Genomic DNA, 57,671 nt, shown 5'->3' on the forward strand with positions numbered 1-57,671 from the left:
AATACTTGGAAAATCTGAATTGTTGACCGACTGACCTCCTTGTTTCCTGCTTTGCTCTTATGGGTAAGCGAGGGAAAAGGATCGAAGCCTTTGGGCTTCGCAAGGCCAGAGGCCGTCGCCGCTGATGCGGCGTAGCCTCAACGGGCTGGTGGCCGGTAAAACACTTCAGGTTTCCAAGTATTGTTAAAAGGTATCTTCACCTGAATAAAATAGGGTGTAAGAAGCGAACGCAGGGAACTGAAACATCTAAGTACCTGCAGGAAAGGACATCAACCGAGACTCCGCAAGTAGTGGCGAGCGAACGCGGACCAGGCCAGTGGCAATGAGTGTTAAAGTGGAAGAACCTGGAAAGGTTTGCCGTAGAGGGTGACAGCCCCGTACGCGTAGATACATTCATTGTCCTAGAGTAGGGCGGGACACGAGAAATCCTGTCTGAACATGGGGCGACCACGCTCCAAGCCTAAGTACTCGTGCATGACCGATAGCGAACCAGTACCGTGAGGGAAAGGTGAAAAGCACCCCGACAAGGGGAGTGAAATAGAACCTGAAACTGGATGCCTACAAACAGTCGGAGCCCGCAAGGGTGACGGCGTACCTTTTGTATAATGGGTCAACGACTTAGTGTAACAAGCAAGCTTAAGCCGGTAGGTGTAGGCGAAGCGAAAGCGAGTCTGAATAGGGCGATATAGTTTGTTGCATTAGACCCGAAACCGAGTGATCTAGCCATGAGCAGGTTGAAGGTTGGGTAACACCAACTGGAGGACCGAACCCGCATCTGTTGCAATAGATTGGGATGACTTGTGGCTAGGGGTGAAAGGCCAATCAAACTCGGAAATAGCTGGTTCTCCGCGAAATCTATTTAGGTAGAGCGTCTGGCGAATACTCCCGGGGGTAGAGCACTGGATGGGCTATGGGGACTCACCGTCTTACTGATCCTAACCAAACTCCGAATACCGGGAAGTACTACCAGGCAGACACACGGCGGGTGCTAACGTCCGTCGTGAAAAGGGCAACAACCCTAACCTCCAGCTAAGGTCCCCAAGTCATGGCTAAGTGGGAAAGGATGTGAGGATCCCAAAACAACCAGGATGTTGGCTTAGAAGCAGCCATCATTTAAAGAAAGCGTAACAGCTCACTGGTCTAGTCAAGGGTCTTTGCGCCGAAAATGTAACGGGGCTAAAGCCATGCACCGAAGCTGAGGATTCCTCTTTGAGGAGTGGTAGCGGAGCGTTCCGTAAGCTGATGAAGGGATAGCCGTGAGGCGTCCTGGAGGTATCGGAAGTGCGAATGTTGACATGAGTAACGATAAAGAGGGTGAGAGACCCTCTCGCCGAAAGACCAAGGGTTCCTGCTTAAAGTTAATCTGAGCAGGGTTAGCCGGCCCCTAAGACGAGGCGGACACGCGTAGTCGATGGGAACCACGTTAATATTCGTGGGCCTGGTGGAAGTGACGGATTGCTCAACTTGTAAGGTCTTATTGGATTGATCTTGCAGGGACGCGGTTCCAGGAAATAGCTCCACCGTATAGACCGTACCCGAAACCGACACAGGTGGTCAGGTAGAGTATACCAAGGCGCTTGAGAGAACTATGTTGAAGGAACTCGGCAAATTGCACGCGTAACTTCGGAAGAAGCGTGACCCTTATGTACGCAAGTATGTGAGGGTGGCACAGACCAGGGGGTAGCGACTGTTTACCAAAAACACAGGGCTCTGCGAAGTCGCAAGACGACGTATAGGGTCTGACGCCTGCCCGGTGCTGGAAGGTTAAGAGGAGGGGTGCAAGCTCTGAATCGAAGCCCCAGTAAACGGCGGCCGTAACTATAACGGTCCTAAGGTAGCGAAATTCCTTGTCGGGTAAGTTCCGACCTGCACGAATGGCGTAACGACTTCCCCGCTGTCTCCAACATAGACTCAGTGAAATTGAATTCCCCGTGAAGATGCGGGGTTCCTGCGGTCAGACGGAAAGACCCCGTGCACCTTTACTATAGCTTTACACTGGCATTCGTGTCGGCATGTGTAGGATAGGTGGTAGGCTTTGAAGCAGGGACGCCAGTTCTTGTGGAGCCATCCTTGAAATACCACCCTTATCGTCATGGATGTCTAACCGCGGTCCGTTATCCGGATCCGGGACAGTGTATGGTGGGTAGTTTGACTGGGGCGGTCGCCTCCGAAAGAGTAACGGAGGCGCGCGATGGTGGGCTCAGACCGGTCGGAAATCGGTCGTCGAGTGCAATGGCATAAGCCCGCCTGACTGCGAGACTGACAAGTCGAGCAGAGACGAAAGTCGGTCATAGTGATCCGGTGGTCCCGCGTGGAAGGGCCATCGCTCAACGGATAAAAGGTACGCCGGGGATAACAGGCTGATGACCCCCAAGAGTCCATATCGACGGGGTTGTTTGGCACCTCGATGTCGGCTCATCGCATCCTGGGGCTGGAGCAGGTCCCAAGGGTTTGGCTGTTCGCCAATTAAAGCGGTACGTGAGCTGGGTTCAGAACGTCGTGAGACAGTTCGGTCCCTATCTGCCGTGGGTGTAGGAATATTGACAGGATCTGTCCCTAGTACGAGAGGACCGGGATGGACATATCTCTGGTGGACCTGTTGTCCTGCCAAGGGCATAGCAGGGTAGCTATATATGGAAGGGATAACCGCTGAAGGCATCTAAGCGGGAAACCCACCTGAAAACGAGTGTTCCCTATCAGAGCCGTGGTAGACGACCACGTTGATAGGCCGGGTGTGGAAGTGCGGCAACGCATGAAGCTTACCGGTACTAATAGCTCGATTGGCTTGATCGTTCCCATTGCTCGTGCTCATCAAAAGATGAGTGTCCAAAGACGTGTTCAATAAACAAAATCCAGCTTCTCAAACATCCATGCAAAAGCATGGCTACGATGTGCTCCCTGTCGCCTCAACTTCGAGGTGTCCGGATGCTCAGCGCAGGTCCCCTTCGAGCGACAAGCGAGAAGGAAAGGCATCTGCGCCAGAGAAGAGCAACTTGTTAGTCCATGCGGACCGCATGGACTAACAAGTTGCGCTTCGCTGACCTGGTGGTTATGGCGGGGTGGCTGCACCCGTTCCCTTTCCGAACACGGCCGTGAAACGCCCCTGCGCCCATGGTACTTCGTCTCAAGACGCGGGAGAGTAGGTCACTGCCAGGTCTGCTAAACGCAACTCATCTAAAATCTTCTCGTCACTAAAACGGCCTAGCCGTGTTACAATAGGCCGCTAGCAAGCGGCCTTTGTCGCTTCTGAAAAGCACTTATACCTCGGCTCCGAAATATGGTGCCAAGGGAACACACGATAAACCCTCCGGGTTTACGTGGATGACGCAAACCGCAAACGGCTTGCTCAAGCTCCGACGAACCCTTTGGGTTCGCTCAGGGCGGACAAACCGCAACGCGGTTTGCTCGGGCGCGATAAACCGCTTAGCGGTTTACGCTGGTAACGCGGGGTGGAGCAGCCCGGTAGCTCGTCAGGCTCATAACCTGAAGGCCGCAGGTTCAAATCCTGCCCCCGCAACCAATCTTCCCTTCCTCACAAGATCCTTGTCGCTGCCGCCAAGACTTCATCTTCGCTGGCAATGGTAGCTCCTCGTCCTAAGCACCATAACCTCAAGGGTGAGGCGCGCTCGAGCATAGCTCGATCGGACAGTCCAGTGGACTGTTCGAAGCAACGAACGGTGCAAAGCCTGCCCCCAAAGCCAATTCCCACACAACACATCGTTATCGCTGGCGCCAAGACTCCAGCGCAGCACGCGAGCGAGCAGAGCTTGGTCGGAGAATAGAAACCGGTCGCCGGTTCTCCCAGTCGAGGGATCAGGAACATTTCATCGATCGCCTTGGTACGCGGTCCAAATTTATGATGAAGGCGTCGTTGTCACCAAACCAGGAACGACAAGATGAATGTCCAAAGGCAGACATAGACGAGGAGCCCGAAACTATGGAGCAGAGTTGTCCGCATGATGTCAGCTTCTCGGCCAACTTGGCCTACCGCAGCTGCGGCGATGGCGATGGACTGCGGCGAGATCAGTTTTGCCATCACTCCGCCACTCGTATTGGCGGCTACCAAGAGCGCCTGGCTGGTCCCGATCTGAGACGCTGTAACCGATTGCAGAGTATGCGGCGTCCACGCCCCATCGAATTTTCAGTTGCAGCGGTCTGAGGTTGATCTACGGGCCGTCAAATGAGCTCACCGAAGAGTACCTGACGAGCTCATTGTGAGGCTCTGATCCGTTGCGCATAAGCCCATGGCATCAGGGCGTCGATGTCTTTGGCGAGGTGGCCGTTTGCGAGGCGGGTGAAGAGGTCGCACAGATAGGCGTAGGGCTCAACGCCGTTCATTTTACAAGTGCCGATCAGGCTGGCAAACCGGGCCCAATTGCGGCCCCCTTCATCGTGCCCCGCAAAGAGCGCATTGCGGCGGTTCATGGCGGGTCGGCGGATCGCGTTTTCCACCAGGTTGGAGTCGATATCGACGTGGCCGTCGTCCAGGAACAGCCGGAAGCCGTCCTGCCGCGTTAGCATATAAGCCAGGGCTTTTCCGAGGTCAGACTTGCGTGAGATGCGCTTGGCTTGCGCTGCCAGCCAGGTGAAGAACTCGTCCACCAGCGGGAGGGACAGGTCCTGTCGAACTGCCCGGCGATGTTTGGGATCTGAGCCCCGGATACTGTCTTCGATCTTGTAGAGCGCGGCGATCCGCACCAGCGCCTCGTCGACGATGGGCGATCCACTCTTTGGCGTGGCCTTGATCAGCTTCCTGCGTCCGTGCGCCCAACAGAAAGCCAGCTTCAAGGGGTCGCCACCCATCCGGTCCGACGTGGCGAGGTGAGAGTAACCACCGTAGGCATCCACCTGGATTGTCCCGTTGAAGCCGTCGAGGATTTCAGCGGCATATTCGCCTTTACGCCCAGGTCGATAATGGAACACCACGCCCGACGGCGCGGAGCCATTCCAGCCGCGATCGTCACGCAACACGGCCCATAGATAACCGGTCTTCGTCTTGCCGCGCCCCGGATCCAACACCGGAGCCGTGGTCTCGTCGACATAGAGCCGCGCGCTTTCCGACAGCAGCCGTTCGGCCATGTGGTCGACCACCGGTGCGATTTCGCTGCCCGTGCGCCCAAGCCAATCGGCCAGGACCGTGCGGTCTATCGGCACCCCGTGTCGCGCCATGACTTCGGCCTGCCGGTTGAGCGGCATATGTTCGGAATGCTTGGAGACGGCAATCTCAGCCAGAAGGGCTTCCGTCGGCCAGCTCCCTTCCAAGAGATGCGCCGGCGCTCTGGCTTGGACGACGCCCGTTCGACCCTTGGGGCATGCGTATTTCGGGCGGATCGTGACGATCACCTCGTAGCGTGCCGGAATCCGGTCGAGCCGTTCCGTCCGATCTTCGCCGATCCGGACCATGTTGCCGCAACCACAGGGGCAGACAATACTGTCGGGCTCAATCACCTTCTCGACCCGCGGCAGGTGTTCGGGCAGTGCACGGGCCTTACGCTCCTTGCGAGGAGCGGCCTTTTCCGGATCGGATGCGCTGGCTTCGATCTTTTTCTCGACGGCGGCGATCCGCGCCTGTGTTTCGGCAATCGCCGTTTCAAGGTCTTCCAGCGCCAGTTCCATCTGCGCCGGATCGAGCTTTTCCGATTTCGGCCCGAACTTGGTGCGCCGATAGTCGTGAACCTGCCCCTCAAGCTTCTCGATCAGTTCCTTCAGCTCGGCGATGAAGGCGTCCTTTTCGGCCACCACAGCCTGCTCATGCTGACGCGCAGCACGCTCGACCGACAGCTCGAACTGCATCGCCGCAAAGGCTTTGATAACCTCTGGCGGAAGGTCCGGAAACAGGCTGAGATCAAGGCGCGACGACATGCGGCCTTATAGCAAGGCAGCACAAAAAAGCCAAATAAAACAATGCAAAGACGGCCGGATATTTACCCTGCCGCCGACGGCGCGGTCACCCGCTGTGCCATGACCCGTCGCCAGTCAAGACCTTCGAACAAAGCCTCATATTGACCCCTGGAAAGACGCATCGTCCCATCCTGAACCTTGGGCCAGGCAAAGTTTCCATGTTCAAGAATTTTGTAGGTTAGCACCATTCCGGTGCCATCCCACACCAGGATCTTCAGGCGATCCCCGCGCTTCGACCGGAAGATCACCGTCACCCCGGAATGCGGGTCGAGCTTCAACTCGGTCTGCACCATCAAGGCCAGCGCCTGATGCCCACAGCGGAAGTCCACCGGACGCGTTGCAATCAGGATCGGCAGTCGTTGGCCCGCGACGATCATGCCGTCCCTCGCATGGCTCGTACCAGAGCCGCCACACGTTCAACCGGCACATCGCCGGGAACCCGCATCACAACATCCGGGCCGATCTCCAACGTCAAGACCGGCCAACCCGCCTCCGGCAGCGGCGGCGCCAAAACATTCACCGCCTCGCTCGGCTCTGCCGCAACCGCCAAAGGCACAAATGCAGGCGCGGCATCGCCGCTCTCCGACAGGCCCGACATAGCCTCAAAAGGCAGGGCCAGAATGCCCTCGCGCACTTGCCGGCGCCACAAGGAAAGCTGGTGCGGCACAACGTCATGACGGCGCGCGACATCAACAACACGAACACCAGGCTCAAGGCTTTCCGCCACGATCCGCGCCTTCACATCATCCGGCCAGCGCCGGTTTCCGCGGCGCGGCTCGACAATTTCGTAGCGGCCAACAAATCCATCATCTGCCATGCCAATCTCCAGATAGTCCTGGAAACCTTCTCGCACACGCAGCAAGCCTCAAAATACAGCCAATCCAATGGGGCGGAGACGGCGCTTACATTGCAGATGGGCGAAAAGCGTATTGCTGTTAACGACGGATCCAGTAATGAACACGCCGAACCAGCCGATCACGGGTGCAATCAAGGGAAAGATCCAGCCAGTTTCAGCAAGCCCCAGACCGATGCTGGATGACGCTCCGGAGAAATTGGCAATATACGCAACGGCCATGATGAGAGAAATCATGGCAAGCGGGCTCCAAAGGTCACAAATGACTGACTTGAGCTGGTTGAACGATTCCGAAGGCGACAATCTCGATGAGAATAAGGTGGTGAGAATTACCGCGATTAAAATTGCGGTTCCAGATGCGCTGATCAGAGCTACGTTCCAAACGGCAGGTAGTGCATGAGTTGTGTCCGCGATCGGAGGCATTTCCTCGATCTGAAGATGCAGGAAGGGGATTTGCAGTTTCAGCACTGTGCCCGCGAGAGGACCGTCCCCCGCGAATAGGCTTTTAAATTGCGGTAAGCTCCATAACAGAATGACACAGGTCAAAATGTAAAAGGGCGACCAAGCCTTAATGACCTGCGTCAGCGACCACCGCTTCGCTGATATCGGCGGAGCGCTATCCTCTCGATAAATCTGCCTCGGCTGCCAGAACTGCATGAACAATGCCAGCGTGCCCATGGAGCCCAATGGGGCCACGATGTCAGTCAGTTCCGGTCCGACAAAATACAACGTGAGCGTTTGGAGGCCGCTGAACAGAGCGCCGATCAGGAGCAGCACAGGCCAAGTTTCTCTGATGCCTCGATAGCCATCCAGAACAACAATGAGCAATAGCGGCACGAACAGCGTGGAAAGTTGGACGATCGCGATCATCATGGCAGACATGTCAGTCAGACTGACCCGACCTTGCTGTGCACCGACCAAGACGGGAATGCCGATCGCGCCGTATGCGCCACTTGCGGCATTTGCCAGCAGGCAGAGCATGGCTGCCTTGATCGGTTTGAAGCCAAGTTCTACGAGCAGCGCCGCGCAGATGGCAATCGGTACGCCGAATCCGGCAGCCCCTTCCAGGAACGCGCCGAAGCAGAACGCAATCAAAATGACCTGAATGCGTTGATCATCCGAAATCGTTGCGATGCTGCCCCGGATAACCTCGAACTTGCCGCTTTTGACCGCCAGCCGGTAAAGCCAGACCGCCATAAGCACGATATAGCCGATCGGCCACAACCCGCTGAGGATGCCAAAGATCGCGGCTCCAAGTATCTTTTCCAGTGGCATATGAAATACAACGGAAGAGATGATGATTGATATCGCCAGCGTGGCGACTGCAGCGGTCAATCCCGGGAGCTTCAGGAAAATCAGCGCGACCAAAAAGAACAGGATAGGAAGCGCAGCAACCAATGCCGAAAGATAGATGTTTCCCAACGGATCGTATGTGTGCTGCCACATCGGCTTTTCCTGGTTCGCTCGATATCAGGTGTGGTGTCAGAAGGAGGGCTTCATGCTTTCAGAACGGCATTCGGGCAGTTTGTCCCATTGGCCAGGCAATTCAGGTTCTGAAACGTGACGTCAGCAATCTCGCGCAAGGCCTCGGTGGTAAAAAAGCCCTGATGACCGGTCACCAGGACATTGGGAAAAGTCATCAACCGCTGAAAGACGTCGTCGTCGATGATATCGGACGACCGATCGTGAAAGAAAAGCGCGCTCTCCTCCTCGTACACATCGATACCAAGAGCGCCCAAGCGACGGGATTTCAACGCCTGAATGACAGCTCGCGTATCGATTAGTGCTCCGCGGGACGTATTGATCAGCATTGCGCCAGGTTTCATCAAACCCAGTTTCTCTCTGTTGATCATGTGTCGGTTGTGTTCAAAGAGCGGGCAATGGAGCGTGACGATATCAGACTGTGCCAGCAGGCTATCCAGGTCCACCATTTCGCCTATGGCTGTAAATCCCGGGGAGGGCGTTGGATCGAACCCAAGAACACGGCAGCCAAAACCGTTCATGATTTTCGCGACAGCGAGTCCGATCTTACCTGTGCCGATGATGCCGACCGTCTTTTTGTGAAGGGTCATGCCCAACAGGCCGTTGAGCATGAAATTGCCTTCGCGAACGCGGTTATAGGCGCGATGTGTGTGCCGGTTAAGCGTCATGATCAGCGCCACCGTGTGCTCCGCGACGGCCTCCGGCGCGTAGGCAGGCACGCGCGCGACGAGGAGACCAAGCTTTTGGGCCGCGTCGATATCGACATTGTTGAAGCCTGCGCAACGGAGAAAGACGCCCTTCACACCGAGCCTGTACAAAGCCTCAAGGACGGGTGCATCCACAACATCGTTGACGAAGACGCATATGGCATCGCAGCCCTGTGCAAAGGCCGCCGTCTGCAAAGACAGACTGGCTTCCTGGTAAATCAGGTCGAAGGGCGCCGGTTCACGCCGATTAGCGTCATCCAAGAAATTCTTATCGTAGGTATGAGCGCTGAAGACGGCTATTTTCATGGGTAATCCTATCGTCGTGCTTGAGACTGCGCTCGCCCTTAACGAACGGAGTGGCATTGCCCGAAGGCTCGCGTGTCGGCGCAATCAGCGTCTTCGTCGTAAAGGAAGTGGATGCCGAGGCCACCGGATGTCGACAGCCTCTCAGAGGGAGGAAAATAAGGGACACCAAGTAACATGCAGGCCTCCCAATTATCGTCCAGGCAAGAAATATTCACGGTTAGATGGTAGCACCGCTTGTGTGATGATGCCCGTAGCATCACGTAGGCTCTATCGCCGTGGACGCCGCTTGAGTGCGGAATTACCAAGCCGAAATATTCGGACTTGGTTAGATTGGAGCGCGAAAGCCTTGCCTTGATTTGCGACGCTGACGTCGTATCGCTAGCGAGTCTGATTTCGTCCGGGCAAGAGGACGAAACATGATGATCTACAAGTCTCTTTGGACTCGCCCCTCCAACCAAACGTCCCTAACACCTCAGCACACAGCCGTCAGTGTCCTCCGCGAAAACCTTAGCCTCATGGGTGTCTCATCGCGATCCCAGGAGGCCGCCCCTTGCTCGCAGATGAGTATCGAGCGAAACGGGCCACGCGCCGGCATGAAAATATTGTGCTTTCCCTTGGTCGAAACAGTTTTCGGGTGGGCCGCGGCCGGTATATTTGATCATATGCGTCATTGTTAGCGGCGTATCGGATTAGCAGCGATCAGGCGTCTTACTGCGGCGAGGGCCGTTTCGTCGATCCGGTTCGACGCCAGCGAGAGGAAATCGACATGGCCAGGACGGCGCGAGGTGCGCAGAAAGATTATGTCTACAGGATCGCGAATTCGCCTGTGGGCGTGTTGAAGCTCGTCGCCAGCGATGAGGGTTTGGCGGCGATCCTCTGGGATATCGACCGGCCAAACCGTGTTCCGCTGAATATCGTCGCAGAGGATGCGAACCATCCCGTTCTCATAGAGGCGGAGCGGCAGTTGCAGGAATACTTTGCCGGCAAACGAAAAGTTTTCGACCTCCCGCTCGATTTTTTGGGCACCGAGTTTCAAAGGAAGGTGTGGCATGCGCTGCTCACCATCCCCTTCGGAGAGACACGCTCCTATACGCAGATTGCCGAACAGATCGGCGCTCCCAAAGCCATACGTGCGGTGGGCGCTGCCAATGGCAGGAATCCGATCTCCATCATCGCACCGTGCCATCGCGTCATCGGATCGGCGGGTGACCTGAGGGGATTTGCCGGTGGCCTGGAGCGGAAGACCTATCTTTTGGGCTTTGAAGGTTCCGACACCAAAACGTTCAATTTTGCGGCGTGACAGATTGGCCGCGCCCAACCAGACGAGACGTCCGGTGGCTGTCGCGATTCATTCGGGCTGGCACCGAACATGCTGGATCCAGCTGTACCGACGGCGGCCAGGCCATTGGCAAATTGCAATGACAAAACAGCCCGCTTGTCGAACCAAGCGGGCTGTTTTTATTTTCGGCCTCTGACCATGTGCGAGATGGCCGGCCTGAACTCATCAAACCGGCCATCGGCTCATATCAGCCTTCGAGCCACTTCACCTGCTCTGGCGTCAGCTTGATGTCGAGCGCCGAGAGGCTGTCTTCCAGTTCGGCGATCGTGCGCGGTCCGATCAGCGGGATGACCGGGAAGGGCTGGGCGACCACATAGGCAAGCGCGATGTGGATCGGGTTGCGGCCAAGCTTCTGCGCCAGTTCTATTGCCCGGTCGCGACGGCCGAAATTGCGCTCGGAATACCAGACGCGGACCAGCTCCTCTTCATTTCGCTTGTCGCGGCCGGCGCGGTCGGTGAAGAAGCCGCGGCCCTGGCTCGACCAAGCGAAGTTCGGGATCTGCTTGGCATTGAGCCAGGCTTTCCATTCGTCGTCGGAGGCGGCGACGCATCCGGCCCAGATCGGGTCGAGCATTTCGGCCAGCGAGAAGTTGTTGGAAAGCGCCGACGGCGCCGTCTTTCCATTCTTCTCGGCATAGGCGATCGCTTCGTCAAAACGAGCCCGCGTCCAGTTGGAGCCGCCGAAGATGCCGCGGATGCGGCCGGCCTTGACCTCGGCATCCATGACATCGACGAATTCACCGACCGGAACGGCCGTGTTGTCGCGATGCATGAAGTAGATATCGACATAGTCGGTTTTGAGCCGGTTCAGCGATTGGTCGAGCTGCTTGGCGATCATGTCCGGATAGCAAAGGGGCGAATGCGCACCCTTGCCGATCAGCACGATTTCCTCGCGCGGAACCCTGCGGCTGGTGTGCCAATCGCCGAAAATGCTCTCGGTCTTACCGGCGCCATAGACATAGGCCGTGTCGAAGGCGTTTCCTCCGGCTTCGTAGAAGGCGTCGAGCGTCAGGGAAGCGGCGGCGAAATTCGGGAAGAATTCGAAGCCGAGCGTGACGATCGAAGCCGGCTTGGCAATGCCGGGAATGTTACGCTTCGGAATGCTATCGCCCTTGGTAACCGTTGCGCCGGCAATGTTCGTTGTCCGCCGCGTCGCCTTCTCGACCTCGTATTCGAGGCCGACAGAGGCCCGCCACTGATCGAGAACGCGCAGGTTACCGATCGAATCCGCCCAGCCGATGCCCGGATAGGCGAATTCCGCCCGACCGGCGCGAATGGCCTCGCCAGCGGCGTCGACTTCGAAGGAATAGAGCCAACGGTCCTCCTTGACTTCGATGGTCTGCGTCTCGGCGCCCTTGATAAGTTCGATCTTGCCAATGCCGCCCTTGTGGCCGGAGGCAAACCAGAAATCCTTGACTTCCAGGCTGCCATCCGAGCCGATGATGCGCAGCGTGTTGTCCTGGTTCGCCATGATAGAGCAGGACACTTCGGCGATGATGTTATTCGGGAATTTCAGCACGGCGGAAGCCCATTCGTCGACGCCCGTCTGGCCGAGATGGGCGACGCCGGAGACTTTTTCCGGGTCGAGGAACGGCTTGCCTTCAACGGCACCTGCGATCAGCCGCGCCATCGACACCGGATAGCCGCCGACATCCAGAATACCGCCGCCGCCGGTGTCGTTGGCAAACAATCGGTGCTCCGGCTTGACCGTGCCCATGTTGAAGCCGAAGGATGAGCGGATGATGCGGATCTCGCCGATGACGCCGCTTTTCACCAGCTCGATCAGCTTCGCTGTCTGCGGATGGACGCGGTACATGAAGGCTTCGCCGGCAAAGACGCCGGCCTTCTTGGCTTCATAATAGATCGCCTCTGCGTCATAAGCCGACAATGCGATCGGCTTTTCGACGAGCACATGCTTGCCGGCGCGGATCGCCTTGATCGCCCATTCAGCATGGCCCGTATGCGGCGTGGCGATATAGACGGCATCGGTGTCTTTATCGGTCAGCAGCGCTTCGTAACCGTGGAGGATGCGCGCCCCCGGGAAATTTTCGCCAAGGCCCGGCTTGTCAGGATTGCGGCTGGCGATAGCCACCAGTTTTCCGGTGCGCGAATGGGCAACGCCGTCGGCGAAGGTCTGGGCGATCTTGCCGGGGCCGACAATCCCCCAGCGGATGGGTGCGTCTGTACTCATAAAGCGGTCCTTTCGTAAATCTGCATGCTGTCTTGGGAGTGCAAGGGGATGGCGCCTATCGCAACCGTTTGCCGGCGCCGTCGAAGAGGAATGTCTTGGCTGCGGAGAGGGCGACGGTCAGCGTGTCGCGATTGCTGGTATTGCGGGATTCTTCCCGCTCGATGATGATCTGTTCGCCGCCGGCGATGTTGGCGTAGACGTAGCTGGTATTGCCGAGATGCTCGGCGACGTCGACGTCGACGGTCATGTCGATATCGCCACGGCCAGCCTCGAGAAAATGTTCGGGACGGACGCCGAGTGTAACCGCCTGGCCCACCTCGGCGTCAGTCGAGGCGATCTGCAGGGACAAGCGAACCTCGGGTTGCTTCTTCAGCGCAACGGTGACGCCGTAGGGCTGCTTTTCGACGATCTCGGCCGGCAGGAAATTCATCTTCGGCGAGCCGACGAAGCCGGCAACGAACTGATTGGCGGGATCGTCATAGAGATCGAGCGGCGCGCCGATCTGTTCGATATTGCCACCGCGCAGCACGACGATCTTGTCGGCAAGCGTCATCGCCTCCGTCTGGTCGTGCGTCACATAGATCATCGTTGTGCCAAGCTTCTTGTGGAGGCGCGAGATCTCGACGCGCATCTGCACGCGCAGCTCGGCGTCGAGATTGGACAGCGGCTCGTCGAAGAGGAAGATCCTCGGCTCGCGCACAATGGCGCGGCCGATGGCGACGCGTTGGCGCTGGCCGCCTGAAAGCTGCTTCGGCCGGCGTTGCATCAGCTCGGTGATCTGCAGGATCTCGGCCGCCTGTTTGACGCGGCGGTCGGTATCGGCCTTCGGGTTGCCGTTCATACGAAGGCCGAAGCTGAGATTCTGTTCGACGGTCAGGTGCGGATAAAGCGCGTAGGACTGGAACACCATGGCAATGCCGCGATCGGCCGGCTCGACATCGTTGACGGTGCGGCCGCCGATGCTGATGTCGCCGCCGGAAATGTCCTCCAGGCCGGCAATCATGCGCAGCAGCGTGGACTTGCCGCAGCCAGATGGGCCGACGAAGACGACGAATTCTCCGGCCTTCACTTCGAGATTGGCGCCGTGGATGATCTCAAGGGCGCCGTAACGCTTGACAACATTGGTGAGGGACAATTCTGCCATACGGGATCTCCCGGAATTATTTGATTGCGCCGGCGGCAATGCCGGCGATGAAGTGGCGTTGCAGGAGAACGAAGACGATCAGGATTGGCGCCGTCAGCATGACCGCGCCGGCCATGATGCCGCCCCAGGAGACCTTGGTGAGGCCGATAAGCGTTCCCAACGCCACCGGCGCCGTCATCATGCCTGGTTTGGAGTTGATCAGCAGCGGCCAGAGGTAGTTGTTCCAGGAGACCAGGAACAGGATGATGGCGAGCGCGGCCATGGTCGGCCTTGCCAGCGGAAGGGCGATGCGCAGGAAGATCTGCCACTCCTTGACACCCTCGACGCGGGCGGCGTCGAAGAGCTCGCCCGGCATCATCGAAAAGGCCTGACGCATGAAGAGGACGCCGAGCGAATTGAAGAGTGGCGGCACGATCAGCGCGGTCCAGGTGTTCGCCATATGGAAGTTGCGCGCCACCATGATGAATTGCGGAATGACGACGACGGAATAGGGCAGCGTGATCGTTCCGAGGATGATGCCGATGACGACGGACTGGCCGAGGAAGCGGTAGCGGGCAAGCGCCCATCCGGCCATCGAGGTCAAAAGAACCGACAGGAAGGTGTAGATGACCGCAACGACGATGGAGATGGTCATGGCACCGAAAAAGTTGGTGTCGGCCTGCAGATTCCGAACGTTGTCGAGGAAACTCGTCGACGGGGTCAGGATGATGTCCGGGCTGAAAATGCCGTAGTCCGGCATCGTCGAGAAGACAAACATCATCCAGAGCGGAAACAGCCATATAATGGCAAGTGGCGTCAGCAGGGCGTGCAGCGCGACCGATCGCATCAGAGTGGATTTGGACTTGGATTTCATTTCGGTTCGCGCCCCACCCAGAGATTGAGAAGAGAGATGGCTACGGCGAGCGCCGCCATGGTGTAGGCAATCGCCGAGGCGTAGCCGAAGTTCAGCGATTGGAAACCTTGGCGATAGAGCAAGAGGCCGAGCGTCTCCGTCGCACCGCCCGGACCGCCTCGATTGGTGATCAGGAAGGGCTCGGTGAAGAGCTGCATCGTACCGATGACCGACAGCACCACGCAAAAGAGGATGATCGGCTTCAACAGCGGCAGGGTAATGTAGAAGAATTGCTTGACGCGGCTGACACGGTCGAGCGTGGCGGCCTCATAGACATCCTCAGGGATCGATTGCAGCCCGGACAAGATGATGATGGCGTTGTAGCCGGACCAGCGCCAGGTCACCGCGATGATGATCAGCAGCATGGCGGCATGTGCTTCGGAAAACCAGGAAACCGGTGCGATGCCGATACCACCCAGCAGCTTGTTGATGATGCCGAAATCCACATTGAACATCAGCCGGAAGACTGCAGCATAGGCCACTTCGCCGACCACGACGGGAGCGAAGAAGGCAAAGCGGAACAGGCTTCGCGCCTTTAGAAGCGGCGAGTTCAGCAGCACCGCCATGACGGTGGCGAGCGAGATCATGACCGGAACCTGGATAACCAGGATGATCAGCGTGTTTGCGAGAGCGTTGTAGAAGGCCGGGTCGCCGAACAGGCGTCCCCAATTGATCGAGGCGCTGAATACCCACGGATTGACGCGCGTGTTCTGAAACGAGATTAGGAACGAAGCGATGATCGGCCAGATCCAGAAGGTGGCGAACACCAGGAAATAGGGTGCAAGGAACGCATAGGCGCTCCGGTTTCGCAACCGCATGAATGCCTTCTCCTTTTATGCCTAGTGAATTGGCGTATGAGGCCATATCCCCGCCGCCTCAAGGGCGGCGGAGATGCCGGGCGCGGCTAGAGCGCCGTGCGTTCAATTGAACGCACAAAGGACGCTCTAGTCTTTTGAATCCAGAGCATCTTGTCCACTTTCAGGTGGTACCACCTGAAAGTGGATGCTCTGGCGCGCGCGCGGCCGGCTGTGTCACTCACTTGGCGACCGGCAGCCCGGTTGCAGAAGCGATCTGCTGAGCGGCGTCGGCAAGCGCGGTCTTTCCATCCGGATAGCCGCCGGCGAGGTACTTCGTCTGCACTGCCTTAAAGACGGCATCGGCATCACTAAAATACTGAGTGCCCGGGCTGGGACTGATCTTCGGCAGAGTTCCGAGGATATCGACCCAGATCTTTTGATTGTCATAATAGGGCAGCGGCTCGTTGACGAAGGGGTCCTTCACGGCTGACAGCAGCGACGGCACGAGGCCGAAGGACTTCAGCATGGTAACCTGCCCTTCATTGGTGCCGAGAGCGTAGTTGACAAACTTCCAGGCGGCCTCCTTGTTCGCCGAGTTATTGGCGATTGCCAGCGAAGAACCACCGAGATTGGCGGCATGCTGGCCGTCCGCCGTCATGCTCGGCATCATGTAGACGCCCCACTTGCCCGAGAGATCCGGCGAGGTGGAGCGGATGGTGCCGTCATACCAGCCGCCATACATCTGTGTCGCGACCTTGCCGGCGGTGTTGGACTGGACCTTTTCAGCCCAGTTGGCGGCGGTCAGGGTGCCGGCGTCCTTCATGGCCTTGACCTTGTCGAGCGCTGCGATGCAGGCCGGCTGGTTGATGATGATGTTCTGGCCGTCGGCCGAAAAATAGCCACAACCCTGCTCGTTGGCGAGCATGCGGAACCATTCGCTGTCGCCGTTAAGGTCGGCCTGAGACATGACCACGCCGGGATTGGCGGCGGAGATCTTCTTGCCGGCGGCGATGAAATCGTCCCATGTCTTGATCGATGCCGGATCGATGCCGGCGTTCTTGTAGAAATCGCGACGATAGAACATGGCCACAGGACCGGAATCCCACGGCATGGCGTAGGCGGCATCACCGACCTCAAGCTCGGCGCGCTTGAAATCCGGGAACTGCTTCTTGATGTCGTCGGTGTAGCCCAGCTTCGTCAGATCGGTCAGGCAGTCCGGGAACCGGTTCCAGAAGATCGCGGCCTTGTGGTTTTCGATCGACATGACATCAGGCAGTCCTTCGCCGCCGGCCGCACAGGCAGCCAGCATCTTGTCGAAGACCTGCGGATTGCCGATGTCCTGCACATCGACCTTGATATCCGGATATTTCTTGTTGAAGCCCTCAAGCGTGGATTTCAGCGCCGATGCGGCGACGTTCCAGCTCCAGACGGTGATGGTGGTTTGCGCGGCGAAAGCGGAGCCGGTAGCAAACAACGCGACGAGTGCCGTCGCGCCAAGAAGTTTTAAGCGCATTGAAAATCCTCCCTTTTCAATTGCCGTCCTCTAGCGAACGCGCTTAAACTAACTCTCGGTACGCTTCTGTCTCCTAAAAAAGGAACATCGACTTGGCGGAAAGTAAGGTAGGTCATCGTGCGGTTTATCAGCCGGGTGCGAGCAGCATCGAGGGGCTGCCGACGACCCTGCAGATGTTTCATTCCCATCCGCCCCCGATGGTGAAGCCGCATTGGCACGCCCAGGTAGAAGTGAATTACCTTATACGCGGCACGGTTCACTACCGTATGAACGACCATGAAATTCAGCTCAACGCCGGCGATATCTGCCTGTTCTGGGGTGGACAGCCGCACCAGATGGATGATTCGTCGGAGGATTCGATTTATGCCGGCGCGCATCTGCCGCTGGTGCACTTCTTCCGCATGCGTCTGCCGCTCGATATTTCCGGCCGCCTGATGCGGGGCGAGACTCTGGTGACTTCCGCGACGGATGCCGCCGATCACGAAAATTTCGCCCGCTGGTATCGCTACGCCCGTTCCGGCGATCCGGCCAAGGCCGAACACGCGGTCGCCGAACTTCTGCTGCGCCTGGAGCGCATCGCCTTCGAGCCCTATCGCATGCTGCCGGAAAAGCGGGAGCACCAGCCGAGCGAACAGGTCCATCCGCAATCGTCGCGCAGCGTGGCGCGGATGTGCGATTTCATCGCCGGCAATTTCCTGCACGATATCGATACGGTCGATATTGCCAGGGCGGCGGACCTGCATCCGAAATATGCGATGAACCTCTTCAAGAAATCCACCGGCATGACGCTCAGCAAATATGTCAACCTGCTGCGCTTGTCGCGCGCCCAAGCGATGCTGATGCGCGAGGGCGCCAATGTGTTGCAGGTGGCCATGGACAGCGGCTTCGGCTCGATCAGCGCCTTCAACAAATCCTTCCGTCACATCGCCGGCATGTCGCCTTCGGATTTTCGTCGGGACATGCGGATGGTGACGGCAATGAGCGTCGAAGGCGCCCAGCCGTCGCTTCGCCGGTCAGCCCCGCAATTCTAGAGCGCCGTGCGCTCTTCTGAACGCACGCTGAATCCAGAGCCTCTTGCCGTTGCCGCCGATATGGCGCACTCCTCAGGGCATATCGTTTGGAGGAGATTTTCATGCGGCAATTTTCGGCATGTATCGAATGGCTATTCGCCCGCGAAGGCGATGATTTTGCCGACCGTATCCGGCTGGCGCATCGGGCGGGCTTGAGTGCGGTCGAGTTCTGGCGCTGGACGAACAAGGATCTGGATGCAATCGCATCCGTGGTCGCCGAGATAGGGATCGCCGTCTCGGGCATCGTCGCCGAGCCAATGATCGCGCTGACGAATTCGGCGAACAAGGAGGCCTGGCTGGAGGGGTTGCAGGTGTCCGTCAATGTGGCGCAGCGCCTGGGTGCTTCGGTTCTGATCGCGCAGGCGGGTGACGATTTGCCGGAGTTTTCACGCGCCGAACAGCGAGAGGCCCTGATCTCCGCTTTGAGCGTCGGCGCCGACATCCTGAAGGGCTCGGGCGTTCGGCTCGGTCTGGAGCCTTTGAACACGAAGATCGACCATGTCGGCTACTATTTGTCTTCGACGATCGAAGGCCTGGATATCGTCGACGAGGTGGGTCGGCCGGAAATCGGCATCGTCTACGATGTCTACCATTCAGCTGTGATGGGCGAGCGGACGGAGGATGTCATCGGGGAGCGGGCCGATCGCATCGTGCATGTCCACGTCGCCGATCATCCCGGCCGCAACGATCCCGGCACCGGCGGGATCGATCTGCTCGATCGTCTGAACTGGCTGTTCGCCCACGGCTATCGCGGCAGGGTAGGTCTCGAATACAGGCCGATGACGGAGGATGCCGAGGCGGTTCGTGCGGTCGTGAAATCGCTTTCGGCTTGACGGTCAGACCGGCTCGAGCACGCCGAGGACGGCGACCAGGGCGATGACGGCGATACCGAGGAGGATCTCGGCAATAGCGCCGAGGCGAATAGCGCTCAACGCCCGTGCCCGATCGTGCCGGATCCGAGGCACGAAGATATAGCGGTTGACGATTGCCAACAGGCTCATGCAGGCGACAAGCGCGATTTTGATAGCAAGCAGCGCCTGATAGGAGGACGCCCAGTCGGTCGGCAGACGCCGGAGAACCAGCATGGTATTGACGATGCCGGAAGCGATGACCAGCGCCACTGCGCCATGTCCGGCGGTCGAAAAGCGCCGAAGCGCCAGCAGCGCCTCTGCCCGACAATCTGGCGTATTCAAAAGCCGAAGAATCGGGATCAGCGGTACCAAGGCGCCCAGCCAGCCGCCGCCGGTCAAGACGTGAAGGACATCATTGGAGCGGTGCGCCAGCTTCAACCAGCCCTCATGCATCGAAGCGTGTCCGGTCAACGTCAGGGCTGCAAGGCCGAGACCGGAGCCGAGAGCTACGCCGGGATGGCGCCAATCTCTCCGCAGCAGGAAGGCGAGAAGAAGGATGAGGGCTGCGGCGGCTTGCGCCTGCCAGGCTTGTCCCACCGTCGTTTCGAACAGGACATCGTGGATCGTGCCAGCATTGAGAGCATCGCTCCAACCATTGCCAATGGTCGCTGCTTCAAGTGGCAGCGCGGCGATGGTCGCGAGCCCGGCGATCAGCGCGATCAGGAAGGGTGCGGCGCCAAACATGCGCCAGACCCTGTCCGCGAGCGCCTTCGGCACCAGAAGGCAGAGAAAGGCCGAGGCGCCCCACAGAAGCATCAGGGACGCATCGTGAAAAAAGCGGGACGCTTCGAGCGCTGTGTTCGGATCGATCAAGGTTTTACCGTGAATGTGTAGCTGCCAGTGGTCTTATGGCCATCGGCGGAAAGGGCATGCCATTCGACGGTATAGGTGCCGGCGCCAATCGTTCCGGAGATGGGAACCATCAAGACGGTGTCGTTCTGCATCAGCATGGGATCGCCGATTTCAGTTGCGCATGCGCAAAGGCCTGGCCGGCAAGGCCGATGGCGAGAAAGGCGGGGAGGCCGAGCCTGGTAATGGTCCTGGTCATGAAAAGTCCTTCTGCCGGGTCGCCATGCGCGATAGAATTGTGGACATGCCATGTCAACTTTCACTATGAGGAATGGCTGCGTTCGGGACGCTTTGCCGCAAGGTGATTCTTTATTGGTCACTTCCATCAGCATAGACGTCTGGCGGAAGCGTTTATTCCCGTATTTGGCAAAGAATTGTCGCTTTTCGATTATTTCTGCTTACGACGGTCAGAGCGCTCGGGATGGTGACATTTCGATGAGGGAGTTTCATGGCGGAAAATACCAAACGCGAGAAAGTGACTCGCGGCTTCAGCCAACGTCGGCGTCGCGAGCGGCTCGATAGCCTGGACATGCCGACCTATGTAATCGGCGACGTACATGGCCGCTATGACCTCCTGAGCACGCTTGAGCGCAAGATTTTCGCCGATGCGGCGGAGCTGCCGGGCGGCAAGCTCATTGTCATGCTTGGTGATTTCATCGATCGCGGTCCAGCCTCGGCGCAGGTTATCAGCCGGCTGATGGCGCCGCTGCCGAACGGTTTCGACCGGATCTGCCTCACAGGCAATCATGAAATGGCCATGCTCGCCTATGCCGATGGTGAAATATCCCTGGACGAATGGGTGGCGCTCGGCGGCGAGGCGACGCTGAATTCCTATGGCGTGGATATCCAGGCATTGCGGCAGCAATATTCCCGGCAGAAAAAACTCGACACCTTCATCCGAACCTGGCTACCCGACGATCATCTCAACTTTCTCCGCCGGCTGCCGATCCTGCTGGATACGCCGAAGGTACTGTTCGTCCATGCCGGCATCGATCCAGACCGGCCGATCGCGGCGCAGGAGGATGATGACCTCGTTTTCATCCGCTCGCGCTTTTACGACAGCGCGCAGCCGCTGCCGAAGCTGATTATCCATGGTCATACGCCGGTGAAGCAAGCCGAGGCGCATGGGCTTCGGCTCAATATAGACACCGGTGCCTTCCGTACTGGAAAGCTGACGGCGGCGCGTTTATGGCAAGGCCATATCCACGTCACCTCGACTTGAGGCCGCGCCGGCCTACACATTTCCGATGCAGAGATATTTCATTTCGAGATAGTCTTCCGCACCGTGACGCGAGCCTTCGCGGCCGAGCCCCGATTGCTTGATCCCGCCGAAAGGCGCAGTCTCCGCCGACATCAGGCCGGTGTTGATGCCGACCATGCCGTATTCCAGCGCTTCGGCAACCCGCCAGACCTTCTTGAGATCGCCGGCGAAGAAATAGGCGGCGAGGCCGAATTCTGTGTCGTTCGCTTGCGCAATCACATCCTCGACAGTCTCGAAGCGGAAGAGCGGGGCCACTGGGCCGAATGTTTCCTCGCGGGCGACCTTCATGCTCCGGTCCACACCGGTCAGGATGGTCGGCGCGAAAAAGGTGCCGGCACCTTCGATGCGCTTGCCGCCGGTGAGCACCCTTGCGCCCTTCGACACGGCATCGCGAACGTGATCCTCGACCTTGGCGATCCCCTGCTCGTCGATCAGGGGGCCGATCGTGACATCGGATTTGAAACCGTCGCCGACCGAAAGTTCCGCCACCTTGGCCGCAAGCTTGGCCGCAAAGACGTCGTAGATACCGGACTGCACGTAGATCCGGTTGGCGCAGACGCAGGTCTGGCCGGCATTGCGGTATTTCGAAGCCAGCGCCCCTTCGACCGCGGCGTCGAGATCGGCGTCGTCGAAAACGATGAACGGTGCGTTGCCGCCGAGTTCCAGGCTGACTTTCTTGATCTGGTCGGCGCATTGGCGCATCAGGATGCGCCCGACCTCCGTCGAGCCGGTGAAGCTGATCTTGCGCACCTTGGCATTGCTGCACAGCTCGCGGCCAATCGCTGGGCCGTCAAGGCCGACGATGATGTTGAGAACGCCTGCCGGAATTCCCGCCTCTTCGGCAAGTACGGCAAGCGCGATCGCTGTCAGCGGCGTCTGCTCGGCAGGCTTCGAGACAACGGTGCAGCCGACGGCAAGGGCCGGCGCGATTTTCCGGGCGATCATCGCCGCCGGGAAGTTCCAGGGCGTGATCGTGCCGACGACGCCGACCGGCTGCTTGATGACGACCATACGCTTGTCACTGGACGGGGCGGGGATGGTTTCGCCGTAGATGCGCTTGGCCTCTTCCGCATACCATTCGACATAGGAGGCGGCATAAAGGATCTCGCCCTTGGCTTCCGGCAGCGGTTTGCCCATCTCGGCGGTCAGGATCGCCGCCAGCTCATCGGCATTGGCGACCATCAGATCGAACCATTTGCGCAAGATCGCAGCGCGTTCCTTGGCTGGGCGGGCGGCCCAGGCGACTTGGGCGATGTAGGCGGCATCGATTGCGGCTGTTGTCTCGGCGGCTCCCATATCGGGCAGCGAGGCGAGCACTTCGCCGGTAGCGGGATTGATGACATCGAATGTCTTCGTAGCCCCACCCGCCGTCCAGGCGCCGTTGATATAGCCGGCGGCGCGCAGGAAGCGCGAGGAGAAGGGGACATGCTTGGTCATTGCGGTCGTAAACGACATGGTATGCTCTCTCCAGAGAAGAGTTTTTCGCCCGCCGGATTGGCGGCAGGGCATGGGGAATCAGGATCTGAGCGCCGTTATTTGCCAGCGCTCGCTTCCAGCATGGAAGCTTCCAGGATGTCGAGCGCTTCGCTGAACACGCCGTCCTGAATGGTGATCGGCGACAGGAAGCGGATGACATTGCCGAAGACGCCGCAGGTGAGCAGGATCAGGCCCTTGTCGAGTGCGATCAGCCGTACTTTGTTGGCAAATTCCGCGCTCGGCAGCTTGGTCGCGACATCGTTGAACTCGACAGCGTTCATGAAGCCGGGACCGCGGATATCGACGATTTCCGGCACCTTGTCGCGTAGCGATTCCAGCCGTTGCTTCAGCCGGGAGCCGAGTTGATTGGCGCGGTTGCAGAGATCCTCATCGACGATGACATCGAGCACGGCATGGGCGGCGGCGATGCCCAGCGGATTGCCGCCATAGGTGCCGCCGAGACCGCCCGGTCCCGGCGCATCCATGATCTCGGCCCGGCCGGTGACGGCAGCAAGCGGAAAACCGCCGGCGAGGCTTTTCGCCATGGTAACGAGATCCGCAGCGACCTCATAATGGTCCATGGCGAACAGCTTGCCGGTACGGGCAAAGCCCGTCTGCACTTCATCGGCGATCAGCAGAATGCCGTACTGATCGCAAAGTTCGCGCAATGCCTTCATGAACGCGGCGGGTGCCGGATAAAAACCGCCTTCGCCCTGCACCGGTTCGATGATGATGGCGGCGACCCGTTGTGGATCGATATCGGCGGCGAAGAGCTTCTTCAGCGCCGCCAGCGATTGCTCGACGGTGACGCCGTGGAGGGCCACAGGAAAGGGTGCATGGAAGACATCGCCCGGCATCGAGCCGAAGCCGATCTTATAGGGCACGACCTTGCCAGTCAGCGCCATGCCCATGAAAGTCCGACCATGAAAGCCGCCGCCAAAGGCTATGATGGCCGAGCGGCCGGTGGCGGCACGCGCAATCTTCACGGCATTTTCGACGGCTTCCGCGCCGGTGGTGACGAAAATGGTCTTCTTGGCGAAATCGCCCGGTGTCAGCGCATTGAGGCGTTCGGCAAGGCGCACATAGCTTTCATAGGGCACGACCTGATGGCAGGTGTGCGTGAAGCGGTCCAATTGTTCCTTGACGGCGGCGATGACGCGCGGATGGCGGTGGCCAGTGTTGACGACCGCGATGCCGGCGGCGAAATCGATATAGCGGCGCCCGTCTTTGTCCCAGATCTCCGCATTCTCCGCCCGGTCGGCGTAAACCTGCGTGAGCATGCCGACGCCGCGGGAAATGGCGGCGTTTTTCCGGTCTGTGAGGGTCGTCGCGGTCATCGTTACGCTCCAAGGAGGAAATCCAAATTATCTTGCAGAACTGCTGCAAAGATTATAGAAAATTCCTACATTTTTCCTGCAAGATATCAAGCGCGATCTTGTGAGGGTGACAAGAATGCGGTCGACGGTCACGCAAACGACCGATCCATGCTAAGCAATCCAAAAGACTGAAATCAGGGACCATTGGCAATGAACAGCAACGAGCCTGTGCGTTACAAGGTGGCGGAGGCGGCGCGTCTGGCGGGCGTGTCCGCGTCGACGCTGCGGCTTTGGGAAAGCCAGGGCCTGGTCGTTCCCAGCCGCTCCGAAACGGGGCATCGGCAATATAGCGCCGAGGACGTGGCGCGGCTGAAACGGATTTCCTGGTTTCGCGCCGAGCGCGGGCTCAATCCCGCAGCGATACGTGAAGCACTGGAAACGGAGGATCCCCCGGCATCAGCGGATGGTGGAGAGCCAGCCGTTCTCTCAGGCATCGGCCGTAAGCTCAGGTCATTGCGTCACGCTGCGGGCAAAACGCTAGAACAGGTCGCCGCCGAAATGGGCATGACATCGTCGACGCTATCGACACTGGAGCGGACCTCGCAAGGCGTGAGCTTCAAGACCCTCCACGATCTTGCCGATTACTACGGCACGACCGTCTCGCGGCTGTCGGGCGAAGAGCGTGAGGATGTCCCGGCGCTGATCCGATCGGGGGAATGGCGGGCCTGGCCGGAGACGACGCCCGGCGTCACCGTCCAGTTGCTCGCCGAGGGAAAGACGATGATGGATTGCCATCGTTTCGTGCTGGCGCCTGGGGCGGCCAGCGATGGCGCCTATCGCCATGACGGCGAAGAATTCATCCATGTGCTATCGGGCCGGCTGGAGTTGGTGCTCGACAGCGATCAGTTTTTCGATCTTTCGCCCGGCGATTCGCTCTATTTCGAAAGCCGCCGCTATCATTCCTGGCGCAACCGTCATGATGGCGAGACCATATTGCTCTGGATCAACACGCCACCGACCTTTTAAACCTCACACAGTATCGTTATCTCTTTGTCTGTTCTATAGAACAGGGCGAAAAACGAATTCAGATGAAAAGAGCCAGGAGAGTTTCATGGCCGCCACCATCCGTTATCACGAAGGCGATATTTCCGCCGCCGATGCTGCCCGCTACACCGGCGCCATAGCGATCGATACCGAAACGCTCGGCCTCATCCCGCGCCGTGACCGGCTCTGCGTGGTGCAGCTTTCGCCGGGCGATGGCACCGCTGATGTGATCCGCATCGCGTCCGGCCAGAAAGAGGCGCCGAATCTTGTCGCTATGCTCGCCGATCCCACGCGCCAGAAGATCTTTCATTACGGCCGCTTTGATATCGCCGTGCTGTTCCACACGTTCGGTGTCACCACCACGCCGGTTTTCTGCACCAAAATCGCCTCGCGCCTCTGCCGCACCTATACGGACCGGCATGGCCTCAAGGACAATCTGAAGGAGATGCTCGAGGTCGATATTTCAAAGGCGCAGCAGTCTTCCGATTGGGCGGCTGAGACGCTCTCGCCGGCGCAGCTCGAATATGCCGCCTCGGACGTGCTTTATCTGCATGCGCTCCGCGACAAGTTGACGGAGCGTCTTGTGCGCGACGGCCGCATCGAACATGCCAATGCCTGCTTCACCTTCCTGCCGACGCGGGCGAAGCTCGACCTCCTTGGCTGGGAAGAGACCGATATTTTCGCGCATAGCTGATCGGCTGCGCTGGAGCAATACCAGGAAAAGTGCGAAGCGGTTTTCCGTCCGGGATTGCGAAAAACAAAAGGACAGAGTGCTTCTGCTTTTCCGTGAAAAGCTGAATCGCTCTAAGCGCGAATTGAACGGGAAAGCCGGTGCCGAAGAAAATGGCACCGGCTTCATAGTTAGTAATCTGTTAAGAGACGTCCTGCTATTCTATCCCTGATTTCATGTATTGACCGACGCCTTGCGGCGTTGCCCGGCCGGTCACCCGGCTTTCGAATAGCTATCGGCCGCATGAGCGGACCTTGATTGAACCTGCCTTCCGCTTCCATCGTCGTCTTGTCAGACAAAGGAGCATGTCATGTTGTCTCCCGTGAGCGCCGTGTCTGCTTTGAGTACCGCCATCGAAAAGCCGGTGATCGCCACCGCCGAAACGTCCGGCGTCCAGACGGCGGCGACTCCGCTTGCCGTGATGTCGAGTGCGGTGAACGCGAGCGTCGAGGGTAAGCTGAACATGCTGCTGGTGGCAGCGCGCGAACGGATGTTCAACAGCCTGCTGTCTGTCATCGACGACGCCAGCGCTGCGCTGAATGTTTCGCGCCAGCCGGACGAGAGCAATGCCGCTTTGGCGCAGCGGCTGACCGATACGATCCGCAGTTTGCCGCCGCAACAGCTTGCCACGGCGCAGCAACTGCTGGACACGCAGGCGAAAATGCCGATCGCCCTGCCGCTCATTGCCGAGGCTCTGGCCAATCCGGACGGTCCAGAAGCCGTGCAAATTGCGATCAACCTGGAGACGGCATTGACGCAGGAGCCCGATGCGGCCCTGAAGGCCGTTGTCAATTCCTATGGGCAGAATGCCGGTGAGACGGAGACGGTCGGGCCACAGGTCCCGGTCCCGACGCAGGCAGGGCTGAAGACCACGGATGCGCCTACTGCCGCCACGGCATCCTTGCCATCCCTGCCGGCGCAGGCGGCAGCGCCTTCATCCACGGCGGCAGCAACCGTCGCCTCCACAAGTGCTACCCAAGCCCCTGGGGAAACGCTGGCGGCGGCGGCCCAGGGTCAAACGGTTCTCCTGGAAACCGCCTCGGCGGAGCAGGTCACGCCAAATCAACAACCCGCACAGATTCCGCAGGCCCTCGGTGCACTTCTCGTTGACGCCAGCGTCGGTGAGGTCGTTCATCCGCAAGATGCAATTCCGGTGCAGGAGAATCCAGCGCCCGCCGGATCGGGGTCGCCTGCCGCATCGGCCGAAACCAAGCTCCCTACGGAAATCGCCCTGATCCGATCGCCGGTCACGCCGCCGCCTGTGCCGCGGGACATCCAGCAGATCCGGGCCGATATCAAGGAAGGGCTGCAGGTTGTCATCGGCCCCCCGATTGATGCCGCCGCTCCGGAGCTTCTGAAGATCATCGAGGACAACACGTCCCTGGTCGAGAGGGTTGTCGCGCAGGCGCTTGCCGCCAATGCCGGTGATCCGAGCCAAGTGGCGTCATTGCCGCAGACGACCAATGATGCGACCGTCAGGAACCTTGCCGCCGTGATGGCAAGCCAGAATTCAGTTCCCGCCGAAGAGACATCGAACGCGCCAGCCGCCGCACTTCTCAGCAAATCCTTGGCCGACACGCTGGCCGCGCCCGCCATGAATGCGCCTGAAGCCCCAACGCAAATGGGAGCGCCGGTACCGCTGCAAGGTATTCCTTTTGCCATCGCACAATATTTGCCGGCCAGTCTCCCCGTTGAGGAGGAGGAACTGGAACGGGTCGATCGTGTCGATCCCGCTGATGACGAGGAGCATGAACAGGGGCAGGATGGAGAGACGGCGGGCGACGAAAGTGAAGACGATTCGCAGCCTGCTGAAACACATCAGCCGACTGCGGAGGCGTCCGACGAGGCAGATGCTCAAGCAGCCTCCTCGGAATCAGCGGTCGCAGCGCAGAAACCACGCGCGCTGCCGGCGCCCGCGCCGAGGGACCCTCTGCATGATCACGCCTTCGATTTCTATCGACGCATGGTGGGGTGGGAATAGCTGGACCGAGGGCACCGGGCGTTCATTTTAGCGCTCAGAGGTCGCGCCAGTTTTTAGATCCAGAGCATCTTGTCCGCCTGCCGGGATTCCACCCGGAAGCAGTCTGATCCAGAGCCAAACAAAAACCCGCCGGATTGCTCCGGCGGGTCTCTTATCTCTGACAGGCTTGCCGAAGATTATTCGGCGTTGCGGTTCTTCAGAGCCGCACCCAGGATGTCGCCGAGCGAAGCGCCGGAGTCGGACGAACCGAACTGAGCAACTGCTTCCTTCTCTTCTGCGATTTCCAGAGCCTTGATGGACAGCATGATCTTGCGGTCCTTCTTGGAGAAGTTGGTGACGCGAGCGTCGACAACCTGACCGACCGAGAAACGCTCCGGGCGCTGCTCGTCACGGTCACGCGACAGATCGGCGCGGCGGATGAACGAGGTGATGTCTTCGTGGTTGACGAGCTTCACTTCGATGCCGCCATCGTTGATCGCGATGACTTCAGCCGAAACGACTGCATTCTTGCGCAGGTCGCCGGAAGCGGCAGCTTCGCCGACCGAGTCCTTGCCGAGCTGCTTGATGCCGAGCGAGATGCGTTCCTTCTCGACGTCGACATCGAGAACGACAGCCTTGACGACATCACCCTTGTTGTACTCCTCGATGACCTGTTCGCCCGGACGGTTCCAGTCGAGGTCGGAGAGGTGCACCATGCCGTCCACATCGCCGTCGAGGCCGATGAACAGGCCGAATTCGGTCTTGTTCTTGACTTCGCCTTCGACTTCGGTGCCGGCCGGATGGTTGCGGGCGAATGCAGCCCACGGGTTTTCCAGCGTCTGCTTCAGGCCGAGCGAGATACGGCGCTTGGTCGGATCGACTTCGAGAACGACGACTTCGACTTCCTGGCTCGTGGACAGGATCTTGCCGGGGTGAACGTTCTTCTTGGTCCAGGACATTTCCGAGATGTGGATGAGGCCTTCGATGCCCGGCTCCAGCTCGACGAACGCACCGTAGTCGGTGATGTTCGTAACCGTACCGGAGATCTTCTTGCCTTCCGGATACTTGGCCTGGATGCCATCCCACGGATCGCTCTCGAGCTGCTTCATGCCGAGCGAGATACGGTGGGTTTCCTGGTTGATGCGGATGATCTGTACCTTGACCTGCTGGCCGATGGACAGGATTTCCGACGGATGGTTCACACGGCGCCATGCCATGTCGGTGACGTGCAGCAGGCCGTCGATGCCGCCGAGGTCAACGAACGCACCGTAATCGGTGATGTTCTTGACGACGCCGTCAACAACCTGGCCTTCTTCGAGGTTCTGAACGATTTCAGAACGCTGCTCGGCACGGGACTCTTCCAGGACCGTACGACGCGAAACGACGATGTTGCCGCGGCGCTTGTCCATCTTGAGGATTTCGAAGGGCTGCGGGTTGTGCATCAGCGGAGTGACGTCGCGGATCGGGCGAATGTCGACCTGCGAACGCGGCAGGAAGGCGATAGCGCCGTCGAGATCGACGGTGAAGCCGCCCTTGACCTGGTTGAAGATGACGCCTTCAACGCGCTCGCCAGCTTCGAACTTGGCTTCGAGCTTGATCCAGCTTTCTTCGCGGCGAGCCTTTTCGCGCGACAGAACTGCTTCGCCAAGCGCGTTTTCGATGCGCTCGACATAGACTTCGACTTCATCGCCAACCTTGAGCGTGCCGTCCTTGGCGCGCGCACCGAATTCCTTCAGCGCGATGCGGCCTTCGACCTTGAGGCCGACGTCGACAACGGCGACGTCCTTCTCGATAGCGGTGATGATGCCCTTGGTGACATAGCCTTCGGCCAGATCGTTCTTGGCGAAGGATTCTTCGAGAAGGGCCGCGAAATCTTCGCGAGTGGGAGTAGTTACAGACATGAAATCTCCTGGCGTGTCCTTATTGTGCAATTCGGACACTGATGCGCCGGTGGTTCGTGTTAAACGGGCCTGACCCCAGTCCGCCTTCCCGTGGGAAAGCTATCCGGCGCTCGGACGGAATGTCAGGCTATTTGAAATCGTCAGTTTCGTGCGCGAGGCGCGCGAAAGCTGCTCAAATTTTCAGGCATTACGGCTCAGAGCGGTGTCGACGATCGACTTTGCGGTCTGAAACGCCGCTTCTATACTCATTTCTGAGGTATCAAGCAAGTATGCGTCTTCGGCCGGTTTCAGCGGGCTGTCGGTGCGGCCCATGTCCCGCTCGTCGCGCCGTTTCACATCCTCGAAAATGGCCGCGTAATCGGCGCTGCCGCCGGCCTCGACGATCTCGTCGTAACGTCGTTTTGCCCGGACTGCGGCCGAGGCGGTAACATAGATCTTCACCGGTGCATTCGGGCAGACGACCGTGCCGATATCGCGGCCGTCCAGAACCGTGCCCGGCTCCTTCCGCGAAAAGGCGCGCTGCGCCTCGACCAGTGCCCGGCGCACCGCTGGCATGACGGCGATTTTCGATGCGGCCTCGCCGATCTCATGCTTCGACAGCACGGCGCGGTCGAGTCCGGCGAGATCGACCTTGTGCGCCATCGTCTCCGCCACCGTTTCGTCATCGAGCGGCAGGCCGGCGTCGAGCAGCGCCTTGGCGGTCGCGCGGTAGGTAAGGCCGGTGTCGAGATGGTGAAAACCGTATTCCTCGGCGATCCGGCGCGACAAAGTTCCTTTGCCAGCCGCAGCGGGTCCGTCGATGGCGATGATCATTCTCTTTATATCCCTGCCTTCAGTCTTGTTTTTGTTTGTCGTATCGCCGCACCAGCTCAGCCATTTCCGCGGCCGAATCGCGGTCGATTCCGTCCAGGCCATGGGCCACGCCCTGACGGTCGGCAGCGGGACGGTTCTGGCTGACCTTCCACTTGCCGTCAATCGTTTCGATGTCGATCTCGATGCCGATAATGCCCTTCAACTGGGCAGCGATGAAATCCGGCGGCGCATCGCCGACTGTCCAGGGCTCTAGACGGCCGCTCTCATTTTCACCGGTCAGCATGCCGATCTGCTCGCGCAGCCAGGCATGGTCTTCGATGACGCGTGCATTGCCGCGAACCTGCACCACCACATAGTTCCAGGTCGGCACGACCTTGCCGGTCTCCTGTTTGGTCGCATACCAGGATGGGGTGATATAGCTTTCAGCGCCCTGGAAAACCACGAGCACCGGCGCTCCCGCCTGGATTTCCCGCCATTGGCCGTTCGCCCTGGCGATATGCGCCTGCAGTGTGCCCTTGGAAGAAAGGCCGGTCTTGAGATGGAACGGCACAAGATTGGCGATCGGCCCGCCATTGCCTGCGGTGATCAGCAATCCCAGCGGATGCGAGCGGATCAGCTCGTGTTGCGTGCCGAGATCGTCTTCGCGATGATGAGGCGGCTGATACATGGTCCGGAACCGTCTGTTAGTGTTGGGCGCATCATAGGACCGGCGGCCCCGAATGGCCATCGGCTGCTTCCGACTTGGTTGCGTTGCTCCTGCGGGCACTGTCGCCCGCAGGAGCAAGATTTTATCAGCCCTCGACCTCGATCGTCGCACCCAATCTTGTCATGAGCTCAAAAAACTCCGGGAAGCTGGTGGCGATCATGGTGGAATCATCAACCCTGACCGCATGCTCTGAGGCAAGGCCCATCACGAGAAAGCTCATCGCGATGCGATGGTCGAGGTAGGTCTTGACCTCGCCGCCGCCCGCACCGCCGAGACCCTTTCCATCAGGCCTTCCCCGAACGGCCAGCGAATCCCTGCCTTCGGTGCAGTCGACGCCATTGAGCTTGAGCCCTTCCGCAACAGCCGAAAGCCGGTCGGATTCCTTCACACGCAGCTCTTCGAGCCCAAGCATGACCGTCGTGCCCTCGGCGAAGGCGGCAGCCACGGCGAGCACCGGATATTCGTCGATCATCGACGGCGCCCGTTCGGCCGGCACGGTGATGCCCTTGAGCGCGGAGGAGCGCACACGGAGATCGGCGACATCCTCGCCGCCGGCGAGGCGCTTGTCGAGAATTTCGATATCGCCGCCCATCTCCTGCAGTGTCAGGATCAGCCCGGTGCGCGTCGGGTTCATCAGCACGTTGCGGATGGTGATATCAGAGCCGGAAACGATGAGCGCCGCGACCAGCGGAAAGGCGGTCGAAGAGGGATCGCCGGGAACATCGATAAGCTGGCCGGAAAGCTTGCCCTGGCCTTCGAGGCGGATGGTGCGCACGCCGTCCTGACCTGTCTCGACCGAAAGATCGGCGCCGAAGCCGGCCAGCATCTTTTCGGTATGATCGCGGGTCATGACCGGCTCGATGACGGTGGTGACGCCGGGCGCGTTAAGGCCGGCCAGCAGCACTGCGGATTTGACCTGCGCCGAGGCCATCGGCACGCGATAGGTGATCGGGCTGGCCGTGTCCGGCCCATGCAGCGTCACCGGCAGCCGGTCGCCTTCGCTGGATTTGACCTGCGCGCCCATCTGCCGCAGCGGATCGAGGATGCGGCCCATAGGCCGCTTGGAAAGCGAAGCGTCGCCGATGAAGATGGATTCGAAGTTATAGACGCCGACGAGGCCCATGGTCAGGCGGCTGCCGGTGCCGGTATTGCCGAAATCGAGCGGTACTTCCGGGGCGAGCAGCGCGCCGTTGCCAACGCCCTTGATGATCCATTCGGCCCCGATCTTCTCGATCTTGGCGCCCATGGCCTGCATGGCCTTGCCGGTATTGAGCACATCCTCGCCTTCGAGCAGGCCGCTGATGCGGGTTTCGCCCGAGGCCAAGCCGCCGAACATGAGGGCGCGATGCGAAATGGATTTGTCGCCGGGAACGCGGATGGTGCCGGAAAGATTGGTCGAGCGGCGCGCTGTAGCGGGCCGCGGATGAATGTCGTGCGGCATGGGCAATTCCTTTGCGATGCCGTTATTTACGCCGCATTATCGTTGGCTTAGCTCCTGTTGCGCCAACTGACCTGCGGTTCACGCTGGCTCGTTACCATAGACCCGTTGCCGGGTCATCCCGGAGGGCCGGGAAAACCTCTCTCGGCGTATATAAAGTTTGGCTTTGACAGAAAGAGCATCAACGATTAAGGGGACCGGCTGATATTTCCCTTAAAACGCCGGCTTCCCCGGCATTGCCGAAATTTCATTCGGCCATTCATGAGGCTTTGACAGTGGCGAAAGCGGAACTTGGAACAAAACGTACCGATCCCGATACCGGCAAGAAATTCTATGACTTGAACCGGGACCCGATCGTCTCGCCCTATACCGGCAAGTCCTGGCCCTTGTCCTTCTTCGAGGAAACCTCTGCTTCGAAGGAAGTTCCGGAAGAAGACGAAGTGGCTGAAGTCGATACCGAAAACACGGAAGTCGAACTGGTATCGCTCGAGGATGCCGATGAAGCGGCCGCCGGCGACGATATTCCGGATATGGGCGATGACGATGTCGAAATCGGCGACGATGACGACGATACCTTCCTCGAAGCCGACGAAGACGAAGATGATGACGATATGAGCGACATTATCGGCGTCACCGGCGACGACGACGACGTTTGATCTCTGAACAATCGGCCCGGTGAACGAGAAAAGTTTTCCGGGCCGAAATTTTCGGCTTGCTATCTGCAAAAACCAGAAGTAATAAGCCGCCACCCCGACGGGCGAAGCGCTCCGAAGGGTCCCAGGACCGGTTAGACCGGTACCACCTTGATGGGGCTATAGCTCAGCTGGGAGAGCGCTTGCATGGCATGCAAGAGGTCAGCGGTTCGATCCCGCTTAGCTCCACCACGCTTTGCCCTTACGGGCTTCGCGTGGCGCAGCCACGGGAAACCGTTAGGCCGAAGCAGTGCCCGGCAAAGCCCGTAGGGCGACGACGGGCTTAGGTCCCCCACCTACAAGCTTTGCGCAAGGCAACCAAGCGAAACCGTTAAGTCAGCGTGCTCGACATGACTTACGGGGTGCCAGCAAGCCTAATGTGGTACGTTTACATTCTCCAGAGCGTCGATTTTCCCGAACAGCAATATACTGGATCCACTTCGGATCTTAAGCAGCGACTCGCCGATCACAATGCCGGCAAATCGAGTCACACTGCAAAATATGCGCCTTGGATTCTGCTCTGGTATTCGGCATTTCCGGACAAATACAGGGCCCTGAAATTCGAGACCTATTTGAAATCTCATTCCGGCAGGGCCTTCGCCAAGAAGAGACTAATTTGATGGCAAGTGCTGTGTCGGATGGAAACGCGAGCGCTGCAATCAGGCAGCCCGCAGAATTCCATGGGAAACTTCTCAATTTGAGATGTTGAGGTACACCCTGCATGGTAGTCTCCTTCCGCGCATGCATAGTTACCTGGAATTACGGACCTGATATTGGGTCGCAGATAAAAGATGCCAGAGGAATCCATTGCAAGAACGTCAGTGCCAGAAAATACTCATTTTTGGATAAATCTCGACCCGCATTGACAACCCGGGACGACGATAGACAGGATCACGTGCAAATCCGGTATGCCGCCAGATCCCACATCTTGCCCGCTGCTCGGTTAATGTTACAGTGCCGTCCCAGGTTCCTATGCTTCAGCGCAGTATATACGCGACCAAGAAGCGGGTGACGATCCCTGGCGGCCGCTTTGACCTAAATCTGTCGCAATTCGACATCGCAAGCGCCGCCCACGCTTCCTGGTTCCATACCCATCTTCTTGAGGCCTAGGAGAATATTTGTATGTCTCTGGTCAGCGAAAGTCGGGCATTTATTAGCATGGGCGTGTCTTGTCAAACCGCTCTACAACTGCAGCGGCACGCCGGGTTCCTTTCCTCACTCTTAAACGACCAACTGCTCGAACGGTCCGCATTCTTCAATTGGGTCCTTGTCAGCGCATCAGATATCGCAAAAGTCGTCGAAAGGCTGCATTTGGGACCGATCATGCCCCACTCCCTGTATGTGCCCGCGCACGCTCAGGAAGCCCTGCGGTTGGAGGATTTCAAACTTTGGTTTTGGCATGAGAAATTGAGCGATGCGGTCACCCAGAACGACGTGGAGAGAATTGCAAAAAAATACGAGCGTCTCCGTAATAGATTTTTGAAAATGCTTGAAAAACCCGCCCGATATATCGTCCTCAGCAATACGCAAAACAATATTGAAGGCTTCTATCCCTATCAGACCCAAGGAATGAACATCCTTCTCAACGCTGATATTGTTTCTGAAATTGCATGCGCGCCGTGGGCAACCAATCAATACGGTCGCGCCGAATTGATTGCAGTGACCTATCCGCGCCGATGGACAGGAAGACTGCATCCGTATGTTTCGTATTTGGAAGAAGACGATACCGTTTGGGAAGGCAGCTTCGCAGGTTGGGACGGGGCATTGCAGCGGCATTTGATGCCCGATCTCAAGCCAAAAAACGGGTCCGAAGAGATTAGCCACTGCGGTCGTGGCGATGACTTTCAGATCGAGCCTCGGCAACTAAATTGGAAGAATGGAGCGGACGACCATCCTCGCCAACCGTTCCATTCGCTGGTCGGTGATCCGCGGGCTGACGGGTAGCGATTGCGGCGGGCTCGCGCTCTGATGTTTGGGCTACGGGAATGGCGTCCCGAAAAAAAGCGATGGTCGAACGTTTGCTATTCCAGATCATCGTTGTCAGGCAGACCCGACTACGTCTCCATCCCCGTGCAGCTCCCGCGTCGGCAAATGGGCGTTCGTCTCCAGCCATTCTCAGATAGTGCGGCGGATTATGTCATTGCGCGTCTTGCCAAGTTCCTCGGCGATATCTCAGTCTCATTCCGGCAGGGCTTTTACCAAGAAGAGACTGATTTGATGGTGCTTGTCTGTCGACAAGTCAGAAGCCATTCTCGCTGTGACGAATTTTGAACGCCAATTCGCTGCCGCCCACGAGCACACCAACCCAAATCACCACATTGCAGCGCACAAAAATCTGCTAATTAAGAAACGAATCGTCCAGCCTGCGCTCTTGATAGCTTCAGCTCGACACGCCCGAGGATGTATCTTGTTCGTTTTTTCGAAACTTGTCTGGATTTTTGGTCAGCCGCTGTCACTGGCTTTTTTCTTCGGCGTATTGGCCCTGATCGGCAGTCTTCTTCACAGGCGTTTTATCGCCATCGTCTCGACCTTTCTGTCGGTCCTGATCCTGTTCGTCGCGCTTTACACGACGACGGGCGCCTATATCGTCCAGGGATTGGAGGAACGCTTTCCGCATCCGGCTGGTGATCCCGCCGATCTCAAGTGCATGATCGTTCTCGGCGGCGCTACGCAGAACGAGGTAACGACGGCGCGGGGTGGGTATGAGCTTGATTCGGCCGGTGACCGTCTCATCGAGACGTTGCGGCTGGCGCAGAAGTTTCCGCAGGCACGCGTCGTCGTCTCCGGAGGCGACGGTTCGATCAGCGGCAAGTACGAGGGCGATGCGGTCATTTCGGAGCGCTTCTTTGTTGCGCTCGGCCTGCCTAAGGACCGACTTGTCGAGGACACGACGTCGCGCACCACCTTCGAAAATGCAGTCAATACGAAGGAGCTGCTGGCCAAGAACGGACTGTCCGGCTGCCTGCTGATCACGTCCGGCTTCCATATGCCACGCTCCGTGGGTATCTTCCGCAAGCAAGGCATCGATATCGTCCCCTGGCCGGTCGATTACCGCAGCACGGGCAAGGAGACGCTTGGGCTCGATTTCACCCAGCCGTCGCTGAATGCGCAGTTGCTGGCGACCGGCGTCCGCGAATGGATCGGCCTCGTCGGCTATTACGCCGTCGGCCGCACCTCGACGCTTTATCCCGGCCCCTAAGAAGGTGGTCGGCCCGTAACTACGTGGCCGAACCCCTGCCGGATGCGCGGTGTAGCGCCTACTTTTTCGAGATGGTGACGAATTTCACGCCGCGGACGCGGACAGTGATCTCGCAGGGGTCGCCGTCGGTGCGGTCGCAGTAATGCGGGTGCATCTTCATGACCAGCACCATGTTGCCGAAGCGCTGGATGAAATCGTAGCCGTAGATTTGTGCGGTGGCGACGAGAATATAGCCGCCCTCGGCGACATGGATGTAGAAGTTGTAGGGGCAGCCCTCGTCGGTGCAATCGGGCCCCTTTTCCCCCTTGCAGGTGATTTCGCCCTCGTTGATCACCAGGTCGGTCAGCGTATCGTTGTTGATGTCCCGTTCGGTGGCGAAGCCGTCGCCGAAGCTCGCCTGGCCCTCGCAGCGTTTGGTGAAGTGTTCCTTCTCGAAGGCGACCGGATCTTGCACGAGCGATTGCTGCGCCTGCACCACTGCGGGCATGATCACGAGCGCGATGAGATTCAGGATCACGATCAGCAGGGACTTCACGGGGGGATTTCCTCTTGAAAGCGCGGGGACGGCCGCCGGGGTTGCCGACCGCTACGACATCTTTACACCTGCCTGCTTGCGCGGCCCTTGCCGCCGTGATTCACTCCGCCGAAAATCGTGCCGGCACTCCTGGAGCCTCGAATGTCGCTTCTTTCGTTTCTCGATTATGCCGGCGTCGCTCTCTTCGCCGCAACCGGCGCGCTGTCAGCCTCACGCAAGCAGCTCGATCTGATTGGTTTCCTGTTTCTCGCGGCGGTCACCGGTATCGGCGGCGGCACGCTCAGGGATATCGTCCTCGGCCGCGTGCCTGTCTTCTGGGTACAGAACCCCACCTATATCATCATCTGTGCGGTCGCCGGTGTGCTGGTCTTCTTCACCGCGCATCTGTTCGAATCACGCTATCGGCTATTGATCTGGCTCGATGCGGTCGGTCTGTCGGCCTATTGCGTCATGGGTGCGGCCAAGGGCATGGCGGCGACGGGCTCGCCGACGGTTGCCATCGTTACCGGTGCGCTGACGGCCACCTTCGGCGGCATCCTGCGCGATCTTCTGGCAAACGAACCCTCGGTGCTGCTGCGGCCGGAAATCTACGTGACGGCGGCGCTAGTCGGGGCTGGCGTCTTTACCGCTGCAAACGCGACGATGATGCCGCTCTATGCCTCGGCTGCACTCGGAGTTGCCGCAGCCTTCATGGTGCGTGGCGGCGCGCTCTGGTTCGGCTGGACCTTCCCGACGTACCATCATAAGCCCGGCCGGCATCCCGACGATGTGATGTAAGTGGAGGCAATAGGTCTCAGGCGGTGGGCAATGGCAAAAGGCTACTGCCTACTTGCGGCGCAGGCGGATGACGACGTCGACATGGGCGATTTCCATTCCCTTCGGCGGCTCCGGCAGATTGTCGATCGTCAGGTTGCTGACCGGAATGTCCAGCACCTGGTTGTGGCCTTCGATGAAGAAGTGGTGATGGTCGGAAACATTGGTGTCGAAATAGGTCTTGGTGCTTTCGACGGCGAGCACGCGGATCAGGCCAGCCTCGGTGAACTGGTGCAACGTGTTGTAGACGGTGGCGAGCGAAACCGGCACGCCGGCCGCAACTGCCTCTTCATGCAGTTCTTCGACGGTTAGGTGGCGGTCGCCCTTGGCGAAGAGGAGATCGCCGAGCGCGACGCGCTGGCGGGTCGGCCTCAGGCCCGCGCTGCGGAGCCTGGTTTCGATCGCAATTTCGGCCTCTTCCGCCATTCAGAGAACTCCGGATTCCTGATCTTAGTAAATCTTAACTACGCCATATAACTTTTGCAGGGATTGCTTTCAATAGTTTCAATGGGGTGGGAAGGTAGCCCAAAGCCGTAAAAATAGGGTTCTTGGCGCATTTGCCTCTGGCAGCAGCCCTAGCCTTCCTGTATGCGACCACCACATAACAGTGAAGTGTGTGATATCGGATGGTGGAATTGGGCGTCATGCTTGCGCTTCATTTTCTGTCGATCTTGCACTAAAGCTTCACATTCATCGGCATCCTTGTGGGGGAAATGGAATTTTTATGACGACGAGACAATCCAGCTTCAACTATGAGGAAATCCTGGCCTGCGGCCGCGGCGAACTGTTCGGCCCGGGCAACGCGCAGCTTCCCCTGCCACCGATGCTGATGGTCCATCGCATTACAGATATTTCCGAAACCGGTGGCGCCTTCGACAAGGGCTACATTCGCGCCGAATACGACGTGCGTCCCGATGACTGGTACTTCCCCTGTCATTTTGCCGGCAACCCGATCATGCCGGGTTGCCTTGGTCTCGATGGCATGTGGCAGCTGACCGGCTTCTTCCTCGGCTGGCTCGGCGAGCCCGGTCGCGGCATGGCGCTTTCGACCGGCGAAGTGAAGTTCAAGGGCATGGTTCGTCCGGACACAAAGCTCCTCGAATACGGCATCGATTTCAAACGCGTGATGCGCGGCCGCCTCGTCCTCGGCACTGCCGACGGCTGGCTGAAGGCCGACGGCGAGGTCATTTATCAGGCGACAGACCTACGCGTAGGCCTGTCGAAGGACAAGGCTGCCTGAGCCGCGGCGCCGCCGCCTCCACACAAGAGAGACGTTTTAGAAAAGGTCATCGACATGAGACGGGTAGTTGTTACGGGTCTGGGTATTGTCTCTTCGATTGGAAACGATGCTCAAGAAGTGACTGCCTCGCTGCGCGAAGCCAAGTCCGGCATTTCTTTTTCCTCCGATTTCGCCGAACACGGCTTCAAATGCCAGGTGTGGGGCGCGCCAAAGATCGACACGACGGATCTGGTGGATCGTCGCGCCATGCGCTTCCTGTCGCAGGGCGGCGCCTGGAACCATGTCGCCATGAAGCAGGCGATCGCCGACAGCGGTCTCGAAGAGAGCGACATCACCAATGAGCGCACCGGCATCATCATGGGCTCGGGCGGCCCGTCCACCCGCACCCTGATCGAAGCCGCCGATATCACCCGCAAGAACAACAGCCCGAAGCGCATCGGCCCCTTCGCCGTGCCGAAGTCGATGTCGTCGACGGCGTCGGCAACGCTTGCCACTTGGTTCAAGATCCACGGCGTCAACTATTCCATTTCGTCTGCCTGCTCGACCTCGGCGCACTGCATCGGCAACGCCGCCGAGATGATCCAGTGGGGCAAGCAGGACGTCATGTTCGCCGGCGGCCACGAGGATCTCGACTGGACCATGTCGAACCTCTTCGACGCCATGGGCGCCATGTCTTCCGACTTCAACCAGAATCATCCGGAAACCGCCTCGCGCGCATATGACGCCAAGCGCGATGGCTTCGTCATTGCCGGCGGCGCCGGCGTGCTGGTGCTGGAAGAGCTGGAGCATGCCAAGGCGCGCGGCGCCAAGATCTATGCCGAGATCGTCGGCTACGGCGCCACCTCGGACGGCTACGACATGGTCGCGCCTTCGGGCGAGGGGGCTGTGCGCTGCATGCGCCAGGCGCTCGCGACGGTGAAGGGCGATATTGACTACATCAACACCCACGGCACCTCGACGCCGGTGGGCGACAGCAAGGAAATCGGCGCGATTCGCGAAGTCTTTGGCAACAAGATTCCGCCGATCCAGTCGACCAAGTCGCTGACGGGCCATTCGCTCGGCGCAGCCGGCGTGCAGGAATCGATCTACTCGATCCTGATGATGCAAGAGCGCTTCATCGGCGAAAGCGCTCATATCACCGAACTCGACCCGGAATTCGAAGGTGTGCCGATCGTGCGCAAGCGCATCGATAATGCCAAGATCGACGTGGCTCTTTCCAATTCCTTCGGCTTCGGCGGCACCAACGCCACGCTCGTATTCCAGCGCTATAACGGATAAGGCAATGACGGGAATCATGCAGGGTAAGCGCGGCCTCATCATGGGTGTCGCAAACAATCATTCGATTGCCTGGGGTATTTCAAAGGCGCTGGCAGCCGAAGGCGCGGAACTGGCTTTCACTTATCAGGGCGAAGCGCTCGGCAAGCGTGTCAAGCCGCTCGCAGCCGAAGTCGGCTCGGATTTCCTCCTGCCTTGTGATGTCGAAGATATCGCTTCCGTCGATTCCATCTTCGAGGAGATCAGGGCACGCTGGGGCAGGCTGGATTTCATCGTCCACGCCATCGGCTTTTCCGACAAGAACGAACTAAAGGGCCTCTACGCCAATACCACGCGCGATAATTTCACCCGCACCATGGTGATTTCCTGCTTCTCCTTCACCGAGATCGCCAAGCGTGCGGCCGAGCTGATGGTCGAAGGCGGCAGCATGCTGACATTGACCTATAATGGCTCGACGCGCGTCATCCCGAACTACAACGTCATGGGCGTCGCCAAGGCGGCTCTGGAAGCATCCGTGCGCTATCTCGCCGCCGACTACGGCCCGCGCGGCATTCGCGTCAACGCCGTGTCCGCCGGCCCGATCCGCACGCTCGCCGGCGCCGGCATTTCCGATGCCCGCGCCATCCTCTCCTGGAACCAGCGCAACGCACCGCTGCGCAAGTCGGTTACCATCGACCAGGTGGGCTCGTCGTCGCTCTATCTCCTGTCCGATTTGTCAGCTGGCGTTACCGGCGAAATCCACTTTGTCGATGCTGGCTATAACATCACCTCGATGCCGACGTTGGAAACGCTGACCAAGGCCGACGCGGAGTAAGCGTGCTGATCTGAAACGTCCTCTCGGCCTTTGCCGGGAGGACCAAATTTGCGGATATCCTTTCGGGGGATTCCCGATGACGTCCACCGCCGCCAAACCCTTTGCATCCACCGAACGTCTGACCCTCAGAGGATTCGTCCCGGAGGATTTCGAAGCCTATAGCGCTTATCGCTCCTTGCCGGGCATCTATCGCTACCTTTACAGCGACCCTCCATCTCCAGACGAAATGCGGGAGCGTTTCGATGCCGGTTTGAACACGCGTTTGTCGGAAGACGGCGATATCCTCCGCTGTGCCGTTGTTCGACGTGAGGATGACACGCTGTTGGGGCAGGTTAGTCTGAAGGTCGCCAACAAGGCGGCGCTGCAGGCCGAGGTCGGCTATATCTTCAATCCGGCCTATGCCGGGAAGGGATACGCGACAGAGGCGGCCGAAGCCATCATCACCCTCGGCTTCGAAAAATTCGGCTTTCACCGGATCTTCGCGCGGCTGGATGCGAAGAACGCCGGGTCCGTCGGCGTCGTCGAACGGCTAGGCCTGCGCCGTGAAGCGCTGTTGATCGAAAGCGACCGCTTCAATGGCGTCTGGGGCGATGAATGCGTCTATGCCGTCCTGAGTCGCGAATGGGTGGCAAGGGCACCGAATCGGGCGCGTTAATCTCCATTCGGTAAGATTTTACGAAAATTTTAGGTTAATTCTATCTTGCCGGGGATGGCCCGTTACGACCGGCCGGAATTCCGATACAAGGCACGCATTCATCAGTATTTCCTGCATGTCCATCGGCATTCATTGACCATTTACGGGAACCCCTCCGTGAACTCCATAACTGTTGCCAATTCCAAGCCGCTCGATCCACTGGACGAGACGGCATCGCTCGAAGCCGCTGCCACCGCAAGGGCATTGGGGCCGGATATATTGCGGGCGCTTGCCATCCTGCTTGTCATGCTGGTGCATCTGCCGTGGGGAGCGACCCCGCTGCCGTTGGCCGGAATTAGACCCTATGGCTGGATCGGCGTCGACATCTTCTTCGTGCTCAGCGGCTATCTCATCGGAACCCAGCTAATGGCGGAGGCCGCGCGCCGCCATGCCGTCGACTTCAAGGCTTTCTATCTGCGCAGGGCATTCCGCATATTGCCGGCCTTTCTGCTCGTACTTGCCTTCTACGCGTTCATCCCCGCCTTGCGCGACGCGCCGACTATGCAATCCGCCTGGCGGTTCCTGACTTTCACGGTCAATTTCGGGCTCGATCCGCGCTTGGGCGGCACGTTCACCGAAGCTTGGTCGCTGAGCGTGGAGGAGCATTTCTATCTTGTCCTGCCGGTTCTCGTCGTCCTGCTGAAGCGGCGTGCCTCAGTGGTCTTCGTCGCATTTCTGGTTACGACAATCATGATTGCCGGCATGGGTCTGAGATTCGCGCTGTGGCAGAGCCAGGTCGGCCCGGCTGCCGAAATGCAGGCCTACAGAGCAGCCCTCGCCGTCTATCTGAGGGACGTCTATTATCCGACTTATAATCGACTGGACGGGCTGACTTTCGGCGTCGTTCTCGCAGCGATCCGGTTGTTCAAGCCGTTGCTATGGGAAAGGTACATGCCGCCATACATCGCGCTCGGCATCGGCAGCATGTTCGTGGTAGTGGCGCTCGTGATCTTTTCAAACCGCGGGTCATTTGCCGAAACCAATTTGCCGCTTGTGTTTCAGCCTCTTCCAGGTGCGGTCATCGGCTTTCCGCTTTTCTCGGCGGGAGTGACATTCGTTCTCGGCGCACTGCTGGACCTACAGCCCAGGATCGGGCGTTGGCATCTTCCGGCGATATCGGGCATCGCAACGCTCTCCTACAGCCTCTACCTGACCCACAAGGCCGTCTACCACCTCGATCAGATGGTGTTCGGCAAGGTCAATCTTCAGGGGCTCTCAGGCTTCGTCATCTATTTCTCCACCTGCTTCATCGTGGCGGCGACCCTCTGGTTTCTCGTCGAAAGAAACTTTCTGGCCCTGCGTGATCACCTGTTGCCCCGCTCGCACCGAGCGGGCTAGATCCAGAGCAATTCCAGGAAAAGTGTTTAGCGGCTTTCCGTCCGGAATTGCGTAAAAACAATGATCTAGCGCATGAAAAAAGGCGGCCGATTGGCCGCCTTCGTTGTTTATTTTTTCGCCCACAGCACCTTGAAACGCGCATTTCGGCAGGTCTCGCCATGCTCGCGGAAATTCTCCGCCAGTACTGGCTCATAGGGCAGGCCGCGATTCGCGACCAGCATCAGGCGACCGCCGCTGCGTAATGCCGAGGATGCCGCCTTGATCATCGCCTGGCCGAGCGAAGGTTCGGCGGCATGGCCCTCATGAAAGGGCGGGTTCATGATCACCAGATCGTATTTGTCCTTGACCGGCTCGCTCGCCAGATCTTGCCAGAAGAAGCGCTGAGCGACCTTCGGGCAGTTTTCGAGGAGATTGGCGCGGGCCGCCTCCAACGCCTCGTAGTGGGCCTCGTAGAGGTCTAGACGCGCGATCCGCGGTGATCTGGTCGCCAGTTCCACAGAAAGATAGCCCCAGCCGGCGCCGAAATCGGCGGCATCGCCGGAAAATCGGTCGGAAGGCGCGATGCCAGCAGTTCGGAGCCGGCGTCGATGCGATCATGCGAGAACATGCCGGCAGCGGTGGTGAAGCGGCCGTCGATGCGCGTCGCGGGCTTTGCCAGTTGCGCTGCGGGAGCGCTTGTGTCGGCCGGGCGCGTAAACCAGAAAGCCACGCCGTGGTATTTCGGCATGTGCTCGACATCCAGGCCAAAACCTTCGATACGCTTGCGCAGCGGCTGAATGCCGTCTTCCTTGCCGCCGGCGACGACGATCAGCCCGCCCGCCTTCACGCGCGTCAGCGCCTCGGCAATATGGGCTTCATTTTCGCCCTTGTGTTTGGTGCAGAGTACCAGGGCGCCGTCATAATCCTCGCCTTCGATCTCCGGCGTCACATCGATACGCTGCGCCTGAAGCTGGCGATAGAAGGGCCTGAACCCCTGGACGGCGGAAAGCGACGCCGCAAAACCGTCGGGCAGGAAAAAGCCCGCTTCCGCACCGAGAAACAGAATGCGCTCGCCTTCGCCAGGTGTACCGACGGTGCCGGAGGCAAAGGGGTGGAACAGGGTTTTCAAGGCGTCGCGGCTCATGGGCCTGGTCTCGTCATGGAAATGGGTTTCGTCTGTCGGATATGCGCCACTTCTACCTCATGCTGCCCCTCACCCTAACCCTCTCCCCGTTGTAACGGGGAGAGGGGATGACAGCGCAAGACTTAGATGCCTCGGTTTGGTGGAGGGTAATCGTCGAGCACAGTCGTTATCCCTTCTCCCCGCATGCGGGGAGAGGGCTAGGGTGAGGGGCCGGGCACTCAGTTTCCACAAAAATGGCCGGCACCGATAATATAAAAAGGGCGCGGAAAAGATCCCGCGCCCCGAAACGTGCGTGAAGGCGCGCCTTATTCGGCTGCGTCGTCCTTCTTCTTATCGGCAGCGATTTCCTGGCCGGTCGTCTGGTCGACGACCTTCATGGACAGGCGAACCTTACCGCGCTCGTCGAAGCCGAGCAGCTTCACCCAGACCTTGTCGCCTTCCTTGACGACGTCGGTCGTCTTGGCAACGCGCTCGGAGGCGAGCTGCGAGATATGGACGAGGCCGTCGCGGGCGCCGAAAAAGTTGACGAAGGCGCCGAAATCAGCGGTCTTGACAACCGTGCCTTCGTAGATCTGGCCAACTTCCGGCTCGGCAACGATCGAGTGGATCCACTTGCGGGCCGCTTCGATTTCCTTGCCGGAAGACGAAGCGATCTTGACCGTACCGTCGTCTTCGATGTTGATCTTGGCGCCGGTCTTTTCGACGATTTCGCGGATGACCTTGCCGCCGGAGCCGATGACTTCGCGGATCTTGTCGACCGGGATGTTCATGACTTCGATGCGCGGGGCGAATTCGCCGAGCTGGCCGCGGCTTTCGGAAATGGCCTTGGCCATTTCGCCGAGGATGTGCAGACGGCCGCCCTTCGCCTGGTTGAGGGCCACCTTCATGATCTCTTCGGTGATACCGTCGATCTTGATGTCCATCTGCAGCGAGGTGATGCCGGCTTCCGTGCCGGCGACCTTGAAGTCCATGTCGCCGAGGTGGTCTTCGTCACCCAGGATGTCGGAGAGAACGGCGAAGCGCTCTTCTTCCTTGATCAGGCCCATGGCGATACCGGCAACCGGCTTTGCCAGCGGTACGCCCGCGTCCATCAGCGCCAGCGAGGTGCCGCAAACGGTGGCCATCGAGGAGGAGCCGTTGGACTCGGTGATTTCGGAAACAACGCGCAGCGTGTAGGGGAACTGCTCTGCCGACGGCAGCATCGGGTGGATGGCGCGCCATGCGAGCTTGCCATGGCCGATTTCGCGGCGGCCCGGAGAACCCATGCGGCCGGTTTCGCCGACCGAATAGGGCGGGAAGTTGTAGTGCAGCATGAAGTTTTCTTTGTACATGCCGGTCAGGCTGTCAACATACTGCTCGTCTTCGCCGGTGCCGAGCGTGGCAACGACGACAGCCTGCGTTTCACCGCGGGTGAAGAGGGCGGAGCCGTGTGTACGCGGCAGAAGGCCGACTTCGGCAAGGATCGGACGAACCGTCTGCAGGTCGCGGCCGTCGATGCGGCTGGAGGTGTCGAGGATGTTCCAGCGGACGATCTTCGCCTGCAGGTGCTTGAAGATAGCGCCGACTTCTTCGGCCGTGTACTTGGCTTCGCCTTCTTCCGGCAGGAAGTGTGCCTTGACCTTTGCCTTGACGGCGTCGACGGCAGCGTAGCGATCAGCCTTCTGGGTGATCTTGTAGGCTTCGCGCAATTCGGCTTCGGCAAGGCCCAGCATTTCGGTTTCGAGTGCCGAGAAATCGTCCGGCGTGAAATCGCGCGGTTCCTTGGCGGCGACTTCGGCGAGCTTGATGATCGCGTCGATGACCGGCTGGAAGCCGCGATGGCCGAACATGACGGCGCCGAGCATGACGTCTTCCGGCAGTTCCTTGGCTTCGGACTCGACCATCAGAACGGCTTCCTGCGTACCGGCAACGACGAGGTCGAGGGTCGACTCGTCCATCTCGTCGAGATGCGGGTTGAGCACATATTCGCCGTTGATGTAGCCGACGCGAGCGCCGCCGATCGGGCCCATGAACGGAATGCCGGAGAGCGTCAGGGCAGCCGAAGTGGCGACCATGGACAGCACGTCCGGATCGTTTTCGAGGTCATGCTGGATGACGGTGACGACAACCTGCGTGTCGTTCTTGTAGCCTTCCGGGAAAAGCGGACGGATCGGGCGGTCGATCAGGCGGGAAACGAGGGTTTCGTTTTCGCTCGGACGTCCTTCGCGCTTGAAATAGCCGCCGGGGATCTTGCCGGCAGCATAGGTCTTTTCCTGGTAGTTGACGGTGAGCGGGAAGAAATCCTGGCCCGGCTTCGGCGACTTGGCGGAAACGACGGTGGCAAGAACCACGGTCTCGCCGTAGGTTGCGATGACGGCGCCATCAGCCTGGCGGGCGATCTTGCCGGTCTCGAGCTTCAGCGGGCGGCCGGCCCACTCGATTTCGACGGTATGGATATCGAACATATCTTGTCCTTGCGTGGTGCGGGAAAAGGCGCGGCCCATGGATCGGCAAGGCGCATCTTCAACCGCACGAAGTGTGACGCATCACGGGCAAGACAACGAGAGGCTTTCAAGGATCGGCCGAAGCTTGAAGCTTCGGCTGAAAGCATCCGGCAATCCTGCCCCATGACAGGTCAACGGTTGTAATTGGCAGAACCGGCCCATCCGGCCTGCCGGGTGTCTCACATCGCGCAAACGGAAAGCGCGACGGAAACAAGTTTGACGGGTTTCAAACCCCTCATAGGCATCCGGCGGACGTTCATGCGAACGCCCGCCGGAAATTCCATTAGCGGCGGATACCGAGGCTGGAGATCAGCTTGGTATAACGGCCTTCGTCCTTCTTCTTGAGATAGTCAAGAAGCGAGCGCCGGCTGGAAACCATCGTCAGGAGGCCACGGCGGGAGTGATTGTCCTTCTTGTGGTCCTTGAAGTGGTTTGTGAGGTTGTTGATGCGCTCGGTCAGGATCGCAACCTGGACTTCCGGAGAACCGGTGTCGCCTTCGACGGTGGCGTATTCCTTGATCAGCGCAGCCTTGCGCTCAGCAGTAATCGACATCGGATGGTCCTTTCTATGAGAGGAAATAATGTCGCCAAACGCCGGGATGTCGTCCAGCATTGGCCGCGAATGCAATCGGGCAGGCCCGATGCTGGCGCTGCCTATAGACCATTTGCGCCGCAAAGGGAAGAGCATCGTGTCTTTGCCTTCTCCCCTCGGGGAGAAGGTGGCCCGAAGGGCCGGATGAGGGGGCGCGGCATCGGGAAATTGCCTTTCGCTTACGCTCAAGGCCCTCGCAGCTCCGCTCCTCGGCCCCCTCATCCGGCCTCTCGCAATCTCGCTCAGCGAGTTTGCTCGCGTCCACCTTCTCTCCGCTGGAGAGAAGGTGCTTTTATACAAAAACCCGCTTCGGGCGGAATTCACCCTGACCGATCTCGCCGATGGCGATCAGCTTGCCGCGTGCCGTGGCATAGGCCTCCGTTTCTGCAACCGGCGCATCACGTCCGCGCACGAGAATGGGATTGCCCATCTTAAGGCGATGTGCCTGATCATCGTTGATGACGAGGTGGGGCAGGGCCGACAGCGCTTCCGCGGTGTCGATCAGCAGCGCATCGAGAGCGGCCAGCCGCTCGTCCGCATCCTCGATTGCCTCAAGTGCGACGAGATCAGCTAAAGGCACCATCGTCTCCTCAGCAAAGGGAGCGACGAAACTGCGGCGCAGTCCGGAAATATGGCCGTAGCAACCGAGATCGCGACCGAGATCGCGGGCGAGCGCACGAACATAGGTACCCTTGCCGCATTCCACCTCGAAATACGCCGTATTGGCATCCGGGCAAGCAAGCAGCGTCAGGCGGAAAACCTCCACTTCGCGCGACGGGATTTCGACGGTTTCGCCATCACGGGCAAGATCATAGGCGCGTTCGCCGGCGATCTTGATGGCGGAAAACTGCGGCGGGATCTGCTGGATGACGCCGGTATATTTCGGCAGCAGCGCGCGAATATCCTCTTCGCTCGGGCGCTTGTCCGAAGTCTGGGTCACCTCGCCTTCGAGGTCGTCCGTGGCGCGTTCCTCGCCCCAGGTGACGGTAAATTCATAGATCTTCCGGCCGTCCATGACATAGGGAACGGTCTTGGTGGCGTCGCCAAGCGCGATCGGCAGCATGCCGGAGGCAAGCGGATCGAGCGTGCCGGCATGGCCCGCCTTCTGCGCCTTGAACAGCCACTTGATTTTGGAAACGGCCTCCGTCGAGCCGAAGTCCACCGGTTTGTCGAGGATCAGCCAGCCGGAAATCGGGCGGCCTTTGGGCTTGCGTGGTTTGGACATTCTCTGTCTCTGTTATCGGTCTTTGTCGGTGTCGGTATCGCCGTCTTCGAGATCGCGCTGGACCTCCGGCGAGCGCAGCAGCGCATCGATCTTCTGGTAGTTGTCGAAGCTTGTATCGTCACGGAAACGGATCTCCGGCATGTATTTCATCTGCCGAAGCTGCGGTCCGAGACGGCCGCGGATGAATTTCGCATGCCGATTGAGCGTCTCGATGACGGTCTCATGGTCAACGACGCCGAGCGGCGTCACATAGGCGGTGGCGATCTTCAAATCCGGCGACATGCGCACCTCGGAAATGGAAATCACGGTGCGCTCGATCAGGTCGTCGCGCACTTCGCCGCGCTGCAGAACCTGCGTGATCGCGGCGCGCACTTGCTCGCCGACGCGAAGCATGCGCTGCGAGGGCGCGGAAGAAGTTGGTCTTGTAGCCATTTGTCTTGATCCCAAAAGGTTCGGGCGCCGGACTGGATGTTCCGGCGCCCGTCCCAATGTTTCAATCTATCCTGCCTTACAGCGTGCGGGTGATATGCTCGACGCGGAAGCACTCGATCGTATCGCCGGCGCGAATGTCCTCGTAGTTCTCGAAGGCCATACCGCATTCCTGACCGACATTGACCTCGGAGACTTCATCCTTGAAGCGCTTGAGCGTCTTGAGTTTGCCTTCGTGGATGACGACGTTGTCGCGCACCAGACGGACGCCGACGCCGCGCTCGACCTTGCCTTCGGTGACGCGGCAGCCCGCGACCTTGCCGACCTTCGTGATGTTGAACACCTCGAGGATTTCGGCGTTGCCGAGGAAGGTTTCGCGCCGTTCCGGAGACAGCAGGCCCGACATCGCCGCCTTCACGTCATCCACCAGATCGTAGATGATGTTGTAGTAGCGGATTTCGATACCCTGGCGTTCGGCGAACTGACGTGCCTGGGCGTTGGCGCGGACGTTGAAGCCGATGATGGCCGCATTGGAGGCTTCGGCCAGCGACACATCCGACTCGGTGATCCCGCCTGCGCCCGAATGGACGATGCGGGCCCGAACTTCGTCGGTGCCGAGCTTGTCGAGAGCACCGGCAATGGCTTCGATCGAGCCCTGCACGTCGCCCTTGATCACCAGCGGGAATTCCTTCACGCCGACAGCCTGGAGCTGGGTCATCATCTGTTCCAGCGAGCCACGCTGGCCGGACAGGCGAGCAGCCGCCTTGTCGCGGGTGAGGCGCTGGCGATATTCCGAGATCTCGCGGGCGCGGCTTTCGCTTTCGACGACCGCGAACTTGTCGCCCGCCTGCGGCGCACCGGAAAGGCCGAGCACCTCGACCGGCGTGGCCGGGCCTGCTTCCTTCACATGCTCGCCCTTGTCGTTGACCAGCGCGCGCACACGGCCCCACTGATCGCCGGCAACGACGATCTGGCCGGGACGCAGCGTGCCCTTCTGCACAAGTACCGTGGCAACGGAGCCTCGGCCGCGATCGAGCTGAGCTTCGATGACGGTCCCTTCCGCCGTGCGGTTCGGATTGGCTTTGAGGTCAAGGATTTCCGCCTGCAGCAGAATGGCTTCGAGCAGCTTGTCGAGGTTGGTGCCGTTCTTCGCGGAAACTTCCACGTCGAGCACTTCACCGCCCATGGATTCGACGAAGACTTCGTGCTGCAGCAGTTCCGTACGGACCTTCTGCGGATTGGCTTCGTGCTTGTCGATCTTGTTGATGGCCACGATGATCGGAACACCCGCAGCCTTGGCGTGGTTGATCGATTCGATCGTCTGCGGCATCACGCTGTCGTCGGCAGCAACGACGAGGATGGCAATGTCGGTCGCCTGGGCGCCGCGGGCACGCATCGCCGTGAAGGCGGCGTGGCCGGGTGTGTCGATGAAGGTGATCTTCTGACCGTTCTGCTCGACCTGATAGGCGCCGATATGCTGGGTGATGCCGCCGGCTTCGCCGGCGACCACGTTGGCATGGCGGATGGCGTCGAGCAGCGAGGTCTTGCCGTGGTCGACGTGACCCATGATGGTGACGACAGGCGGACGGGAAACCAGTTCGCCGGCTTCGTCGGCAACATTGAAAATGCCCTGTTCAACGTCGGATTCCGAAACGCGCTTGACCGTGTGGCCGAATTCGCCGGCGATGAGCTCGGCCAGGTCGGCGTCGATGATGTCGCCCGGCTTCATCATCTGACCTTCCTTCATCAGGAACTTGATGACGTCGACGGCGCGTTCGGACATGCGCTGCGACAGCTCCTGGATGGTGATGGTCTCAGGCAGCACCACTTCACGTGAGATCTTCTCGCGCGTTTCCTGCATCTGGCTGCGGCGGAACTTTTCTTGACGGCGGCGCATGGCCGAAAGCGAGCGACCACGGGCACTGCCGTCTTCGTCGACATCGGCTGTCGTTACCGTCAGCTTGCCGCGGCGGCGGTCGTCTTCCGTCTTCGGGCGCGTTGTGACCGGCTTTGCCGGCTCGGGGCGCACCACCTTGCCGCGCGCGGGGCCGCCACGCGACGGACCACGATCCTCTTCTTCTACATTGAGCGGCCGACGCCGGTTGAGCGGCGTTTCCGCGGCAGGAGCGCCGGGGCGCGCAGGCTGGGGAGCCGCATCCGGGCGTCGGGCAACAACAGGTGCCGCGGCCGGCTGCACTGCCGGCTTCGGTGCTTCCACCTTGGCTTCGACTGGTGCGGGCGCCTCGACCTTGGCCTCGGCGGCGCGGGCAGCCTCTTCGGCGGCGAGCCGGGCAGCTTCAGCCTGCTCGGCGATACGGCGCGCTTCCTCTTCCTGCTGGCGACGGGCCTCTTCTTCAGCTCGGCGGGCCGCATCGGCGGCGTCACGGGCCTGGGCTTCGGCAAGCGCACGGCGGCGCGCATCCATTTCGCCAGCCGACAGATGGTTCAAAACCACCGGTCGCGACGAACGGTCCTGCTGCGGGCGCTGCTGGTTGTTCTGGTTGGATTGCTGCGGCCGCTGCTGCTGGCCGCCCGGCTGATGAATGCGCGGAGCCGGCTGCGGCGGGCGCGGTGGCTGCGGTGTCGGTTCCGCGACGCGCGTCACGGATGCCGTCGCGGCAGCCGCCGTCGTCGGGGTGATCATCGGCTTTTCGTCTTCAGGGCGTAGCGGGCGGCGCTTGCGAGTTTCGACCACGACCGCCTTGGTGCGACCGCGGCCCATGTCCTGGCGCACGGTGCCCTGGTTCACGCCTGAGGGCTTCAGGGTGAGGGTCTTCTTACCCGAAACACTCAGCGTCTTGTCGTCTTTACTATCGGTCATTCCGTTCCCGTTCCTTCGGACAGGGTACGGAATCGTCCGTCAGCCCCTGTCGTTCAATGCATGTACCTTAATGAGGCGTCCGGTATCGACCGGTGACCGCGTCATTGTTTTCGCCGGCCAGCGCCGCCCGTTGCCCGGGACTGACCGCCGTTGCGGTACCGTTCGAGCAGGTTTGCGCGCTTCACTACACCCTCACCTGCCTGCCCTGCAAGCGCTGCGGCATGGATAAAAGCGTTCTGGCCCATCAGTTCTTCCATTTCCGCCTCCGTGAAGACACGGAATGACGGTATTTCCTTTTCAGTCTCCATGCCAAGATGCCAGGCCTTGCGTGCCTGATCGATCTTGCGAACGCCGTCGGCGGCAGCATCCATCGCATGGAACACGGCAAGTGCCGAGCCGTTGCGAACGGCGCCATCCACCTTCGACGAGCCGCTGACGAACTGGCCCGCCTTGCGCGCCATGTTCATCATCCCGGCGAGTTGTGCCGCAAGAAGGCGGTCGACGGTGGCGCCGAGATCGCTCGGTGCCGTCACCTCCGCCTTCAGGGCGCGAGAAAACAGTTTCTTCGCCACTGCCTTGTCCACCAGAGCCCGGTCGAGCTTGACCCAGCAGCCGCGTCCCGGCAGTTGCCGCTTCAGATCGGGAACCACGGTTCCGTCTGGAGCGGCGACGAAGCGGATCAGCTCGTCCGGCGATCCGCTTTCGCGTGTTACGATGCACATGCGGCCGTTCACGTCGTCACCCCCGAGATCATCGTCTTCAGGCGGTGCGTCCGGCCCCTCGGTGCTCATCATGCTTCTTGCTCGGCCTCATCCTCCGTGGCCTCTTCGGCCTCGGCGGCGAGATCGGCTTCGGTGATCCAGCCGGCGAGCAGGCGGGCCTGCACGACCATCTGCTCGGCTTCGACGCGCGATACTTCGAGCTTGGAGAACAGCCCCTCGAACTTCTTCGTTTCGCCGTTCTTGCGTTCGGTCCAGCCGACGAGATCGTCGGCGGCGCAGCCCGCGAAGTCCTCGATCGTCTTGATGCCGTCCTCGCCCAGCGCCACCATCATCTTTGCGGTCATGCCGTTGATCTGGCGCAGCTCGTCGGACACGCCGAGCGTCTTGCGCTTCTCGTCCATTTCGGCCTCCAGGCGCTCCAGATATTCGCGAGCGCGATCCTGGATTTCCTGGGCGGTCTCTTCATCGAAACCATCGATGGACGAAATTTCGTCGAGGTCGACGTAAGCCAGTTCCTCGACTGCGGCAAAGCCTTCGGAGGCCAGAACCTGGCCGACCATTTCGTCGACGTCGAGCGCATCCATGAATAGATTGGTGCGCTCGTTGAATTCCTTCTGGCGGCGCTCGGATTCTTCCGCTTCCGTCATGATGTCGATATCCCAGCCGGTCAGCTGCGAGGCGAGGCGGACGTTCTGGCCGCGGCGGCCGATGGCAAGCGACAGCTGTTCGTCCGGAACCACGACTTCGATGCGCTCGGCGTCCTCATCGAGAACGACCTTAGCGACCTCAGCCGGCTGCAGCGCGTTGACGACGAAGTTCGCCGGCTCGCTGGACCACGGAATGATGTCGATCTTTTCGCCCTGCAGTTCGCCGACGACGGCCTGGACGCGCGAACCGCGCATACCGACGCAGGCACCGACCGGATCGATCGACGAGTCGTTCGAAATGACGGCGATCTTGGCGCGGGAGCCGGGATCGCGGGCGACCGACTTCACCTGGATGATGCCGTCGTAGATTTCCGGAACTTCCATGGTGAAGAGCTTGACCATGAACTGCGGATGCGTGCGCGACAGGAAAATCTGCGGACCGCGCTGTTCGCGGCGCACGTCATAGACATAGGCGCGGACGCGGTCGCCATAGCGGAAGTTTTCGCGCGGGATCATCTCGTCGCGGCGGATGATGCCTTCGCCACGGCCGAGGTCGACGATGACGTTGCCGTATTCGACGCGCTTGACGGTGCCGTTGACGATCTCGCCGACGCGATCCTTGAATTCGTCGAACTGGCGGTCACGTTCGGCCTCGCGCACCTTCTGCACGATGACCTGCTTGGCCGACTGGGCGGCGATGCGGCCGAAATCCATCGGCGGCAGCGGATCGGCGATGAAGTCGCCGAGAGCAGCATCCGGGTTGCGGTCGCGAGCAAGTTCCAGCGGGATCTGCGTGGAATAGTCTTCGGCCTTTTCGACGACTTCGAGCAGGCGCTGCAGGCGGATTTCGCCGGTCTTCGGGTTGATGTCGGCGCGGATGTTCGACTCCGTGCCATAACGCGAACGCGCGGCCTTCTGGATCGCGTCTGCCATTGCGGCAAGCACGATCTCGCGGTCGATGACCTTTTCGCGCGCCACTGCATCTGCGATCTGCAGAAGTTCTAGCCGGTTCGCACTGACTGCCATTGTCTTAAGTCTCCGTCTGCCTGCCCAGGGGTTCCCGTCCCGTTGAGCGGTTCGTTGATCGGTTATTCTTCTTCGTCGTCCGCTTCGTTCTGGTTCGCAGCCTGAGCTTTAGCCAGCTTGTCGGCGCGCAGCGCATCGCGGATAAGATCGTCCGTCAGGATCAGCTTGGCCTCTGCCAGCGTACTGAACGGAATGGTTACCTTCGGTTCTTCGCCGTAAGCCACCTGGTCGCGCTCGATCGTAAAACCATCGGCGCTGACATCGGCGATCTTGCCGCGAAACCGCTTGCGGTTGTCCACCAGGATCGAGGTCTCGCACTTGATAAGATGACCGATCCAGCGGCTGAAATCCGACTTGCGCACCATCGGGCGGTCGATTCCGGGCGAAGACACTTCGAGATGATACGCTTTATCGATCGGATCTTCCACATCCAGCACCGGCGAAATCGCCGTCGAGACTTCTTCGCAATCTTCGACGGTCATGGTGCCGTCGTTGCGCTCGGTCATGATCTGCAATGTCAGGCCGTTCTGATTGAGGAGGCGAACGCGCACCAGCCGGAAGCCCATGCCGATGAGCACGGGCTCGATGATGGCGGCGAGGCGCTGGTCAAGGCCGGTTTCGACGATCAACCGCGGTTCGTTGGTGTTGTCTGCGTTTGTCTCTTCCGACAAGCGTTCACTCCTGCATTGTCCATGCATTTGGAGATCGAGCTAATAAAAAAGAGCGGGTCCTTGCGGCCCACTCTTCATCACACGATCAAGAATTTGATGCGGATATAAGCCCCTTCCATCAAATTGCAAGGTCTTCGCATGCAAACCCGGCTCTGCCGCTTATTTCCGGAATTCTTTAGTGCGTGCCACCAGGTCTTGCGAAGCATCATCGACGGCAATTTTGCGCCAGAGGCGGATATCTCGTCTCGGGCGGTCAGGCGGACCGAAGCGCCTCGTCCTCCTCGCGACTCCGTCTTCCTTCTTCGATAAGCCAGTCGCGTACACGCTGCGCAGGTGCGTTAAGTTCCCTTGATCGCGGCCAGACGACATAGAAGGCCATATTGGTATTCAGGACATGCCTGCCGACGGCGACCAGCGCGCCAGATCGAAGCTGTTCTTCGATAAGATGTTGCCAACCGAGCGCGACACCTTCGCCCGCCAAAACAGCCTGGATGACCAGGACATAGTCATTGATCGTCAGTCGCCGGGGCTGCGGGGCATAGCGTACCCCGGCGCTCGCAAACCATTCGGACCAGTCGCACGCAGCCCGAACGGGCTCTTCGAGATGGATCAATGGCAGCGCCAGCAGGTCTTCAGGGCGCTCCGGGCGCCGCCGCTTTTCTATGAAGCGCGGGCTTGCTACCGGAAACACAATCTCCGGTGCCAGCATCGCGGAATGATAACGCGGCCAATTTGCGGGATCGCCGCCTCGAACTGCAAGTGGAATTGGCTCCTCGTCCAGGTCGAGATCACGCACGCTTGTCTGGATGCGCAGATCGATATCCGGAAGGTCTGCCCGCAGACGCGCCAGACGCGGCAGCATCCACATGGAACCGAAGGCAGTCGAAGCTGCCAGTGTAACATTGGATTCCCGACCTTTTGTTCGAATGTCCTCCGCCGACTTCTGGATGCGTGACAAGCCTACGGTGACGTCCGCGTGGAAGCGCTCCCCGATGTCGGTCAGTTCGACATTCCGATGTTCGCGGTGGAAGAGCGGCACGCCAAGCTGATCTTCAAGCTTCCGAACGGCCAATGAGACAGCAGCCTGGCTCATGCCCAGCTCCTCGGCCGCGCGGCTAAAATTCTGATGCCGCCCGGCAGCCTCGAAGATGATGAGTGCCGAGGCAGACGGCAGTAGTCTTCGAATGTTTCCATAAGCTCAGCTTATACAGACCAAGTTTTTTCCAGCATTACAGGAGCGCAAAGTCGTCCTAGCCTTCATTAGTTATGGAGGCGAATATGACCGAGGCGATAGTCGACGAAAGGGCCGGCAAACGAGGACGCAGCGTCGTGCTGCACGTCGGGAAGGCACCACGAAGCTGCCCGGCGTTCCCTACATTATCCGCAACATTCCGACATACGACATCCTTTCCGAGGAAAACCTTCAGAAGATCGAGCGGACGGCCGAACGTATCCTCGCCGAGATCGGCATCGAGTTTCGCGATGACCCCGTGTCCGTCGACCACTGGAAGCGGGCCGGAGCCCGCGTCGAAGGCGTTCGCGTTCGGTTCGAACCCGGCATGCTGCAGGAGATCGTCGCTTCCGCGCCGAGCGAATTCACTCAGCATGCCCGCAATCCTGCCAACAATGTCCAGATCGGCGGTAAAAAGGTCGTCTTCTCGCCCGCCTACGGCTCGCCCTTCGTCATGGACCTCGACAAGGGTCGCCGCTACGGAACGATCGAAGACTTTCAGAACTTCATCAAGCTCGCCCAGGCAAGCCCTTGGCTGCATCATTCCGGCGGCACGATCTGCGAGCCGGTCGACGTGCCCGTCAACAAGCGCCATCTCGACATGGTCTACAGCCACATCAAGTATTCCGACCGCGCATTCATGGGCTCGGTGACGGCGGAGGAGCGCGCCGAAGATTCGATCGAGATGACGCGTATTCTCTTCGGTGCCGACTTCGTCGATCGAAACTGCGTTATCCTCGGCAACGTCAACGTCAATTCTCCGCTCGTGTGGGATGGGACGATGACGAAGTCGTTGCGAGCCTATGCTCGCGCCAATCAGGCTGCCGTCATCGTGCCCTTCATCCTCGGCGGCGCGATGGGCCCCGTTACCAATGCGGGAGCCATTGCCCAATCCTATGCCGAAACGCTGGCCGGCTGCGCCCTCACGCAGCTCGAACGCAAGGGCGCTCCGGTTATCTTCGGAAATTTCCTATCTTCCATGTCGCTGCGCTCGGGATCGCCCACCTTCGGTACCCCCGAACCCGCCATCGGTTCCATGGTCATTGGTCAGCTTGCCCGGCGGCTGAAACTTCCGCTGAGATGTGCGGGCAATTTCTCCAATTCGAAACTGCCTGATGGCCAAGCCATGCAGGAGGGCCTGATGTCCATGCTGTCGGCCATCCATTGCGGGGCGAACTTCATCCTGCATTCGGCCGGTTTCCTGGATGGTCTGCTCGTAATGTCCTACGAGAAGTTTGTGATGGACGCCGACCTGTGCGGGGCACTGCACTCCTACCTCGCCGGCGTTACGGTCGACGACAATACGCTCGCTTTCGACGCCTTCGAAGAGGTCGGACCCGGCAGCCATTTCCTTGGCTCGGCCCATACTATGCGGAACTACCAGACCGCATTCTGGGATTCGACGCTTTCGGACAACGAGCCCTTCGAGAAATGGAGCGAGGAAGGCGGTTCCACTGACATTGCAACCCGCGCCAACAGACAGTGGAAGACAACACTCGCC

At 59.6% G+C, this 57,671-nt stretch carries 48 protein-coding genes, 2 tRNA genes, 2 rRNA genes and 1 pseudogene (2 of these 53 cut by a window edge); 22 read left to right on the plus strand and 31 right to left on the minus strand.

The genetic code is table 11. From position 1 onward, the window contains the following. The 3 genes from CCGE525_RS00340 to CCGE525_RS00350 form a co-directional block, all read left to right on the plus strand. Positions 1-2,793 (plus strand): 23S ribosomal RNA (locus CCGE525_RS00340) (it extends 136 nt beyond the left edge of the window). 248 nt (positions 2,794-3,041) lie between these two features. Next, positions 3,042-3,156: ribosomal RNA gene (gene rrf / locus CCGE525_RS00345) — 5S ribosomal RNA — on the plus strand. A 287-nt stretch (positions 3,157-3,443) separates the two neighbouring features. Next, positions 3,444-3,520: transfer RNA gene (locus tag CCGE525_RS00350), tRNA-Met, on the plus strand. Positions 3,521-3,874: 354 nt separating this feature from the next. Here the strand turns inward: CCGE525_RS00350 and CCGE525_RS00355 are convergent. The 6 genes from CCGE525_RS00355 to CCGE525_RS00385 form a co-directional block, all read right to left on the minus strand. Beyond that, the gene (locus CCGE525_RS00355) at positions 3,875-4,066 is read right to left on the minus strand and encodes an L-lactate permease (protein WP_245472062.1); all 192 of its coding nucleotides are present in this window, start codon (positions 4,064-4,066) and stop codon (positions 3,875-3,877) included. A 143-nt stretch (positions 4,067-4,209) separates the two neighbouring features. After that, positions 4,210-5,862 (minus strand): IS66 family transposase, encoded by a 1,653-nt coding sequence (tnpC, locus tag CCGE525_RS00360; protein WP_120702553.1) that lies wholly within the window; start codon positions 5,860-5,862, stop codon positions 4,210-4,212. A gap of 62 nt (positions 5,863-5,924) precedes the next feature. Continuing rightward, positions 5,925-6,278, minus strand: a complete 354-nt coding sequence (gene tnpB, locus CCGE525_RS00365; RefSeq protein WP_028005268.1) for an IS66 family insertion sequence element accessory protein TnpB — start codon at positions 6,276-6,278, stop codon at positions 5,925-5,927. After that, positions 6,275-6,718: an IS66-like element accessory protein TnpA gene (gene tnpA, locus CCGE525_RS00370; protein ID WP_120702554.1), complete on the minus strand. Its 444-nt coding sequence runs from the start codon at positions 6,716-6,718 to the stop codon at positions 6,275-6,277. Before tnpA ends, tnpB begins: the two co-directional genes overlap by 4 nt. A 48-nt stretch (positions 6,719-6,766) precedes the next feature. Beyond that, complete coding sequence (locus tag CCGE525_RS00380) at positions 6,767-8,200, minus strand: L-lactate permease (RefSeq protein ID WP_120702555.1); 1,434 nt, start codon at positions 8,198-8,200, stop codon at positions 6,767-6,769. 50 nt (positions 8,201-8,250) lie between these two features. Then, a complete protein-coding gene (locus tag CCGE525_RS00385) occupies positions 8,251-9,249 on the minus strand; it encodes a 2-hydroxyacid dehydrogenase (RefSeq protein WP_120702556.1) in 999 nt (332 codons plus the stop codon). Positions 9,250-10,015: 766 nt separating this feature from the next. Between CCGE525_RS00385 and CCGE525_RS00390 the strand changes: the two genes are divergently transcribed. Then, complete coding sequence (locus CCGE525_RS00390) at positions 10,016-10,549, plus strand: methylated-DNA--[protein]-cysteine S-methyltransferase (RefSeq protein WP_120702557.1); 534 nt, start codon at positions 10,016-10,018, stop codon at positions 10,547-10,549. A 226-nt stretch (positions 10,550-10,775) separates the two neighbouring features. On the opposite strand, the gene CCGE525_RS00395 is transcribed toward CCGE525_RS00390, so the two are convergent. The 5 genes from CCGE525_RS00395 to CCGE525_RS00415 all read right to left on the minus strand — a co-directional run bounded on the left by CCGE525_RS00395 (position 10,776) and on the right by CCGE525_RS00415 (position 17,125). Beyond that, complete coding sequence (locus tag CCGE525_RS00395; protein ID WP_120702558.1) at positions 10,776-12,779, minus strand: aldo/keto reductase; 2,004 nt, start codon at positions 12,777-12,779, stop codon at positions 10,776-10,778. A 55-nt stretch (positions 12,780-12,834) separates the two neighbouring features. Then, positions 12,835-13,923 (minus strand): ABC transporter ATP-binding protein, encoded by a 1,089-nt coding sequence (locus tag CCGE525_RS00400; RefSeq protein WP_120702559.1) that lies wholly within the window; start codon positions 13,921-13,923, stop codon positions 12,835-12,837. 16 nt (positions 13,924-13,939) lie between these two features. After that, entirely contained in the window at positions 13,940-14,776 is an 837-nt protein-coding gene (locus CCGE525_RS00405) for a carbohydrate ABC transporter permease (protein ID WP_120702560.1), read from the minus strand. Beyond that, positions 14,773-15,633 carry a carbohydrate ABC transporter permease gene (locus tag CCGE525_RS00410; RefSeq protein ID WP_120702561.1) on the minus strand — a complete coding sequence of 287 codons (861 nt, stop codon included), beginning with the start codon at positions 15,631-15,633 and terminating at the stop codon, positions 14,773-14,775. The genes CCGE525_RS00405 and CCGE525_RS00410 overlap by 4 nt, the downstream gene beginning before the upstream one ends. Positions 15,634-15,850: 217 nt before the next feature. Next, a complete protein-coding gene (locus tag CCGE525_RS00415) occupies positions 15,851-17,125 on the minus strand; it encodes an ABC transporter substrate-binding protein (RefSeq protein WP_120702562.1) in 1,275 nt (424 codons plus the stop codon). An 86-nt stretch (positions 17,126-17,211) separates the two neighbouring features. On the opposite strand from CCGE525_RS00415, the gene CCGE525_RS00420 reads away from it, so the two are divergent. Then, complete coding sequence (locus tag CCGE525_RS00420; protein ID WP_120702563.1) at positions 17,212-18,156, plus strand: helix-turn-helix domain-containing protein; 945 nt, start codon at positions 17,212-17,214, stop codon at positions 18,154-18,156. A gap of 101 nt (positions 18,157-18,257) precedes the next feature. Next, on the plus strand, positions 18,258-19,028 hold the full coding sequence (locus CCGE525_RS00425; RefSeq protein ID WP_120702564.1) for a TIM barrel protein: 771 nt from the start codon (positions 18,258-18,260) through the stop codon (positions 19,026-19,028). A gap of 3 nt (positions 19,029-19,031) precedes the next feature. On the opposite strand, the gene copD is transcribed toward CCGE525_RS00425, so the two are convergent. Further along, positions 19,032-19,862, minus strand: coding sequence for a copper homeostasis membrane protein CopD (gene copD, locus CCGE525_RS00430; protein ID WP_245472063.1), 831 nt, complete (start codon positions 19,860-19,862; stop codon positions 19,032-19,034). A 53-nt stretch (positions 19,863-19,915) separates the two neighbouring features. Continuing rightward, positions 19,916-20,056 carry a copper resistance protein CopC gene (locus CCGE525_RS00435; protein WP_245472064.1) on the minus strand — a complete coding sequence of 47 codons (141 nt, stop codon included), beginning with the start codon at positions 20,054-20,056 and terminating at the stop codon, positions 19,916-19,918. Positions 20,057-20,403: 347 nt separating this feature from the next. Here CCGE525_RS00435 and CCGE525_RS00440 point away from each other — a divergent pair, with 347 nt between their 5' ends. Then, the gene (locus tag CCGE525_RS00440) at positions 20,404-21,177 is read left to right on the plus strand and encodes a metallophosphoesterase (protein WP_120702566.1); all 774 of its coding nucleotides are present in this window, start codon (positions 20,404-20,406) and stop codon (positions 21,175-21,177) included. A gap of 12 nt (positions 21,178-21,189) precedes the next feature. On the opposite strand, the gene CCGE525_RS00445 is transcribed toward CCGE525_RS00440, so the two are convergent. Beyond that, entirely contained in the window at positions 21,190-22,671 is a 1,482-nt protein-coding gene (locus CCGE525_RS00445) for an NAD-dependent succinate-semialdehyde dehydrogenase (RefSeq protein WP_120702567.1), read from the minus strand. 77 nt (positions 22,672-22,748) lie between these two features. Continuing rightward, a complete protein-coding gene (locus CCGE525_RS00450) occupies positions 22,749-24,029 on the minus strand; it encodes a 4-aminobutyrate--2-oxoglutarate transaminase (protein ID WP_120702568.1) in 1,281 nt (426 codons plus the stop codon). A gap of 189 nt (positions 24,030-24,218) precedes the next feature. Here CCGE525_RS00450 and CCGE525_RS00455 point away from each other — a divergent pair, with 189 nt between their 5' ends. The 3 genes from CCGE525_RS00455 (at position 24,219) to CCGE525_RS00465 (ending at position 27,763) form a co-directional block, all read left to right on the plus strand. After that, complete coding sequence (locus tag CCGE525_RS00455) at positions 24,219-25,034, plus strand: MerR family transcriptional regulator (RefSeq protein WP_120702569.1); 816 nt, start codon at positions 24,219-24,221, stop codon at positions 25,032-25,034. Positions 25,035-25,119: 85 nt separating this feature from the next. Next, a complete protein-coding gene (locus CCGE525_RS00460) occupies positions 25,120-25,746 on the plus strand; it encodes a ribonuclease D (protein WP_120702570.1) in 627 nt (208 codons plus the stop codon). A gap of 346 nt (positions 25,747-26,092) precedes the next feature. Further along, on the plus strand, positions 26,093-27,763 hold the full coding sequence (locus CCGE525_RS00465; protein WP_120702571.1) for a hypothetical protein: 1,671 nt from the start codon (positions 26,093-26,095) through the stop codon (positions 27,761-27,763). Between the two features lie 176 nt (positions 27,764-27,939). On the opposite strand, the gene rpsA is transcribed toward CCGE525_RS00465, so the two are convergent. The 4 genes from rpsA to aroA all read right to left on the minus strand — a co-directional run bounded on the left by rpsA (position 27,940) and on the right by aroA (position 32,603). After that, positions 27,940-29,643: a 30S ribosomal protein S1 gene (gene rpsA / locus CCGE525_RS00470; protein ID WP_120702572.1), complete on the minus strand. Its 1,704-nt coding sequence runs from the start codon at positions 29,641-29,643 to the stop codon at positions 27,940-27,942. Positions 29,644-29,823: 180 nt separating this feature from the next. Next, complete coding sequence (gene cmk, locus CCGE525_RS00475) at positions 29,824-30,456, minus strand: (d)CMP kinase (protein ID WP_120702573.1); 633 nt, start codon at positions 30,454-30,456, stop codon at positions 29,824-29,826. A 19-nt stretch (positions 30,457-30,475) separates the two neighbouring features. Then, on the minus strand, positions 30,476-31,123 hold the full coding sequence (locus CCGE525_RS00480; RefSeq protein WP_120706173.1) for an FMN-binding negative transcriptional regulator: 648 nt from the start codon (positions 31,121-31,123) through the stop codon (positions 30,476-30,478). A 124-nt stretch (positions 31,124-31,247) separates the two neighbouring features. Next, a complete protein-coding gene (gene aroA, locus CCGE525_RS00485) occupies positions 31,248-32,603 on the minus strand; it encodes a 3-phosphoshikimate 1-carboxyvinyltransferase (protein ID WP_120702574.1) in 1,356 nt (451 codons plus the stop codon). A gap of 272 nt (positions 32,604-32,875) precedes the next feature. On the opposite strand from aroA, the gene CCGE525_RS00490 reads away from it, so the two are divergent. The 5 genes from CCGE525_RS00490 (at position 32,876) to CCGE525_RS00510 (ending at position 36,491) form a co-directional block, all read left to right on the plus strand. Further along, the gene (locus CCGE525_RS00490; protein WP_120706174.1) at positions 32,876-33,256 is read left to right on the plus strand and encodes a TIGR02300 family protein; all 381 of its coding nucleotides are present in this window, start codon (positions 32,876-32,878) and stop codon (positions 33,254-33,256) included. A gap of 152 nt (positions 33,257-33,408) precedes the next feature. Then, positions 33,409-33,484, plus strand: a tRNA-Ala gene (locus tag CCGE525_RS00495). Positions 33,485-33,669: 185 nt separating this feature from the next. Then, on the plus strand, positions 33,670-33,912 hold the full coding sequence (locus CCGE525_RS00500; protein WP_120702575.1) for a GIY-YIG nuclease family protein: 243 nt from the start codon (positions 33,670-33,672) through the stop codon (positions 33,910-33,912). Between the two features lie 502 nt (positions 33,913-34,414). Then, the gene (locus CCGE525_RS00505) at positions 34,415-35,236 is read left to right on the plus strand and encodes a hypothetical protein (protein ID WP_120702576.1); all 822 of its coding nucleotides are present in this window, start codon (positions 34,415-34,417) and stop codon (positions 35,234-35,236) included. 463 nt (positions 35,237-35,699) lie between these two features. Next, positions 35,700-36,491, plus strand: coding sequence for a YdcF family protein (locus CCGE525_RS00510; RefSeq protein WP_120702577.1), 792 nt, complete (start codon positions 35,700-35,702; stop codon positions 36,489-36,491). 58 nt (positions 36,492-36,549) lie between these two features. Here CCGE525_RS00510 and CCGE525_RS00515 read toward each other — a convergent pair whose 3' ends face one another. Continuing rightward, the gene (locus CCGE525_RS00515) at positions 36,550-37,026 is read right to left on the minus strand and encodes a hypothetical protein (RefSeq protein WP_120702578.1); all 477 of its coding nucleotides are present in this window, start codon (positions 37,024-37,026) and stop codon (positions 36,550-36,552) included. A 141-nt stretch (positions 37,027-37,167) separates the two neighbouring features. Here CCGE525_RS00515 and CCGE525_RS00520 point away from each other — a divergent pair, with 141 nt between their 5' ends. Next, the gene (locus CCGE525_RS00520; RefSeq protein WP_120702579.1) at positions 37,168-37,803 is read left to right on the plus strand and encodes a trimeric intracellular cation channel family protein; all 636 of its coding nucleotides are present in this window, start codon (positions 37,168-37,170) and stop codon (positions 37,801-37,803) included. Between the two features lie 48 nt (positions 37,804-37,851). Here CCGE525_RS00520 and irrA read toward each other — a convergent pair whose 3' ends face one another. Then, positions 37,852-38,265 (minus strand): iron response transcriptional regulator IrrA, encoded by a 414-nt coding sequence (irrA, locus tag CCGE525_RS00525; RefSeq protein ID WP_120702580.1) that lies wholly within the window; start codon positions 38,263-38,265, stop codon positions 37,852-37,854. Positions 38,266-38,563: 298 nt separating this feature from the next. Between irrA and fabA the strand changes: the two genes are divergently transcribed. The 5 genes from fabA (at position 38,564) to CCGE525_RS00550 (ending at position 43,200) form a co-directional block, all read left to right on the plus strand. After that, positions 38,564-39,079, plus strand: a complete 516-nt coding sequence (fabA, locus tag CCGE525_RS00530) for a 3-hydroxyacyl-[acyl-carrier-protein] dehydratase FabA (protein ID WP_120702581.1) — start codon at positions 38,564-38,566, stop codon at positions 39,077-39,079. Positions 39,080-39,133: 54 nt separating this feature from the next. Next, positions 39,134-40,357, plus strand: coding sequence for a beta-ketoacyl-ACP synthase I (gene fabB / locus CCGE525_RS00535; protein WP_120702582.1), 1,224 nt, complete (start codon positions 39,134-39,136; stop codon positions 40,355-40,357). Positions 40,358-40,361: 4 nt separating this feature from the next. After that, complete coding sequence (fabI, locus tag CCGE525_RS00540) at positions 40,362-41,168, plus strand: enoyl-ACP reductase FabI (protein WP_120702583.1); 807 nt, start codon at positions 40,362-40,364, stop codon at positions 41,166-41,168. Positions 41,169-41,244: 76 nt separating this feature from the next. Continuing rightward, on the plus strand, positions 41,245-41,823 hold the full coding sequence (locus tag CCGE525_RS00545; RefSeq protein ID WP_120702584.1) for a GNAT family N-acetyltransferase: 579 nt from the start codon (positions 41,245-41,247) through the stop codon (positions 41,821-41,823). A gap of 156 nt (positions 41,824-41,979) precedes the next feature. Next, complete coding sequence (locus CCGE525_RS00550) at positions 41,980-43,200, plus strand: acyltransferase family protein (RefSeq protein WP_120706175.1); 1,221 nt, start codon at positions 41,980-41,982, stop codon at positions 43,198-43,200. A 107-nt stretch (positions 43,201-43,307) separates the two neighbouring features. On the opposite strand, the pseudogene CCGE525_RS00555 reads toward CCGE525_RS00550, so the two are convergent. The 10 genes and pseudogenes from CCGE525_RS00555 to CCGE525_RS00600 all read right to left on the minus strand — a co-directional run bounded on the left by CCGE525_RS00555 (position 43,308) and on the right by CCGE525_RS00600 (position 56,125). Continuing rightward, positions 43,308-44,323, minus strand: a pseudogene (locus CCGE525_RS00555) (class I SAM-dependent methyltransferase). Positions 44,324-44,628: 305 nt separating this feature from the next. Further along, positions 44,629-46,767, minus strand: coding sequence for a polyribonucleotide nucleotidyltransferase (gene pnp, locus CCGE525_RS00560; RefSeq protein WP_120706176.1), 2,139 nt, complete (start codon positions 46,765-46,767; stop codon positions 44,629-44,631). A 322-nt stretch (positions 46,768-47,089) separates the two neighbouring features. Then, entirely contained in the window at positions 47,090-47,359 is a 270-nt protein-coding gene (gene rpsO, locus CCGE525_RS00565) for a 30S ribosomal protein S15 (RefSeq protein WP_120706177.1), read from the minus strand. 331 nt (positions 47,360-47,690) lie between these two features. Further along, positions 47,691-48,623 carry a tRNA pseudouridine(55) synthase TruB gene (gene truB / locus CCGE525_RS00570; protein WP_120702585.1) on the minus strand — a complete coding sequence of 311 codons (933 nt, stop codon included), beginning with the start codon at positions 48,621-48,623 and terminating at the stop codon, positions 47,691-47,693. Positions 48,624-48,635: 12 nt separating this feature from the next. Further along, complete coding sequence (gene rbfA / locus CCGE525_RS00575) at positions 48,636-49,055, minus strand: 30S ribosome-binding factor RbfA (protein ID WP_120702586.1); 420 nt, start codon at positions 49,053-49,055, stop codon at positions 48,636-48,638. Positions 49,056-49,131: 76 nt separating this feature from the next. Then, positions 49,132-51,873 carry a translation initiation factor IF-2 gene (infB, locus tag CCGE525_RS00580; protein WP_120702587.1) on the minus strand — a complete coding sequence of 914 codons (2,742 nt, stop codon included), beginning with the start codon at positions 51,871-51,873 and terminating at the stop codon, positions 49,132-49,134. A gap of 101 nt (positions 51,874-51,974) precedes the next feature. Beyond that, positions 51,975-52,667: an RNA-binding protein gene (locus tag CCGE525_RS00585; protein WP_120702588.1), complete on the minus strand. Its 693-nt coding sequence runs from the start codon at positions 52,665-52,667 to the stop codon at positions 51,975-51,977. Further along, complete coding sequence (gene nusA, locus CCGE525_RS00590) at positions 52,664-54,268, minus strand: transcription termination factor NusA (protein ID WP_120702589.1); 1,605 nt, start codon at positions 54,266-54,268, stop codon at positions 52,664-52,666. The genes CCGE525_RS00585 and nusA overlap by 4 nt, the downstream gene beginning before the upstream one ends. A 62-nt stretch (positions 54,269-54,330) precedes the next feature. Further along, on the minus strand, positions 54,331-54,939 hold the full coding sequence (gene rimP / locus CCGE525_RS00595) for a ribosome maturation factor RimP (protein WP_120702590.1): 609 nt from the start codon (positions 54,937-54,939) through the stop codon (positions 54,331-54,333). A gap of 253 nt (positions 54,940-55,192) precedes the next feature. Next, the gene (locus CCGE525_RS00600) at positions 55,193-56,125 is read right to left on the minus strand and encodes a LysR substrate-binding domain-containing protein (protein WP_120702591.1); all 933 of its coding nucleotides are present in this window, start codon (positions 56,123-56,125) and stop codon (positions 55,193-55,195) included. Positions 56,126-56,198: 73 nt separating this feature from the next. Here CCGE525_RS00600 and CCGE525_RS00605 point away from each other — a divergent pair, with 73 nt between their 5' ends. Further along, positions 56,199-57,671, plus strand: partial view of a trimethylamine methyltransferase family protein gene (locus CCGE525_RS00605; RefSeq protein WP_120702592.1) — the 5' portion only. 96 nt of this gene lie beyond the right edge of the window; 1,473 of the gene's 1,569 nt are visible here — the first part of the coding sequence; its start codon is at positions 56,199-56,201; its stop codon lies off the right edge, out of view.

This window comes from Rhizobium jaguaris (genome assembly GCF_003627755.1).
Lineage (GTDB): Bacteria > Pseudomonadota > Alphaproteobacteria > Rhizobiales > Rhizobiaceae > Rhizobium > Rhizobium jaguaris.

Coding starts and splice junctions, on each gene's coding strand:
- CCGE525_RS00460 (WP_120702570.1), top strand. CDS start 25,120: ATGGCCGCCACCATCCGTTATCACGAAGGCGATATTTCCGCCGCCGAT.
- CCGE525_RS00395 (WP_120702558.1), bottom strand. CDS start 12,779: ATGAGTACAGACGCACCCATCCGCTGGGGGATTGTCGGCCCCGGCAAG.
- CCGE525_RS00400 (WP_120702559.1), bottom strand. CDS start 13,923: ATGGCAGAATTGTCCCTCACCAATGTTGTCAAGCGTTACGGCGCCCTT.
- CCGE525_RS00380 (WP_120702555.1), bottom strand. CDS start 8,200: ATGTGGCAGCACACATACGATCCGTTGGGAAACATCTATCTTTCGGCA.
- CCGE525_RS00445 (WP_120702567.1), bottom strand. CDS start 22,671: ATGTCGTTTACGACCGCAATGACCAAGCATGTCCCCTTCTCCTCGCGC.
- tnpB (WP_028005268.1), bottom strand. CDS start 6,278: ATGATCGTCGCGGGCCAACGACTGCCGATCCTGATTGCAACGCGTCCG.
- CCGE525_RS00480 (WP_120706173.1), bottom strand. CDS start 31,123: ATGTATCAGCCGCCTCATCATCGCGAAGACGATCTCGGCACGCAACAC.
- fabI (WP_120702583.1), top strand. CDS start 40,362: ATGACGGGAATCATGCAGGGTAAGCGCGGCCTCATCATGGGTGTCGCA.
- CCGE525_RS00385 (WP_120702556.1), bottom strand. CDS start 9,249: ATGAAAATAGCCGTCTTCAGCGCTCATACCTACGATAAGAATTTCTTG.
- CCGE525_RS00500 (WP_120702575.1), top strand. CDS start 33,670: ATGTGGTACGTTTACATTCTCCAGAGCGTCGATTTTCCCGAACAGCAA.
- infB (WP_120702587.1), bottom strand. CDS start 51,873: ATGACCGATAGTAAAGACGACAAGACGCTGAGTGTTTCGGGTAAGAAG.
- rbfA (WP_120702586.1), bottom strand. CDS start 49,055: ATGGCTACAAGACCAACTTCTTCCGCGCCCTCGCAGCGCATGCTTCGC.
- nusA (WP_120702589.1), bottom strand. CDS start 54,268: ATGGCAGTCAGTGCGAACCGGCTAGAACTTCTGCAGATCGCAGATGCA.
- irrA (WP_120702580.1), bottom strand. CDS start 38,265: ATGGCGGAAGAGGCCGAAATTGCGATCGAAACCAGGCTCCGCAGCGCG.
- CCGE525_RS00405 (WP_120702560.1), bottom strand. CDS start 14,776: ATGAAATCCAAGTCCAAATCCACTCTGATGCGATCGGTCGCGCTGCAC.
- rpsO (WP_120706177.1), bottom strand. CDS start 47,359: ATGTCGATTACTGCTGAGCGCAAGGCTGCGCTGATCAAGGAATACGCC.
- copD (WP_245472063.1), bottom strand. CDS start 19,862: ATGCTTCTGTGGGGCGCCTCGGCCTTTCTCTGCCTTCTGGTGCCGAAG.
- truB (WP_120702585.1), bottom strand. CDS start 48,623: ATGTCCAAACCACGCAAGCCCAAAGGCCGCCCGATTTCCGGCTGGCTG.
- CCGE525_RS00455 (WP_120702569.1), top strand. CDS start 24,219: ATGAACAGCAACGAGCCTGTGCGTTACAAGGTGGCGGAGGCGGCGCGT.
- tnpA (WP_120702554.1), bottom strand. CDS start 6,718: ATGGCAGATGATGGATTTGTTGGCCGCTACGAAATTGTCGAGCCGCGC.
- CCGE525_RS00545 (WP_120702584.1), top strand. CDS start 41,245: ATGACGTCCACCGCCGCCAAACCCTTTGCATCCACCGAACGTCTGACC.
- CCGE525_RS00425 (WP_120702564.1), top strand. CDS start 18,258: ATGCGGCAATTTTCGGCATGTATCGAATGGCTATTCGCCCGCGAAGGC.
- CCGE525_RS00435 (WP_245472064.1), bottom strand. CDS start 20,056: ATGCTGATGCAGAACGACACCGTCTTGATGGTTCCCATCTCCGGAACG.
- tnpC (WP_120702553.1), bottom strand. CDS start 5,862: ATGTCGTCGCGCCTTGATCTCAGCCTGTTTCCGGACCTTCCGCCAGAG.
- fabB (WP_120702582.1), top strand. CDS start 39,134: ATGAGACGGGTAGTTGTTACGGGTCTGGGTATTGTCTCTTCGATTGGA.
- CCGE525_RS00505 (WP_120702576.1), top strand. CDS start 34,415: ATGTCTCTGGTCAGCGAAAGTCGGGCATTTATTAGCATGGGCGTGTCT.
- CCGE525_RS00440 (WP_120702566.1), top strand. CDS start 20,404: ATGGCGGAAAATACCAAACGCGAGAAAGTGACTCGCGGCTTCAGCCAA.
- CCGE525_RS00390 (WP_120702557.1), top strand. CDS start 10,016: ATGGCCAGGACGGCGCGAGGTGCGCAGAAAGATTATGTCTACAGGATC.
- rpsA (WP_120702572.1), bottom strand. CDS start 29,643: ATGTCTGTAACTACTCCCACTCGCGAAGATTTCGCGGCCCTTCTCGAA.
- aroA (WP_120702574.1), bottom strand. CDS start 32,603: ATGCCGCACGACATTCATCCGCGGCCCGCTACAGCGCGCCGCTCGACC.
- fabA (WP_120702581.1), top strand. CDS start 38,564: ATGACGACGAGACAATCCAGCTTCAACTATGAGGAAATCCTGGCCTGC.
- pnp (WP_120706176.1), bottom strand. CDS start 46,767: ATGTTCGATATCCATACCGTCGAAATCGAGTGGGCCGGCCGCCCGCTG.
- CCGE525_RS00585 (WP_120702588.1), bottom strand. CDS start 52,667: ATGATGAGCACCGAGGGGCCGGACGCACCGCCTGAAGACGATGATCTC.
- cmk (WP_120702573.1), bottom strand. CDS start 30,456: ATGATCATCGCCATCGACGGACCCGCTGCGGCTGGCAAAGGAACTTTG.
- CCGE525_RS00520 (WP_120702579.1), top strand. CDS start 37,168: ATGTCGCTTCTTTCGTTTCTCGATTATGCCGGCGTCGCTCTCTTCGCC.
- CCGE525_RS00410 (WP_120702561.1), bottom strand. CDS start 15,633: ATGCGGTTGCGAAACCGGAGCGCCTATGCGTTCCTTGCACCCTATTTC.
- CCGE525_RS00415 (WP_120702562.1), bottom strand. CDS start 17,125: ATGCGCTTAAAACTTCTTGGCGCGACGGCACTCGTCGCGTTGTTTGCT.
- CCGE525_RS00450 (WP_120702568.1), bottom strand. CDS start 24,029: ATGACCGCGACGACCCTCACAGACCGGAAAAACGCCGCCATTTCCCGC.
- CCGE525_RS00465 (WP_120702571.1), top strand. CDS start 26,093: ATGTTGTCTCCCGTGAGCGCCGTGTCTGCTTTGAGTACCGCCATCGAA.